Here is a 49,405-nt window from a genome sequence, read left to right on the forward strand (position 1 = left end):
AATATATCCATTTTTACAACCATCACAGACCACAAAGAAAGCTAAGCAAGCTGACGCCAGTAGAGTACCGACGTCAGCTTGCAGCCTAGGGCTTTCTTCGATGTCCATTAAAATGGGGCTTGACCAGCCGAAAACACGCCGTGTACAAGGCTTTTCTGTCTGGTTACGTTTGATTTTACTGCGGCTTATGGTGGTGGCGCTGCTGCGCCCGATCGCGGCCGCCGCCTTGGTTCGCGTGCGCGTGGCGTCCGCCGCCCGCGCCTTCCGGCCGGCCGGCGAGCTGCTCTCTCGGCGCGCCGCCTTCCGGGCGACCGCCGCGTCCGCCGGGGCCGCCCTTCGCATGCGTGCCCCCGTGCCCGCCGCCGGGACCGCCCGGGCCGGGGCCGCCGGGACCGCCGCCGGGGCGAGGCCCCTTCGGAAACTTCCGCCCCCCGCCGTGCTGCGGCCGCTGGCCGGGACCGCCGCGGCCGTCCTCCGCCCGCTCCTGATACCGCGGCTTATCGAAGGACCGTCCGCCGCCGGACGGCCGCCCGTCGCCGCGGCGCGAATCGCCGCCGCCCTGCCGGTTGTCGCGGCGCGGACCGCCCGCGCCTTGCTCGGCGCGACCGCCGGCTTCGCCCTTGTCCGTGGCGGCCGCGGCGGCCGCGCGCTCGGCGTTCCGCGCCGCGCGCGACGTCGATTGATGCTCCCGCCACGAATACGGCTTCCGGTCGCTGAACGCCATGCCCCCGGCGACGCCGACGATGCGCTGCATTCCCTCCGGCCGTTCCTCGCCGTCTTCGCCCGGCGCAGCCAAGACGGCCTCCGCCTCGGCGACCGGCTCCTCGGGGCTCGTCCCTTCCGGCGCTCCGGCTTTCGCCGGCAGCCGTTCAAGAATGAAATACGCGCACCCGAAATTGCAATATTCCTGCAAATAATCTTGCACCGAGGCGAATGCGGCTTCCTTCGGCCCCTTGTTGCTGCCTTCCTTAAAGAAACCTTTCAACCGCAATTGGTTGTATCCCCAATCGCCGACGATATAATCGTACCGGTCCAGCACCTCGCTGTATCGTTCCTTGAACGCTTCCGGCTTCCATGCATCCTTATATTCCTGCACCAATTCGTATGCCTTGCCGCCGATCCATATCACGTTACGTCCCCCTCGCCGACTCCACCTGTTCGTGCGCATGGTACGAGCTGCGGACGAGCGGTCCCGACTCGACGTGCGCAAATCCTCGCTTCTTGCCTTCTTCCTTCAACATCGCGAACTCGTCCGGCGTGTAGTACTTTTCTACATACAAATGCTGTTTCGTAGGCTGCAAATATTGCCCGATCGTCATAATATCGCAGCCGACGCTCCGCAGATCGTCCATCGTCGCCAGCACCTCGTCGACCGTCTCTCCGACGCCGAGCATGATCGAAGACTTCGTCCGGATGTTCGGCGCGTACGCTTTGGATCGCTCCAGCAGCTCGATCGATCGGCGGTATTTCGCCTTGGAGCGGACCCGGTCGCTGAGCCGTTCCACGGTTTCCACGTTGTGATTCAAGATGTCCGGCTTCGCGTCCAGCACCGCGTGGAGCGATTCGGCGCGGCCCATGAAGTCCGGGATCAACACCTCGACGCCGCACATCGGCAGCCGCTTCCGCAACGCCCGAATCGTGTCCGCGAAGATCGACGCCCCGCCGTCCGCGAGGTCGTCGCGCGCCACGCTCGTCACGACGCAGTGACGCAGTCCCATCTGTTCCGCCGCTTCGGCCACCCGCTCCGGCTCCGCCCGATCGAGCTCCGTCGGCAGCCCCGTCTTCACCGCGCAAAACCGGCACGCCCTCGTGCAAATATCGCCCAAGATCATGAACGTCGCCGTTCGATTCGCCCAGCACTCGTGTATGTTCGGACATTTCGCTTCCTCGCACACCGTGTGCAATGTCTTGGAGCGCATCATGCTCTTGATTTCTTTGAAATTCTCGAATTTATCCCCCGACACGAGGTCGATTTTCAGCCATTCGGGTTTTCTCTGGATCGTCTTCGCCATTGGGTCCCACCCTTTCTCTTTTCGCCGGCGGCGCCGCCGGGGTGGCGGGCGCGAATCCTTTTCAATAGGAAATTTGTTTACATTATAACATGAACTGTGGTTCATTCCACTTCCTCGTTCGGTTTGTGATATGATGGGTTACAGTTGAACGCACGCTCATGGAGGGGAACTCATGGACAACAGCTTAACCTTGGAGCAGAAGGATGCGCGATTGGGCGAAATCTTGCGGGACATGGGGCGGATCTTGGTAGCGTTCTCAGGCGGCGTGGACAGCACGTTCGTGTTGAAGCGCGCCTTCCAAGAGCTCGGAGACGATTGTACCGCCGTTACGGCCGCCTCGGAGACGTTCCCGACGCGGGAATTCGACGCCGCCGTGCGCATCGCGGAAGAGATGGGCGTCCGCTTGCTCAAGACCGAAGTGTCGGAGCTCGACAACGCCGATTTCGTCGCCAACAACCCCGATCGGTGCTATCACTGCAAGACGGGGCTTTATTCGCATCTACGCCGCATTACCGCCGAACAGGGGTATGGTTTTATCGTGGACGGCTCGAATATGGACGACTTAGGGGATTATAGACCCGGGCTCCAAGCGAAAAAGGAACAAGGCGTCCGCAGCCCGCTGCAGGAAGCCGGCATGACGAAGGACGACATTCGCGAGCTGTCGAAGCGGCTCGGCTTGCCGACGTGGAATAAGCCTTCTTTCGCATGTCTGTCATCCCGCATTCCGTACGGGACGCGGATCGAGAAGGGGAAGATCGATCAATTGGACGAAGCGGAAAATTTCCTCCTGCGCCTCGGCCTTTGGCAGGTGCGCGTACGCCACCACGACGAGATCGCCCGAATCGAAGTCATGCCGCAGGAGATGGCGAAGGTCGTGGAGCATAGCGAAGCGATTCACGCGAAATTCGCGGAGATCGGCTTCAAATACGTGACGCTCGATCTGCGCGGATATCGCACCGGCAGCATGAACGAGGTGCTCTCGGCCGACACGCGGAAGAAGGCAACCGCGCAATGAACGAAGAGTTGCAAGGGATCCTAGGGCGCGTAGCGGACGGCTCGCTCGCGCCCGCCGACGCGGAGCGGTTGATCGCGGGGAACGTCGCCCGCGCCTCCGTCGCCGAGCTCGGCTACGCTTCGCTCGACCTGCACCGCGAGAAGCGAACCGGCTTCCCGGAGGTCGTCTACGGCGAAGGCAAGACGGCGGAGCAGATCGCGGGCATTATGAGGAAACTTTCGGAAAATGCCGACCGCGTCCTCGCCACCCGCGTCTCCGCCGAGAAAGCGGCGGTCGTCGCCGCCGAGCTGCCCGGCGTCACGTATCACGAGACGGCGCGGGCGCTTACTTTATTTAAGAAGCCGATCCTGCGCGTGCGGGACGGCTACGTCGCCGTCGTCTGCGCCGGCACGTCGGACCTGCCCGTCGCGGAGGAGGCCGCCGTCACGTTGGAGTGCATGGGCTCGCACGTCGAGCGCGTGTACGACGTCGGCGTCGCCGGCATTCATCGGCTGTTCGCGCGGCTCGATACGATTCGAGACGCGTCGGTCATCGTCGTCGTCGCCGGCATGGAGGGCGCGCTCGCGAGCGTCGTCGGCGGCCTCGTCGACAAGCCCATTCTCGCCGTGCCGACCAGCGTCGGGTACGGCGCCAACTTCGGCGGCGTCTCGGCGCTGCTGACGATGCTGAACTCCTGCGCTCCGGGCGTCTCCGTCGTCAACATCGACAACGGCTTCGGCGCCGGGTACAACGCAGGCATCATTCACTCCCATATCGCGAAGAGGTAGGAATCGACGACATGCGAATTTTATATTTCGACTGCTTCTCCGGGCTGTCCGGGGATATGACGCTAGCCTCCTTGGTCGACCTGGGCGCGGATCGAGCGTATATCGAACGGGAGCTCGCCAAGCTGAACGTCGGCGGGTATACGCTGTCCTGGCACCGCGTGAATAAGAAGGGCATCTCCGCGCTGAAAGCGGACGTGCTGCTCGAGGACGACTCGCCGCCGGTGCGGGTGCCTTTCAAGGTGCTGCATACGCACGATCATAGCCACTCGCATACGCACGGGCATGATCACGGGCATGGGCATACGCACAGCCACGAGCATAGCCACGACCACGCGCATAGCCATGAGCATAGCCACGATCATGGACATAATCACAGTCACGGGCACGATCATGGTCACGGCCACGGCCACGATCACGATCATGAACATGGGCATCACCATCATCATCGCGGGTACGCGGATATCGTGAAGCTGATCGAAGACGCGGGCCTCAGCGAACGCGCTGCGCAGCTGAGCCTCGCGATCTTCGCCAAGATCGGCGCCGCCGAATCGAAAATTCACGGCATCCCGCTCGAGACGGTGCACTTCCACGAGGTCGGCGCCGTCGACTCCATCGTCGACATCGTCGGCGTGGCGCTTGCGATCGACAGCTTGAATCCCGATCGCATTCTGTCGGCGCCCGTCCCGCTCGGCGCCGGTACGATTCATATCGATCACGGGCTCTACCCGGTGCCGGCGCCCGCCACGCTCGAGATGATGCGCGGACTGCCGATCGCCCCGTCGACGCATCGCCTCGAGCTGACGACCCCGACCGGCGCGGCTATCGTCGCCGCGCTCGTGGACGAGTTCAGCTCCAGCCTGCCGCCGATGATCGTCGAAGCCGTCGGCTACGGCGCAGGCACGCGCGAGCTGCCGAACCAGCCGAACGTACTGCGCACCGTGCTCGGCTTCGCGGAGAAGCGCCTCCACGTCTGGCCGGGGGCGCAGCAGGCGGAAGCGGCGAGCTCGCCGCATCACGATCACGAGCGTCACCATAGCGGTCAATAAGTTGCAAGCCTCCCTCGCTTTCGAGGGAGGCTTTTCTGATGACGGCGGGTGCGCGGGAGAGGCTTCCGGATGCCCCGGGTGTCGTGTCCTGTCCCGAGACATTCGCCGTCGCGGCTCGTGTAGTCGGACAAACTCCGACTCTTCGCCCTCATCCCCCCGCCGCAGCCCCTCCAATCGGAGAAACTCCGACTACGCAAGCAAGTTACTTTCCAAACCTCAATCGTTCCCCCAATATCCCATCGCCCCCTGCACCTTTCCCCCGCGGTTTTCCCCCGCAAACTCAAATTTTTCCGTGCAAACTCGTCTCCAACGGCAACATTCCCGCAACCGCCATCGTCAATGTAATTGGTATCGATTGTCAAAATATACAGACAATTAGGGGGACGATTTCATGAGAAGGAAACGGAATGCCTACGTCGCCGCAACCGCGGCCCTCGCCGTCGCCTGCTTCGCGCTGGCGGGGTGCAGCAGCGACGACCGCAACGACTCCGCCGTCGGCACGAGCGGAGAAACCGCGACGAAGGAGGAGCGAAGCCTTGCCGAGCAGCCGGCGCCGGCGCCGGCGGCCGATCGCGCGGCGACCGAGTCCGAAGCGCAGATGACGTCCGAGCCCGCGCCGCCTTACGGGAAGCCGTCGCGCCCGGCGCCGCCGAACGGCCAAGACGACATGTACTTCGACCATGCCGGCACGAACCCGTTCGTCGCGACCGAAGACGATCCGCTCTCCACGTTCGCCATCGACGTCGATACGGGCTCCTACACCGTCGTCCGCAATTACGTCGCCGGCGGGTCGCTGCCGCCCGAAGACGCCGTTCGCGTCGAGGAATTCGTCAACTACTTCGAGCCGGATTACGCGGCGCCGAAAGACCAGGCGTTCGCGGTGCACGTCGACGGCGGCCCCTCCCCGTTCGGCGAAGGCTACGAGCTGCTGCGCATCGGGCTGAAAGGGCGCGAGGTGGCGGACGAAGACCGCAAGCCCGCCAACCTGACGTTCGTCATCGACGTCTCCGGTTCGATGGGCCGAGATAACAAGCTCGGTCTCGCGAAGCGAAGTCTGCACCTGCTGGTCGACAGCCTGCGGCCGAGCGATCAGATCGCCATCGTCACGTACGGCTCCGACGCGCGGATCGTTCTCGATCCCGTATCCCTTGAAGAGAAGCGCGACATCGAAGACGCCATCGACGCGCTCGCCTCGAGCGGCTCGACGAACGCCGAGGAAGGCCTCAAGCTCGCCTACGACGTGGCGGAACGCCAATACAGCCGCGACGCCGTCAACCGCGTGATCTTGCTGTCGGACGGCGTCGCGAACGTCGGCGAGACGAGCGCGGAAGGCATTCTCGAGACGATCGACGAATACGCGAACACGAAGCGCATCACGCTCACGACGGTCGGCTTCGGCATGGGCAACTACAACGACACGTTGATGGAGCAGCTGGCCGATCAGGGAGACGGCGTATACGCCTACGTCGATTCGTTCACGGAAGCGCGCCGCCTGTTCGTCGAGAACGTGGCCGGGACGCTGGAGACGATCGCGCGGGACGCGAAAATCCAAGTGGAGTTCGACCCCGAAGCGGTCGACCGCTACCGCCTGCTCGGCTACGAAAACCGCGATATTCGCGACGAGGATTTCCGCGACGACGAGACCGACGCGGGCGAGGTCGGCGCCGGACATACGGTCACCGCGCTGTACGAGGTGAAGCTGACGTCCCCCGAAGCCCGCCGAAACATCGGCACGGCGCGCGTCAGGTACGTCGACGAGAAGACGAACCGCACGGAGGAATGGACCGTCCCGCTCCGCACGGAAGGCGAGTTGTCCGACGATCTGAAGTTCCTGGCGGCGGTCGCCGAATACGCGGAGATTCTGCGAGGCAGCTACTGGGCGAAGGAAAGCTCGATCGAAGCGGTCCTCGACCTCGCCGAACGCGCGGCGAAGGACGAACGGGAGCAGCAATTCGTCACGATGGTCAAGGACACCGCGGCGCTGCGAAGATAACTAAAGGAAAGCCGACCGGTCACCCCCGGTCGGCTTTCTCCTTAGCCGCGCTATACGCGCGCCTCACTTCGTCGTACACCGCCTTCAGCGGCACCCCTTCCCGCTCCGCGATCGCCGCGCACTCCCGGTATTCAGGCGCGTACTGCACCGCCTCGCCGCCGGCATACCCGACCTTCACGGTCACCGGCCCCCAAGGCGTGTCCACCGCGACCATCCGCCGGCCGAGCCGATGCACGCTCGCTTCGATGCGCCGAATGCCGAGCGTCGTCGTCTCCCGGAAGACGATGCCCTCCATCCGCGGCGCCGCTTCCCGCGACGCGAGAACGTTCAGCATGACGCCCGGCCGCCCCCGCTTCATGACGATCGGAATCCAATAGACGTCGTTCGCTCCCGCCGCGAACAGCAGCTCGGCCACGTAGGTCGTCCACTCCGGGTTCATATCGTCCAGGTTCGCTTGCAGGATCACCATCCCGTCGTCCACATGTTCCTCGCCGTGCGCCCCTTCGAACAACTGACCTCGCTCCTTTTTCCCTGTTTCCGTTATTTTTTCGAAAACTTGCACACATTAAAAATGATACCGCATCAGCGGAAAATGGCAACGTACAGTGGAGGAAAACTATGGCTCTCGCTAAAAATTTCGTCACCGGGGCGCTGGCGGCCGCCGTCGCCGTCGCCGCCGCGAGCGCGGCCCCGACGGTCTCGCGCGCCGCGCCCGCGGATCAATCGGCGATGTATCGTTCCGAAGCCGAGTCGGCAAGACAAGCCCGCCAGTCGATGCTGGACACCTTCACGGAACGGAAGGCGCTCTACGACAGCGTCAGCGCGGTCACCGGCATTCCTTGGTTCAATCTCGCGGCCGTCGATCAATACGAGCGCACGCTCAGCCTCGCGCACCCGAAGACGAGACCGCTGCGGGACGGACTCGTCGCCATCCATCTGACCGAATACCGGTGGGTCGGCTTCCTTAACCCGAACCACCAGGACACGAATCTGCGCACGATCCGCTTCTTCGACGGCTTCGGCCGCGACGGCGACGGCGACGGGAGGGCCGATCGCAACAACGACGCCGACGTTCTGTACAGCATGGCCGACTTCCTGCTCCGATACGGCACCTCGCCGGCCGACTTCGACATCGGCATATGGGAGTATTATCAGAACGACCGCAGCGTGAAGCGAATCAAGCAGTTCGCGAAAATTTACAGCTTGTTCGGCACGCTCGACCTGCACCGCCACGCGTTCATCCTGCCGCTCGGAGGCGACTATTCGTACCGCAGCACGTGGGGCGCGGCCCGCAGCTACGGCGGGTATCGCATCCACGAGGGTACGGACCTGTTCGCTCATTACGGCATGCCGGTCCGCAGCGCCGCGTACGGCGTCGTCGAGGTCATGGGTTGGAATCGGTACGGCGGCTGGCGGGTCGGCATTCGCGACCTGAACAACGTGTACCACTACTACGCGCATCTCTCGGGATTCAACAAGAAGTTCAAGGAGGGGGACATCGTGCAGCCCGGCGACGTCGTCGGATGGGTCGGCAGCTCCGGCTACGGCAAGCCCGGAACGCAAGGGAAGTTTCCTCCGCACTTGCATTACGGGCTGTACCGAGACAACGGGCTGACGGAATGGTCGTTCGATCCGTACCCGCACCTGAGGAAGTGGGAACGGGAGGAGCGGAACCGCAAGCGATCCGGAAAATAATTACGACGCAGGCGTCTCCGACACGGACGACGCCTCTTCTTCTGCCGGGGCCGCGGCGCCCGCGGGATTCGCGTGCGGCAGCGCGAGCGGCGGCGCCACCCCGGCAGCCCCGTCGTTCCCCATGGGGTTGCCGTTCGCGTCGAAGTAATACATCGGCACGTCGCCCTTCACGAGAATGTACGAAATCGGAATTTCCGTCGTTACCAGCTCCGGCTCCGTGGCGAACGGAATATAAATCATGACCTCCGCCGTGATGCGAACGAAGACGGTGATGAGCAGCATATTGATGCCGGCGTCCTCCCGTCGGGTACCGATGTCTACCTGCGGCGCTCCGGCCGATTCGAAGGTAAGCGGGATTTTGGGACCGAAGGACGAAAGGATCGCGCTGTCGAACGCCTGCCCGATCGGAATGCGTTCCACGAGGTGCACGTTCGCGTCCAGCGCCCCGGTGACGATATCGACGATCTGGGACGAAATCTTCATATGCTCCCCGTACTTCAACGAGAGGCCCGTAATGTCCCCGCTTTCGTTCGTCCACCGGTCGACGAGCTCTTCCATCTCCGCGCTGTTCGCCACTTGATTCGCGATCGCCTGGTTGATCGCGTCCGTCGCGATCTGCTTGACCCGGATGCGAGCTACGTCCATGAGCGGCTCGCGAATGTTGTGCTCGATGAACAAGAACGTCTGGATCGTCAACACGAAGCTGACGATCAAGGTAATGAGGAAGATCGACCGCTTGCTGAACGGCTTCTTCGACTGCGCTCGGAATCGGTTGGACAAGGGCGGCCCCCCTTTCGTCTGGGTTCCAGCGGTTCCGTCCTTGTCATATATATGAGCCATGCCCGGGAAAAAGAAGCCTCCCCCTCCTCCCCTGCCGCTCCCGGAACGCCATCAGCGCCCGTTCGCGGTCATGAAGACCGCCGGCAAGGCGTTCATGCCTCCCCTTCGCTCGTCGCCCGCAAACCGGCTAGGAACGTGTCGAGCAGCAGGCCGAAGCTGACGTTCGTGTCGAGCTTCAGCCCGAAGCCGCCCGCTTGCTCGATCGAAGCGAAGCCGTGCAGAATGCTCCGCAGCCCGCGGATCATGTGAAGCGTCCGCTCCTCGCCGAGTCCGTATGCCTCCAGGACCCGCATGACGACCTGCACGACGGCGTACGACGCCCGGTCCAGTTCCTCGTCGTTCGGGTCCGTCGCGCGGAACGTCGCTTCGTACACGCCCGGGTGCATTCTGGCGAAGCCGACGTACGCTTCGCTCATCGCCCGCACGGCGGCATCGCCCGACTTGCCGACGGCGGCCGACGCCATGACGTCCCGCAGCCGCTCCAGTCCGTATAAGGCCAGCTTTCGCTTCAGCGCCGGCAGCCCCTCCACATGGTTATAGAGCGAAGGCGTGCGAACGTTCAGCCGCGCGGCCAGCTCGCCGAGCGACAATCGATCGAGTCCCTGCTCGTCGGCCAGCTCGGAAGCCGCGCGCAGCACCGTCGGTAAATCCAATCCAACTCTCGGCGACATGATATCCTCTTCCTCCCTTATCCGAGTCTCGCTTCGGCTTCCGCGATCGCCCTGCGCATCGCCGCGCCGGGCGCTTGCAGCATCGCCCCGTGACCGACGGCGAGCAGGCGCGGGTTCAGCTCCGCAAGCTTCTTGGCGCTGTCGAGCGACGTCCGGGCATCCCACGTGCCGAACGCCGGGAACGGAAACCACGGCACGACCGTTCCCGCCACCGCCGTCCTGCCGCGCGTCTGGAACGCGTCCCCGGCGATCAGCGTCCCGTCCCGTTCGTCCAAGAACGCGAGCGAGCCCGGAGTATGTCCCGGCGCGGCGATCGTCGTCAGCGAACCGATCCGTTCGCCTTCGCGCAGCAGCCGATCGGGCCGGGCCGCAAGCTGCTTCGGCACGCCGCCGCGGATCGGCGACGCCGGCTCGCCCGGCAGCAGCGTCAGATCGCGGTCGAAAAACCGGGCGTCCCGCTCCGATACGGCGATCGGCACGTGCGGGAGCGCTCGCTTCAATTCGTCCAAGGCGCCGACATGGTCTTCGTGCGGATGGGTCAGAACGATGGTCTCGATCGACTTGCCGATGCGCTTGGCGGCGTCCAGAATGCCGCGAGCGGAATACGGCAGCGCCGCGTCTACGAGCGTCAGCGAATCCTTTTCCTCCACGAGATAACAGTTGACGGGGAACACCCCGGGCAAAAACGTAAGTTGATGGACGGCGCCCATGTTCGTTCGTTTCATTTCCAAAACCTCCCGATAAACTATTTATAATAGTATAATAACTAATTTTATTAGTTTTTGCAAACCTTTTTTTCTAGCGACCCGCCGCCGCCGCTTCCCGCTTATGGGACCGCGGCGGCGCCGCCGTATTCGAACCGCTACTTACTCCATAACGAACTGGATATCCGGGCCCGTCGCGTCGATCGTTACATTCTTGTCCTGCAAAAACCACATGTCCCCTTCTTCGATGAAGAACGTCATTCCGCCCGCTACGGCGCTCTCCTGCCGTTCGCCGCTCCGCGGCCGTTCCTTCTGGATGCCGAGCACGTAAGGCTCGGCGCCCCCTCCCGCATACCTCGCGTACACCCGGATGAACTCGCCGGGCTCGAAGCCCCACTCTCCCTGCAAGCAGGCCACGGCCCGCTCGGTCACTTCCAATCTCATATCGACACCCCCTCCGCTTTCGTCCTTCGCATATTTTCGCCCTCTTCGGAAAATATAACCAAAGCAATGCGAAAACACAAAAGGAGACGGTACGTGTGGCGCAACTGAAATTCGCGATCGTGTATTACAGCTCGACGGGGACGAACTACAATCTTTCGAAAATGGCGGAAGCCGCCGCGAAAGCGAACGGCGCCGAAGTTAAGCTCATGAAGGTGCAGGAGCTTGCGCCGGAGGCCGCGATCAACGGCAATCCGCTCTGGAAAGCTCATGTCGAAGCGACGAAGGACGTGCCCGTCGTCACACTGGACGATCTGCAATGGGCGGACGCCATCTTGTTCAGCATGCCGACGCGCTTCGGGAACGTCCCGGCGCAGATGAAGCAGTTCCTGGACACGACCGGCGGACTGTGGTTCCAAGGGAAGCTCGTCAACAAGGTCGTCAGCGCCATGACGTCCGCCCAGAACGATCACGGCGGCCAAGAGGCGACGATCCTGTCTCTGTATACGACGATGTATCATTGGGGCGCCATTATCGCCGCTCCGGGCTACACGGATCCGGTTATCTTCTCGACCGGCGGCAACCCGTACGGGACGAGCGTGAAGGTCGACCAGGAAGGCAAGATGACGCAGGACGTCCAGCCGGCCGTAGCCCACCAGGTCAAGCGCATGCTGGACATCGCGGCCAAGCTGAACGCGTAAGGCGACAAGAAAGCGGCGAACCGCTCCCGTCATTCGGACGGGAACGGTTCGCCGTTTGCTTTAGGCGTACGGGGGGTCGAGGTTAGCGCGCTCCAATCGAAGGACATCGATCGCCCTGACGCCATGGACCGATCGGCCCGAAATCCGACCAAGTGCCCGACGATCGAATGGTCCAGCGAGGCGGAGAAGCTCGCCTTCTCATCCCCCCGCACCACGCGGACGAAATCTTCTACGAGACGATGATCGCCGCCGCCGTGCATATCGTTGCTTACGCTGATCTCCACGCGCTCCTCGCGGAACGTGCCGCCGCCGTCCGTCAGCGACGGGCGGCGAACGACGAAGGCTCCGTCTTCGAGCACGCCTTGGATTTCTCCCTTCGTTCCCGTAATATGAACGGTTCGGCACGCCTTCGCCGTCGCTCCGACAAGATTGTGCACGGCCGTGCTGCCGTCCTCGAATTCGATCATGACGGCCTGATGATCGACGATGTCGTTATCGCAGCGCCAGACGCAGCGTCCGAACGGGTTGTCGGTCCCGAGGCTCTCCAGCTTCTCCCGGTCGCTCAGCCGCACCCCGTCCAAATACCGCGGCCATACGTACGCTCCCCACAGCGGACGGTCGACGTATAACTTCTTCGCCGAGTAAACGCAATCCGCCTCGATCCTGCAATCGGTCAAACATCGGGTCCCCGATCCGGCCGGCGCGCGGGACTCGCGGAATTGCAGGAGGCTGCCGTAGCTCGATACCCGAACGGGACGCGTCCCGGATTGAAACCACGCGATCAGGTCGAGATCGTGGCAGCACTTCTGCATCAGGAAGGAGGACCCGCTTCTGGCTTGGTTCGCGAACTTCCCGCGAACGAACGCCGTCGCCATGTGATGGAAGTCGACGTTCTCCTCCGTCTGGATATGGACGATCTCCCCGATCGCTCCCGACTCGATCGCGCGCTTGAGTTCAGTATAGAAGGGGGCGTATCGCAGGACATGGCAAATCATGACTTTGTTGCCGTGCTCCCGCGCCGTGCGGTACAGCTCCGTCACTTCGTCCTCCGAGACGCCGATCGGCTTCTCCAACAGCAAGTCGTATCCAATGCGGAGCAAGGGCAGGCTCGTCGATACATGGAGATCGTCCATCGTCCCGTTCATCACCGCATCCGCGAGCTTCGGCCGAAGCGCCAGCTCCTCCACGGACGAGAACGTCATCTCCTCCGGAATGTCGTACGTCTTCGCCGTATGCTCCCGCCGCTGCGGATTCGGCTCTACGACCCCGGCGATCCGCATCCGCTCCGGATGCTTCCGCGAGTAGCTTGCGTAATTCATGCTGCGGCTGCCTGCGCCGACGATGATGACGGAGACCGGTCGTTCCCGGACGCCGCCCGCTGCCTCGTTACGATTCATTGCGTTTTCCATCCCCCTGCACGATAAGTTCGCGTTGACTCGCAGGCTAAGCATATCCGGGGCCGCATCGAAAAAAAAGTGCAATATCCGCACTTTTCTCGTTAAGGACCATGATCAATTCGTATTTTTATGAACCTCGGGAACCGGCGGCGGATCCGTGAGCGATTTCTTGATCCGGTAATCTTTCGGCGTCGTGCCGAAGCGCTTCTTGAACAGCTTGAAGAAGTAACTCGGCGAGCTGAAGCCCACCTTTTCGGAAACTTCGTTCACTTGGAGGTTGTGATTTTCCAACAGCATGACCGATTTCAACAAGCGGATTTCGTTAATATAGTCGGCCACGGAGATCGTCTCTTGGCGCTTGAAGATGCGGCCGACGTACGCGGAGGACATCTTCAGCCGATCGGAAATTTCTTGCAGACTCAAATTCGGATTCGAGTAATTCGCTTGTATGACTTCCTTGATCGTATCGACGATGACATGATCTTTATTTTCGACGCCCCGCTTCCGATCGACGAAGAGCTCGTTCAGCATGCTGCCGAATTCCGCGAAGATGTCGTCGAGCGTCTCCTTCTCGAACACGAGGCGGTCGACGGAGCGCAGGTCGATCGACAGCGGCGCCAGCTTGTTCTGATTGATTTCCCGCACGGTTTGCTTCAGGATGATGCCGAGGTGAATGACCGACTGAATGACGGCGTCGGAGCTCATGCCGGCGATGACGCGGCGAATGTGCTCCAGTTCTTGAAAGACGTTCTCCTGCCGATTCGATTTCACCGCTTCGATGAACTTCCGCTCGAGCTCCGGCGGAATTTGCGTCTCCGGATTGTCCAGATTCGGCTGAACCATCGCCGGCGTAATGACCGCGCCCAAGCCGAAATTCATCTTGTACGTTAAGAAGTCGAGCGCCCGCTCGTATTTTCCGGTCAGCTCGCGAGAATCGGTCGTCGGCTCGGCGAGCGCGACCGTGAACGTCACTTGGTAATAATCGCGCACGATGGACTGGGCGCGGCGCAGCAGCTGCGCGAAACGCGAGATGCGGTCTTCGTCCGTCCGCTCGGCTTCGAGAATCAACACCAGATACTCGCTCCGCATATCGACGACGTCGCAGTCCGTCTCCTCCGAGAGCACTTCCTGAACGATGTTGCCGACCGCGAAGCGAAGCAAATTCACGTCGACGCCCAGCGTCTTCGCCTTCAGCTTCGCGTATTCGTCCAGCTTGATCGCCCCGAGAACGATGTCCTTCGTAAGGCTCGTTCGCAGGTACCCCTTATCGATGCATTCCTGTCGGTCTTCTTCCGAAAACTCGGAGCTGTCGGTAACGAGCTTCCTAATGTAATACGAGCGGAGGATCGCTTCGTCCCCCTCCTGCTTGACTTGCTCCTGCATGAGCGTCTCGATCAGGCGGTTGTAGATTTGCGAAATGTAGCTGATCTCGTCCTTCTCCTCGAATCGGTCGAGATCGTTCCCCGTGAACCGCTTCGTCTGCTTCAGCAGGCCGTTGATCGGAGAGTACAGCTTGCTCGTAACGAACAAGGAGGCGATGACCGCCAGCACGAGACAGACGGCGGCGACGGTCAGGAAGACGAGCTTGAGCTTGTCGACCGCGGCCAGGACGACGGCGTAAGGCTCTATGTCCGCAATGATCCAATCGACGGAGGGATTTACCATGTAATTGACGATATGCTTGTCGTCGCCGACCGCGTACGTGAACTGCGCCACTTGATTTCCGCCGTCGGCATAATGGCGGTACACTTCGTCCTTGAGCGCTTCCAAATCCAGATCCGTCCGCGCGGACGCACTGTATATTTCTTGATTCTGGTCCAAAATGAACATTCGATTGGAGCGGTTCCCGGATTGTCCGTTCGCCAGCTCCAGCTTCTCCAGCAGCCATTCCGGCTTCACGTTAATGATCAGCGCGCTCTCCGTCCTCGTATATTCGTCCAATGAATCGTACAGGAAGAGCGAAAATACGTATTGCTTGCGCTCGGGCCGTCTGACGTCGGGCGTAAATTCGATCGGCATCAGCTGCATCTTGTAGATCGGGTCGCTGCCGTTCAAGTAGCCTTCGATCCGGTTGATCAAGGTGCTGTTCGGCGCGGTGATCGCGTTGTCGCCTCCAGTGAAAAAGACGCCGCGCTTGCTGTTGTAAAAGACGACCGAATGGACGAAGGAGTTGTATGCGATCGTCTTATTCAGCTTAATGACGCGGGTCGTTTCCTCGAAGCGGTCGATCTCGCCGCTGTACAGCAGATGCGCCATATCGTTGTCGTAGAACAGCGAGATGGCGAAGTTTTTCACGGTTTCGTTCATGTACGTGATGTTATAGTTGATCTGGGAAAGCACCTTCTCGTTGGCTTCCTGCTGCGAGTCCAAGCTGATTTTCTTGGAATACCAAAAGGCCGACAGCAACGATGCCAGCATAAAAGAGACGATCAGTAAATTGATCGATAATACGATACGCATGAAATATCTACGTTCCCTGTACTTGCGCAGATAGTTATTCATAGGTACCCTCTCATCCTGCCCGTCTTGGGGGTTACGCCGTCGTGAGCCTATTTTAACACGGCCGTCCCTCAGGGGACAGGCCGAATGTCGCCGAGAGCGAACACGCCTCCGCTCTGTTCGTAGAAGTCGGGCCCGAGGCGGAAGATGCCGCGTTCCTCCGGGATCCAGCCGCCGTCCGGCGCCGGATGCCTGCGCTTCATCGCTTCCCACTCGCGATAATTTTGCCTGCCGTTCGTCTCGATGAGACCCATGGTCAAGCCGGGCGGCGGCGGCAGCAAGGCGGCCAAATTTTTGTTCCAGTCGACCATGACCGGGCTTCCGGTCAAATCCGCGCAGAAGCACGGGATGCCCCGTTCGACGGCCAGCTTCGCGATCTTCAGGCTCAGGCTCATCGTCTTCGCGACGGGCTTTAGCGCGAACGCCCCGTACCCCAGCCGGATGCGCTCCAGCGCGTCTTCCTCCCCGTGCACGCTCTCGTCGGCGACGACGCGCACCGGAATGTCGGCGACGCTCTCCCGCACCTCCTCGGGGAACGGTTCCTCGAGGAGCAGGATGCGCTCGAGCGCTCCCATGCGGTCCGCCGCTTCGACCAACCGCCACAGCTGCTCCTTCGTGCCGTATCGGCCGTTAATATCGAGGTAATAGGCGATGGACCCGTTCGCCGTGTAGGGGCATTCCCGCTCGCCGGCGAGGCGGTGGACCGCGCGAAGCCGCTCGATGTCCCACGCCAGCATCTTCTCCGGATCGCCGTCCGCGTCCGGATCGGAGCCCAGCTTGATCTTCAGCACGAAGGATCCGTCGTCCAGCAGCGTCTCGATGTCGGCATCGGTCATCCCGTACGAGACGACCGGCGCCGAAGCGATCCGTTCGTGGCGCCAGGTCAAACCGACGCGGTACGACTCCGGAATCAGCTCGGCGAACCGCGCGCCCGGACGCCGCCGGCTAAGCAGCGCCCAGGCGGCATGATCCGCAGCGACCAGCGCGTTAAGCGCGAAGGTTCCCCGAAGCGGCTTCTCGGTCCACTGCCGGGCGGCGTACGCGCGAGCGGAGCCCGTTAGCGCGTCCAACAAGTCGAGAGGGGTTTCATAGCGAACGCCTGCGAGCGCCGACAGCGCATGCAGCGCGATGTCCCTCATGAAAGCATTGCCTCGCTCGTGCCCCCACTCGGCGTACACCTGCGGATCGGACCATAGGACGCTCTGGACGGACAGTCCTTCTCCGATGCGCCCCTCCTCGTCCTCCATGGCGACGATCGTCTGCCACAGTTCGTCCACGAAGCCGCCCTTGAACCCGAACGGCGCGAGCAGCGGCTCCCGCTTCACCGCAAGCTTCGCGTTTTTGATCGTAATCATGGCTGCCGTCCTCCTTCGTTATTCCGAGACCATCCGACCCGGCCGAAGCCGCTCGGCTTCCGCCCGCCGGAAGTAATCGTCCATCCGCTCCAAGCCGAACTCCGCGATCACGTCGTCGACGGTGCATTCCTCGGTCTCGCTCGTCATCAACACGCAGCCGAGGTATCCGGGATCGTGGATTTTGATTTTCGGTCCGTATTTTTGTTTGATGTCGCGGAAGTGCGCCCCGTTCTCGTCGATATGCAGCACCGCGTAATCCAAATTGATCCGCGCGGTGACGAACGGATAGTAGTTCGTGCTATGCGCCGCGGTCTCGCCGAGCGGCGTCACCACCGTGCAGGGCAGCCCCGCGATCGCTCCCGCGAAATACGCCCTGCACGAATACGCCCAGTAGCCCTGCATCGCGCCGCCATGATACATGGAAGGGAAGACGATGAGGTCGAGCTTCTCCTTCGCGTAGCGCAGCCGCAGCTCGTCGAAGTTCAGATCGAAGCAGATCGCCGCGCCGACTCTGCCGAAGTCGCACTCGAACACGGCGGCGTCCGCCCCGTACAAAATATTCGTCTTCGAGAATTCATCGGGCACCAAATAATTCTTGATGTACGCCCCCATGACGAGCCCCTCCCGATCGATCAGCTGCATGGAGTTTCGCCAGCTGCCGTCTTCGGCCTCCGTATGCGACGGGTAGGCGATGTAGCAGCGATGCCGCTTGGCGACGTCCGCGAGCATATCCCGGAATCGATCGCCCCGCGCGCGGTAATACGCGAGGCGCCGTTCCAACGGGTACGCCGTCGCGTCGGGGCGGTCGCACGCCTCCGGCAAGACGATCAAGTCCGGCCGGTCGGGCAGCGCGCTGTCCAAATGATGCTTCCAATGTATGATCATGCGCTCCAGCGCCGCTTCGGGCGGCACGTCCGCTTCGATGCGGAACGGCCTCGGCCCGACGCAAGCGATCGTCACGTAATTGGCCATTTCGGAACCTCCTAACAGTGGGAAAAGGATACGTACACCCCTCGGTCCGCCGAAGGGTGTACGCGCGGTGCGTCTTAGTAGTTCCGCGTCACCGTCAAGTCGGTAATGACGGCTTTCGCTTCGGGCTTCCCGGAGCCGGTGCGCATCGCGACGCCGACAAGCAGATTGGCGCCGGTAAAGCTGACGGTCGTCTCGTCGAACAAGATGTACTTGGAATCGTCTAAATAATAGGCCTTCACGTTGGTCCCCGTCTTGACGAGCATAATCGGCAGCGCGCGCTTCCCGGTAACGCCCGGAATTTGCTCGACGCCCGTCTTGAAATTGTTGCCCGTGGTGGTCGTAGCGCCCGCCGTCTGGCCTCTGTAATCGAACCGCGGATAGTCGCCGATGCCGTCCATGCGGAACTGAACATGCTTGGAGGAGGCGGAGTCCTGCTCCCGCAGCATCAATCCGATCGTCCCGGGGTCCATATAACTGAACTCGATGTTCGCCTTCAGCATCAGCGTCGACGTAGGCGCATTCGAATTGGGTACGGATTTGTTTAGAAATACGAAGTCGTCCGACGAGCCGGTAATCGCGACGCCCTTGCCGATGAGCGTGTACGCTCCGTTACTTAACGTCGCGAATCCGCTCGCGTTCGAGCCGTACGCCTTCGCCATGTATTCCGTCGTCGCCGGCGTTCCGACCGGATAGACGGTGACGACGTGGTAGACGCCCTTCTTGACGCCGCCGATCGTCGCGACCGCCGCGATCGTCGTTTGGCCCGGTCCCATCGCCGTATACGATACCGTTGCGCCGTTCGCGCTATTGATCTGTACGACGCTCGGGTCGGCGGACGTAAATACTACCGAGCCGCTCGGGAAGCTCGCGCCCGCCCCGTTCTGCAGCGTGCCGGACAACGTTAGCGTACCGGTCTGGCCCGCGGTCTTCGCGGTCGTCTGCGCCGGGAATTTCACTTCCTTGAGCTTCGTTTCGTCGTTTAAGCCGGACGCGAACGGCGTCGCTTCGATCAAGCCCACGTTGTCCACGTAAGAGAAATGGTTCGCGTAAGACTTGTTTTTGAATAGTTGCACACGAGTCGGGATCGTCGATCCGTCCGGCGCCGCGAGCGACCCGGTCGTGAACGAAAGTTCCTCGCGCGTATACGTCTCGGCGGTCGACGGAATCGACAGTTTCGGCGGCACCGACGCATAGTAGTAATTTTCGATGCCGAGATGCACCGTCTCCGTCGACGGTTCGTTATGCACCCAGGCCGTGAGTTTGTAGCTCGTGTTCGGTTTCAGTCCGGCGACCGCCTGTTCGACGCCGTCTCCCTTCGCCGAGCCGGAGGACGTACTGTTTGGATCCCCGAGCCGCAATTTCGAACTGAGTCCCCGTTCCAACCATGGCCCGGTCGACTTCGTGTAAGTATTGGAGGTCTCCCACCTGACCGTCGTCGCGGTCGATTCCCACGGCAGCCAGTGGTTCGAGGCGCCGATGCCTCGTTCGAAGCCGCCGTTCCGGATGAGATTCATATAAGGCGTGTCGACCGCGGCGTATACCGGATTCGGCGGGTTCATAAAGTTAACGGAAGGGATCCAGTTCCCGCTGTTGCCGCCGCCGCCCGACTCGTAAGCGCCTGCGTCCGGAGCGTTGCCTCCAAGCGAGTACTTATCGGTAATGCCGGGGAGCTTCGCCCCCGCATCGATCGCGGTAGATCCCGCCTGCGGAACGTAATTCGCGCCGAACGTCAATCCGGCCCCCGAGACGACGTTGTACCCATGAGTCACAGTATTTAGGAACAACTTGCGGTCCGCCTCCAAGGAGAACGCCTTATCCGTCATAATATTATTGAAGATGCGCGTCCCGTAATTTTCGTCCGGATACGCACCCGTCCAATGATATCCGATGCTTTTATCGTTATCGACGATCGTGTTATTGTAGATCAGCCGGAAATTTCCCGGGCCTCCCAACTGAATGCCTGTATCGTTGTTGAAGATGACATTGTGATGCACAATCGCGTTATCCGCGAAATTATCCAAGTAGACGCCTACGCTCGTGCCGTTGCCCTTGCTGTCGTGAATCCAGTTGTGATGAATTTCGGTATTGTTCATATCGCTGCCCCAGCTATAAATCAAGCCGCCGTCCCGGGACAGCCTCATTCCCCAATAGATATCGTTATAGGCGATCTCGCCGCTGCCTTGGGTGATGAGGATGTTGGTGCGCCCGGAATCGCGAATTTCGTTATGGCTGATCAGGTTGCGGCTGCCGCTCGACAAGCGGATCAACGCGTCGGACGAAGCCATATACGTCCCGTCGTGGATCCGGTTGTTGACCACCCGGTTGTCGTTCCCCGCGATATGAATCAGCGTGCCGGACGAATACGCGATCGTGCTGTTCTTGATTTCGTTATGATTGCCGGCGATGTTGATGCCGCGCTCGCGCTGATGCTCCATCGAAGTGCCTTGGTTGAAGTCGGAGAAGTACACGTAATTCGCCGTCATGTCGTTCACTACGTTGTACTCGGACGGAACGCCGGCCTTCGTATTCATGAGCACGTTCGCCGCGAACACGTCGATGCCGGAAATATGAATATGCGACTTCCCCTGCAGGTCGAAGGCGGTTTGGCGCGCCTTAGCCTCGATCTGGACTGGCGTCGTTTCGCTAGGACTCCATAAGTATAAGTGCGTCCCGTCCGCGTACCATTCGCTCTTCGCGTCCAACGCGCCGAGCACGCCGCTCAGGAAATACGGATTTCCTTGCCTTAGCCAGTAATAATCGTGGTCGCCCGTAAAGGTCGGCATCGTCAGCGTGCGCGTCGCCGCATCGAACGCTGTGACCGTGCTCGTTTGGCCGGTGTAGGCGTCGCCGCCGCGAGCCCAGATCGTCGCGCCGGTCCAATTGACGTTCGTCGGCAACTCGTAATCTACGATCTTATGATTGACGACGGTGTCGCCGGACATCGTCTGCGTGGTGCCGGACTTCATGTACGCCATCCCTTGCTCGAGACCGGGCAAGTTATAGATGGCTTCATCCGGCAAGTTCGGCCACCTCGCCTCCCATAGCAAGGTAGGCGTGCCCGTCATATGAATGCCGCTCGAGTCTTTAGGAACGATAAAGAATTGCCGCTGCGTCGCGTCGATTTGCGGGCTCCCGGAATACGTCGTCCGGTAGATGCCCGGATAGCCCGGGATGTTCGCCGACGACCAAGCGGTCGTGATCGGTTCGGCGCCGCTGACGACGACGGTTTCGTTCGGCGCGGCCTTGAACGAAATCGGATTGCCGGCCGTCCCGCTGTTCGCCGGCGCGATCGTCTCCCGGTAGATGCCGCCGGAGACGATGCACGTATCCCCGGGCAGCGCGACGTTCGCGCACTTCTGAATCGTGCGGAACGGCGCCTGCGCCGAGCCGTTGTTCGCGTCGTTGGCGTTGCTCGCCTTGGACACGTAATACGTCGTGCCCGCGGCCTGCGCGGGCGGAGCCTGGAACGACAACGTTCCGAGCGAAAGCGCGAAAACCATACCTAAGATAAGTCCGTGTCGAAGCTTCGTCTTTGCGTACATAAACCGGCCTCCTTCGAAATGGGGGTCGTGCCTTTATGTCTCGCTTTCCGATGCTACCCACCATGCCTTGGCGGAATGGGGGCCCATGACGATGTCACCTCCTTCCAGCATGGGAACACGCTCCCGAGTCCAGAACTCTTCATGAGCTCCCTTCAGCCCGGCGTAAGGCGCCGGCAGCCTCGTGCTCCGATAGTCGTCGCTCAGATTGAACAAGACGAGGAGCTTGCGTCCCTTCCCTTGCGCCTCGACGATCGGCACATCGTCCCCGTCCCAGGCGAACAGGTTCAGCGGAACGCCCCGTTCGACCGGCTCCTGAAGCATGGCGTCCAGCAGCGTGAGCCCGCGATCATTGAGCAGAGGCAGCGCGTCGCTGAACACCAGATCGCCGCCGCCCGCGTAACAAGCTAGAAGCAGCGTCTTCGCTTCCTCCTCGTTCATTTCCCGACCCGTGTAGAAATTCCCGCCTCTCCTCCACGGCGACTTCGCCAGGCGCCGGCTAAGTTTGCGGTCCTCCGTCGTGCTCTCGCATCGAACGATCGCGAAGTCGGGGTCGGCGTTGCCGACCGATCCTTGCATCCACCAACGCGCCAGCATCGAGCGGATGTTTTGACGAATGTGGCTCCAATAGTGATGCGTATCGCCGGTCGTCCGATGGGCGTTCGCGATGCCGACGACCGATTCGAACGGCGCGCCGCATGCGAGCAAATACGCGTCTTCCCCGATCGTCTCGCGAATGAGCAGGAACAGCTCGCGAATCATCCCCGCGGGCGTGACGTCGTCGCGGACGAATCGGGAGGCGCCCATCAGATACTGGGCGAAATCGCACTTGAAGTACGTAAAGCCGGCCGCCCGCAGTTCCGCGAATACCGAGCGCAGATGCGCGCGGACGTCCGGATGCGTAATGTCGAGCAGGACCATGGAGCCATACCCCATGCTGACCACGTACGGATTTCCTTCCGCGTCGCCGACGAACCAATCCGGGTGGTCCCGGTATAAGGGCGTATAGACGTTGACGAGCAGCGGCGCCGTCCAGATGCCGGGCTCGGACCCGGTTTCGCGAATCCGATCGCAAAACTCCTTCAATCCGCTAGGGAACTTCCACCCCGCTTCCCAGACGCCCCATTGGCGCTCGTAGCCTTCGTCGATCACGATATAATCGAGCGCCCCGGCTCCCCACCGGTCGCGCGCCGCTCTCGCGTTGACGACGAGATCGTCCTCCGCGACGGCCCCGGCGTAGTAGTCCCAGGAGTTCCATCCGGTCATGCGCCGCTCGGGGAAGAGCGAAGAAGGCAGCCGGTCCCTTAGCAGCGACGCGTACCGGTCGAGCAGCGCGACGCCGTCCGTCCCGTGCAGCGCGACCAAGTGCGCCAGCGCGAGCGACTCGCCCGCCGCGAGACGGCGAGGAACGCTTAGACGCGCCGCGATCCCGAAACCGCCGTCCCGATGCGGGTACTCATGCAGAATCGGAAAGCCGACGAAGCAATCGCCGTACGGGGGAAGCGCGCCGAGCAGCACCGCTTCTCCGGGATTCCGTCGTGACAGCACGGTGACCATCCCCGATTCTTCCGTGGGGTCCGCCCAATCGTTCGGGCGGTGGAGCGGGCGTACGCCCGCCAGCCCCTCGAACGTCGCGGGGTGATGCAGCTGCACGTATTCCCTCGCATCCAGATTCGGCCCTCCCCGGACCGGGCGCCACTCCAGACTGATCGACGTCAGCCGAATGTCCTTCCCGCCGTCGTTGTGTACCGTTACGGTCCGGGTTCCGCCTTGGCCGACCGTAAGGGACAACGTCAATCCGGACCATCGCCAGGAGCGGCTCCCGTCGGGCCGCTCCTCGGCGGCGTCGGCGGTTTCCCCTGCGTACGTCCCGCCGTCGAACGCGACCTGCACCGAGGCCCGTTCGAATCGAATCTCATCAAGATGCTGCATGACTGACAGCCCTCCGTTCCTCATGAACCTACGTAATTTTCGCGTTACGCGAGCAGATGCATCTGCTCCGCACGCACTTCGCCGGACAAAGGCCGGCCCTCAGTATACGCTTTCAAGTCGTCCACGACCGCTTGCGCGATTCGCCCCATCCCGTTGTTGACGGCGCCAGCGATATGCGGCGTCAACGTCACGTTCGGCAGCCTTCGGAACGGATGATCCTCCGCCGGCGGCTCCGGTTCGGTAACGTCCAAGCAAGCGTACAGTCTGCCCTTGCTCAGTTCGGCGATCAACGCGTCCTCGTCGATGACGGAACCCCTTGCCGTATTAATCAGGACGCAGTCGTCCTTCATCATCGCGAGCCGCGCCGCGTCGAACATATGGTACGTCTCCGGCAGCGACGGCAGATGGATCGAGACGACGTCGCTCTCCCGCAGCAGCGTCTCCAGCTCGGCCTTCTCGGCCCCCATCGCTTCGGCCCGCTCCGCGCTGACGAACGGGTCGTACAGGACGATCCGCACGTCGAAATTTCGCATCAACTTAATATAATGAGAACCCGCCCGCCCGGCGCCGACGACGCCGACCGTGAGTCCGTATACTTCCCGCACGCGAGTGCCGGGGTCCCAGCCGCCCTCGCGCGTCTCGCGGCCGAGGCGCCACATATCCTTCAAGGATACGATCGTAAAGCCGAGCGCCGTCTCGGCGACGCCCTTGCCGAGCGCTTCCGTCGCGTTGGATACCCTGACGCCTCGGCTCCACAACGCGTCCGTGACGATCGGCTTCACCGTGCCCGCCGCATGGAGCACCAGCTTCAAGTTCGGCGCGGCGTCCAGCACCCGCTCCGTGAGCGGCCCGCATCCCCACGACGTGATCGCGACGTCCGCGCCGGCGATGAGCGAGCGCGCTTCCTCCTCGGTCGGATTCGCGCTTCCTTCGTTCAGCGCGACGTCCCCCCATTCGCGCAATAACGCGAGATGATGCGCGCCGAATACCTTTTCTCGAACGTCCTTCCTCTGCAAAACCGCGATTTTCACGCTCTTTCGTCCTCCCCGAAAGAGAAGGGGAATCGATCGGATGTCCGATCGATTCCCGCCCTCTGGATTCATTTTCGCTGCCCGTCGCTTATCCCGGCGACAAATTACTTCTTGCCGTTCGCCGCCAACCACTCGTTCAGCTGCTTCTGCGTTTCGGCCCTGATGACTTCGGCGCCGGCCTTCTCCAGCTTCTCTTCGTAAATCGGCAAATACTGTTCCGGATCGAGCGTGCCGGTCGCGAGCGCGGCGTAATATTCGTCGTTGACGGCCTTCACATTCGCGGTTTCCGTCTTTACGGGGTCGGTGTTGAACACGAAGCCGTTGTACGGCGATACTTCCGCCTCCGCATTGATCGCAGCCGTCTGCTCCAATTTGTCCGCGGGCGCGCCCTCCGGCAGGTATTCGTTGCGAATGTTGCCGAATACCCAGTCCGTGTTCGTGAAGTACCCCGACTCCGGATTGGTCTTAATGAAGTTGCCCGTCGTCTTCTCGTAGTGCTTGCCTTCGATGCCGTATACGAGCAAGTTATACAGCTCTTTATCCGTGTTGACGAGCTCGAGGAACATCATCGCGCGCTCCGGATTTTTGGACGTACGGCTGATCGCGTTCATCGTGCTGCCCGCGCCGGTGAATACCGCCTTCGCGAGCGGATGGAGAACGACCTCCTCGCCGCCGATCGCCGCGCTGAACTCCACCTCGGAGCCCGGCTTGCCCGTGAAGTCGAACCAAACCGCCGTATTTCCTTTGTTGTAGGCGTCTGCGGCGGACTTCAGCGTCGCCGCGTCCTCGTTGATCAGGCCTTGGGAATACCAGGAGTGTGCCAGCTTGAAGTTTTCCCGCTTTTCCTTCGTCACTTCCGGCAGCACGGTGTGCGTCGGATCGTTCTTGTACACCGCCACCTTCGGGTCGATGCCGTAGATGAAAGCGGTGTAGAAGCCTCTCGTCGTGCCGAACGGGACGATGCCCGGCTCGTTTTCTTTGATTTGCTTCAGGAACGGCTCGATGTCTTCCATTTTCTTGATCGTGCTCAGATCGAGGTTGTATTTGTCCACGAACCGCTTTTGCAGCACCAAACCCGCGCGGCTGGCGGAAATTTGGTAGTTCGGCACCGCGTAAATCTGACCGTCGATCTTCGCGTCGTTCCAGAACTTCTCCTCCATCGAATCGTACAAATTCGGACCGTATTTTTCCAGAAGTTCGTCCAGAGGCTGGAATACGCCTTTCCTCTGATTGTTAGGGAAGGAGAACAACCAGCCCGACGTCCAAATGATGTCGATCGCTTCGTTGGACGCGACGATCGTGTTCAATTTCTGCTCATACGTCCCGAAGTCGATCGGCATGAGCTTAATCGTCGCGTTGATTTTTTCTTTCGTAATTTTATTGACGGCTTCGTTCACCAGCGCTTGATCGACATGCGCTTGGTTCTGAGGATAATACCAGGTGAGCTCGACCGGCTCCAGCTCCGGCGCGGCAGGCAGCTCGTCATCGGCGGGGGCGGCCGCGTCGGCCGGCTTGTCGGCCGGCGTGTCCGTCGTACCCGTCGTCGAACCCGAGCACCCGGCGAGTCCCGCCGCGAGCGCCGTGCAAAGCGCGAGCATCATCGACCAGGTTGCTTTCTTTTTCTTCTCGATCGCCTGTTTCATCGAAAAAACCCTCCTTAGAATTCATTGTGAATGAGTTTTATAGAAAGTAAAGTATGACACGCTGTGTTTCCGTTCACCGTCCTTCCCGCGTTTCATACGTTATCGATTGCCCTAGTTTCGTTATCCCTTGATCGCGCCGATCGTCAAGCCCTTCACGAAGAAGCGTTGGAAGAACGGAAAGACGAGCAGCATCGGCCCGGCCGACAACACGACGACCGCGAACTTGGCCGACGTCTTCGGGAACTGCGACATATCGAACGACACCATCGCGGTGGCGAACTCGGGACGCGACGTAATGAAGTCGAGCGTATTCATCGTTCGCACGAGCAGCAGCTGCAGCGGCACGAGGTCTTGCGTGTTGATGAAGAGCATCGCGTTGAACCACTCGTTCCAATAGTTAAACATGATGAACAACCCGAGAGTCGCGAGCGCCGGCTTCGAGAGCGGCAGGATCAGCTGGAGGTAAATCCGCCACTCCCGGGCCCCCTCCACCTTCGCCGACTCGATAATTTCGGTCGGTATCTTGGACATGAATCCCTTCATAATGAGTACGTAGAACGGACTGAGCAGGCCCGGCACGATCAACGCCCAGATCGTATCCTTCAGCTGCAGATACTGGGTCATCAGGATGTAAAACGGGACGAGTCCCCCGTTGAACAGCATCGTGAAGAATACGTAGAACGACGTGATTCGATTCAGCCCGTAGTCTTTCCTCGACAAGGTGTACCCCAAGATCGAAGTGAGCACCAAGGAGATGACGGTGCCGACGACGCTGACCGTGATCGTAACGCCATAAGCCCTTAGAATCGTGTCCGGCGTCTTCAGAAAATACTCGTACGCCGAGGTCGTGACGATTTCCGGGATCAGCTGGAACCCATTGTGCAGAATCGATTGCTCGTCGGATAACGAAATCATAATGACCAAGGCGAAGGGGACGAGCATCGAAATCGTAATCGCGACGAATACGGCATGGATCGCGAGCGAAAACCAACGGTTGGTACGCACTTGCTTCTCTCCTTCCTAGAACAACGAGTTGTCTTCGTTTATTTTCCGAACGATGAAGTTCGCCGTCACGACCAGAACGAAGCCGACGAACGATTGGTAGAGGCCGACCGCCGAAGCCATGCTGACGTCGCCGATTTCGCTGAGCGCGCGGTAGATGTACGTGTCGATAATGTCCGTCGTCGCGTACGTCATGCCGTTATTGTTCGGAACGAAGTAGTGCAGACCGAAGTCCCCGCGGAACATGCTCCCGATGCCGAGGATCAACAAGATGATGATCAACGGCGTCAGCTGCGGAAGCGTAATGTTCGTGATCAGCTGCCAGCGCTTCGCCCCGTCGATCTTCGCGGCTTCGTACAGCTCGCCGTCGATGCCGAGAATGCCGGCATAATACACCAGCGCCGAAAATCCGATCGCCTTCCACAGATGAACCAAATTCAGAATGTAAGGCCAGTATTTCGCCTCGAAATACCACTTGATCTTCTCGAGCCCGGCCGCCTCCAGCCAGTTATTGATGAATCCGTTCTGATGATCGAGGAACGCCATGACGATGTAGCTCATCACGACCCACGATAAGAAGTAAGGCAGGATCATCGACGTTTGGTACAACTTCAGCCATTTCTTGGAAATTTCGTTAAGCAGAATCGCTACCGCCAAGGCGGCGACCGTCGTAAGCAACATGTACCCGAGGTTGTAGAGCACCGTGTTGCGGGTAATGCGGAACGCGGTCTCGCTCGCGAACAGAAACTCGAAGTTTTTGAAACCGATCCATTCGCTCCCGAGAATGCCCTTGTCGTACACGTAATTTTTGAACGCGATGATGACGCCGAACATCGGAAGATACGCCATTACGAAAATGTAAAGGATGGAAGGAAACGAGAGGGTAAACAACTCGATGTTCCTGCCGAAAAAACGCACTGTCTTCGAACGCTGCATGCTGCGTATTCCTCCCAGCTCCGGCCGTGGTGTGCCTGTTTGACTCCACGATAGCTAGAAATCATCCTCGCGGGTAGTGAAAAAACTGTACTTTTGTCTCCGTTTCAAGTGGAGGATCTGTATTTTTCTAACTCCGGCTTAGGATTGGGGAGACGTAACGGAGGTTACGCTTCGATCGTGCCTCGCGTGCCTCGGCGGTCGTGTTCCGGTACCGCAACCGATGACGCTTCCGTTGCGTTAGGAATGTATCTCGAAAGAAGGGGGCATTAAACGAGGATGAGAATCGTCAAAGTCGTTTTGGTATTCATGCTGTTTTCCGTCGCGATCGCCTGTACGGCTGTTCCGAACCGCTCCCCCGTCGCTTCGAACGACCTACACGCAAGGGTGAACATGAATTACGATCAGGCGAACGTGGAGGAAGCGATGCAAGGCAAAGGAATCGCCTTCGTTTCCTTGCCTCCTCGGAAAGATTGGGTCCTCGCGGGCGTGGAACCGCTGCTGTACGCCGTCGGCAGCGCCAGGGAGCGGACCGCCCCGGAAGAGGAAGCATCGATTTATATTTTCGATTCCGCCGGACACCGCGAAGAAGGAGTCGAGGACTTCCGTCGACAAGCGGAAGCGTATAACATGATCGTTCCGCGCATGTATGAAAAACGGAATGTCCTGATACTATACTGGGCGATCGGGGACCGGATGAAGCCGGCGCAGTTGGATGAGAGGTTTACGAACGCAATCCGCAGTCTTCACGCCATTACGGAATTCAGCGGCATGACGACGGGCGCCAAAAAAATCCCCTATTCGATCTTCATCGGCGGGAAACGTTACGGGGGGCTTGCTTTCGAAAAAGGGGCGTCGATCCATTCGGTCGAAACGCACAGGAACGGAAGGGTCCATACCATCCAAATCCGTGGCTGGCGTCTTCCTTCGGACGTTACCGTCGAGCATCAAGGCGACAAAGTGCTGGTGGACTATTCGGAGAGCTCTTCCTTGTCGAAGGAACATGTGGTCGTCCGGTTCCGCGAAGACGATGTGGAACCGACCGACATCCGCATCTCCTTGAACGGGCGCAAACAGCGGATCGTCGGGATCGAATCCGGGATCGAATAAAAACATGACGCGACCCATATCGCGTCATGTTTCATGTTGTCCGATCTACGGGGCGCTCTTCTTCCTCGAACCCATCGTCAAATACAACCGGCCTTCTTCTTCCACGACCTCGAAGCTCCGCAAGCGGATGCTCTCGTCCGCCAAATGGCGTCCGTTCTTTAGATCGAATTCCCAGCCGTGCCAAGGGCACCGAAGCACCTGTCCCTCCAAGCCGACTTGATACTCGTACACCTGCGACGGCAGCCTCGTATCGGTCACGTGACCGACGCAGACCGGAGCGCCCGCATGCGGACACATATTGCGATACGCGTAAAATCGGCCGTCTACGTAGAAAATCCCGATCTCCATCCCGTTCACCGCGACGATCGTTCGGCCCTCGCCGCGAACGGCCTCCGCATCGGCCGCGTACACCTTCTCCTTCTCAGTCATAGGCCTCCCCTCCCGTCTCCGCCGGGCGGGATAAGCCGTACAGTTCCATCGCGGTTTCTCCCATAATGCGGCGCTTCAGCTCCTTCGGCATCGGCGGCAGCGCCATCAGCGGGTTGTCATAATCCCAGTGCGGGTAGTCGGTGGAAAACATGACGCACCGCTCCGCGCCGATCATGTCGAAGATTTGCAGCAGATGCTTATGATCCTTCGGCTCCTCGATCGGCTGCGTCGTCAAGAAGACGTGTTCCGCGATGTACTCCGACGGATGCTTCTTCAGCCACGGCACCGAGGAACGGAGCGCCTTGTAGTTTTTGTCCATCCGCCACATCATCGCCGGCAGCCAAGAGATGCCGCCCTCGATCGCGACGAACTTCAACTTCGGGAACTTCTCGAAGACGCCCTCGCAAATGATGCTGTTCAGATGCCCGATGTAGCTGACGGGCAGCACGTTATGCCATTCGAAGTACCGCGTCGGGTAGCCGGCATTGGTCGGCGACGGCGCGATGCCCCGGCCTTCGCCGCCGGGGTGAATGGCGACCGGCAGGCCGTTCCGCTCCGCGGCTTCGTAAATGGGGTGATAAAATCGCTGCCCGTACAGCATGCGCGAAGCGCTGCTCATGATCACCTGCACCATGCCGGGATGAGAGCCCATGCGATCGATCTCTCGCGCGGACGCCTGCGGATCGGTATTGTTGATCGCGATCGAGCCTCGGAACGCCGGACTCCGATTCAGCCAATGCTCGACCGTCCAGTCGTTCCATGCGCTGGCTAAGGCGTTGGCATAGTCCGGATCGGGGTATAACGAAATTTCGATGCCGGACGTCAAGATCGCGTAATCGATGCCGTTCGGTTCGATCAAGTGGCGGATCATGAAGTCCGGGTCGCTGCCCGGGCCGCCTCCCGAGTCCGGGTTCGCGTCCTTCCGCGCGCCGCCGACGACCGAATAATACTGTCTGGGAATGCCCATCCCCATCTCGAGCCATTCCTCATGCCATGCCTTGGGGAGATAAGGCAAGATGTCGTATTTGGAGTTCATTGCATTGTGCACGTCCGAATCGACGACGACCATTCCGTTCAGCAATGGCTACAACCTCCTTGACGTTGATGTGTACGCGTCTCGCTTCGATGCTGTTATAAGCATATCGTAAGCGCTGCCAAATCTGCATTCTCCATTCTCTACTTTTCGTTGTCCGATCTTTACTTTTTTTCGCGCGCGAAAGTCATCCCCCATGCTGTCCCGGGACCGGCACTCTATAACCGGTTCCTCATCTGTTTTCGGCTGCTCGCCTTCCTCTACTCTCGGCATCACCTTTTTTCAGCGAACGTTCAACCTTCATTCAAGTTGAATTCAGGGACGAGGATTACACTGGTTTCATGAAGAGGAGGTGAAGGTATTTGAAACGAACGGGATCGATTCGCTGGATCATCGCCGGCGCCGTCCTGCTCCTGTTGTCGCTCATCGCTTGGAAGCTGCTGCATGTCGCATGGAACGCCGCATCCTTCGGCGCGGGCTCCGCGCACGGACACGGAATTCGCGGCGGCGGCGGCTTCGGCCATGCCGGACCCGGCGGCTTCCGCGGAGGAGCGGGACCGCTTGCGCATGGCGCTGCGCCGCCTTGGGCAGGGTGGGAGTTGTGCGCTACGTTCTTGAAGCTTGGCGTCACGGCGGCCGCGATCGCGTTATGGGCGAAGGCGACTGGATTTTTGAAATGGGCGGGCGCTTGTCTAGCCGTCCTCGGAGCGATCAGTCTACTCTCGCCTTGGTGGGCCGCGGCTTTGCTTCTCGCCGCGTTCTGGTTCGCGACGCGGAAGCCGGACAAGCCGGCGCCGCCATACGTATACCCCGGACCTTTCGTCGTTCCGGACGTCGCGGTCGACCGCGGAACGTTGCTTGACGAATGGGAACGAAAACAACATAAGGAGGAACATTGACAATGGGGATGTTCAAGAGGATCAAACAAATCGCGGCGGCTGACCTTCACGGCGTGCTGGACCGATTCGAGGACCCGGTCGCCATGGTGAAGCAATACATCCGGGAAATCGAGGAAGAGATGGAGAACGCTCGCGAAGCGATGGCTCGGCAGCTTGCAGCGGAGCAAAACTACGGTCTCTTGATCGTTCAGACGAGAGATACCATCGCGAAGCGTTCGCGGCAGGCGGAACTCGCCGTGGACAAAGAGGACGACGCGATCGCGGAGCTGGCGCTGGAGGACAAGCTGCAGCAAAGCAGGCTGCTTGCCGGATACGAGGAGCAGCAAGCCGCGGTTCGGGACCGGCTCGAGGCATTGAAGACCGAGCTGACCCGATTGGCTCAGCTGCATCGAGAGCTGACGACGAAGCTGGAGGCGCTTCTGATCCGCGCCCACGCGGCGCAAGCCGTTGGAGCGGCCGCTTCGGCCGCGCCTTCGTTCCGTACCGACGAGATCGTGCGGAACGTCTCTCGGATGGAAGCGAAGGTGTGGCGGATGGAGGCCGGAGCGAACGCGTCCCGACAGCTGTCCGCGGCGCTCGATCCGTTGAAGCAATGGGAGCGTCGGGACGAGGTTCGGGCGGAGCTGGAGAGGCTGAAGGCCGCGAAAAACAAGTAATCATGCGGAAGAGACCGCCGGAGGAGAAGTGCCACCGGCGGTCTTCCTGCTGCGGATTTCATATTATGGACGACCGCCGATCTCTACTTTTATTTTGAGGAGAAGCACCGTCTGATCCTCGCGAATCATTCGGGCGACGGCATCCGGATCCTGATAGTCATAGGTGCGAAGCGAATGCTCTACCTTCCTGTAGACGCCTAGGATTTTGGTTTCCCCGGATGCCAAGCCCGCTTCTTCGTCCCCGATGGCATATCCCCAAGTGCTTCCCCCCGGCTTGTTCCAATCAAACAGGGCGTCTACCGGATGCGGCTGTATCGATGCCCCGGCCGAAAATAAGAAGAAAGAAGGAACGTCCCGCTGATTGTTGATGATGCCGAAGCCTAGGGAGCCTTCCACGTCAGACTCCGGGCTCCACCCGTACGAAAGTTCGATCAATCGGGAAGGTTCCGTCGGTTTTCCGTCGCGGTACCCTTCGACCCACAACGTCACCCATGTTCGATCCGCTTGCGTTTGCCTGAAGTTGAAATCGTACAAGAGGCCAAGATGCAGATCTTTGAAAGTCTTTTCGTACTCCGAGCCTGGATTCGCAGAAACATAAGCGATGCTCCCATCCTCTTCGGGGGCCTGCCCGCAACCGACCGACAAGAAGAGTAGTAAAAATAACGCCGATACCGAGACGATCCGAAGATGGGGGTTCATTCCGTAAACACTTCCTTCCGTTCCCCGTTCGCGACGATTTCCACGCCGAAGGACATCGTGTTTCCGCTTGCGCCGATCGTCCGCACTCGCTCTTCGGGTTTCCGCTTCCTATAATACCACATTTTGGGTTTTTCTTTCTGGGAAACACCGCTTCATTCGCCGTTACCAGGCCTCGCCCCCGTATAACTGCTCAAAATTTGACACCCTTATCGCGAACTGCTCAACTTTTGACACCATTTCGGCGGCGCCCAGGCTTCTCGCGAAGCCACAACGAAGAGGCCGCCGATGCGCTCGGCGGCCTCCCCTTGAACTCGACTTATCCCGCAACCAATTCCGGGTGCTCGAATTGGCTGTTATACAGATTCGCGTAGAACCCACTCTTCTTCATCAATTCCTCGTGCGTTCCTTGCTCGACGATATCCCCTTCATTCATGCACAGAATGAGATCCGCGTTCCGGATCGTCGACAGTCGATGCGCGATGATGAAGCTGGTGCGCCCCTGCATCAAGCGATCCATCGCCTTCTGGATCAACACTTCCGTCCGCGTATCGACGGAGCTCGTCGCCTCGTCCAGTATGAGCACCCGCGGATCGGCCAGAATCGCCCGCGCGATCGTAAGCAGCTGCTTCTGCCCCTGCGAGACGTTGCTCGTCTCCTCATTCAACTCCATCCGATAGCCGTCAGGCAGGTTGCGCACGAAGGGATCGACCTGCGCCTCCTTGGCCGCTTCGACGACCTCCTCGTCGGACGCGTCCAGTCGGCCGTACCGAATATTTTCCATGATCGTGCCGTTGAACAGCCAGGTATCCTGCAGCACCATGCCGAACTTGCTTCGAATGTCCTGCCGCGCGAAGTCCGTCAGGTCGTGGCCGTCGATCATAATCGCGCCGCCGTCGAGCTCGTGGAATCGCATCAACAGCTTCACGATCGTCGTCTTCCCAGCGCCGGTCGGCCCGACGATCGCGACGCGCTGCCCCGGCTTCACGTCCAACGTGAAGTCCTTAATGATCGGCTTCTCCGGCTCGTAACCGAACTTCGCATGCTCGAACCGGATATGTCCTCGAAGCGCCGCTTCGTTCGCGACCGCGACGACCTTGCCTTCCGCTTCCTCGGTCTCGTTCAGAAATTCGAACACTCGCTCCGAAGCGGCGACCATCCGCTGGAGCTGGCTCGACAAGTTCGCGATCTGCGTGATCGGATGCGTGAAGTTCCGCACGTATTGGATGAACGCTTGGATATCGCCAATGCTCACTCTGCCGTTCGCCGCCATGGACGCGCCCACGATACAAATCACGACGTACCCGAGGTTACCTACGAACATCATGACCGGCATCATGAGCCCGGAGAAAAACTCGGCCTTCTTCGCGCTCTCCGCCAGCTTCTCGTTCTCCGCGTCGAATAAAGCCAGCGCCTTCTTCTCGCCGTTGAACGCCTTCATGACGATGTGACCGCCGTAGATCTCTTCCACCTGTCCGTTCACCTTGCCGAGATATTGCTGCTGATTGCGGAAGTGCTTCTGCGACACCCCCACCAACGCAATAACGAAAAACAGCGACACCGGCACCATCACGACGGCGATGAGCGTCAGCTGCCAGCTGATCGTCAACATCATCGCCAAGACGCCGACGACCATCGCCAGCGACGAGAGCAGCTGCGTAATGCTCTGGCTGAGCGTCTGCTCCATCGTATCGACGTCGTTCGTAATGCGGGACAGTACGTCGCCTTGGCTATTCCGATGGAAGTAGCCGAGCGGCATGCGATTGAGCTTGCTCATAATGGCGTTCCGAAGATTATACGAAATCTTCGTCGCGACGTCGGCCATGACATGCCCTTGGACGTACCCGAACGCGGTGCCGAGCAGGTACAAACCGACTAACGTCATCGCGATCGTCCCGATCAAGCCGAAGTCGATGCCGCTCGCCTCGCCCCGCATCATACTGGCGATGCCGTCCGCGAGCTCGTCGGTCGCCATGGCGAGAATCTTCGGCCCAACGATCGTAAATATCGTAGCGCCGATGGCGAGGAACGCCACGGCGATGAGCTTCCAGCGGAAGGGCGCCAGGTACGCGAGCAGCTTCTTCATGCCGCCCTTGAAGTCCTTCGCCTTCTCGGGCCGCCCCATGCCGGGCGGACCTCCTGCCGGACCTCCCGGCCCCGACGGCCGGCCTCGTTTCGGTTTCCGTTCGCTCATGCCAGTTCCTCCTTCGTCAGCTGCGACTCGGCGATGTCCCGGTACGTCGGGCAACTCTCGAGCAGCTCTTCGTGCGTGCCCTTGCCGACGATGCGCCCGTGGTCGAGCACGATGATTTGCTCCGCGTTCTTGATCGTGCTCACCCGCTGCGCCACGACGAGGACGGTCGCGTTGGACGTGAATCGCTTCAGCGCTCTGCGCAGCGCCGCGTCCGTCTTCAAATCCAAGGCCGAGAAGCTGTCGTCGAAAATGTACACCGGCGCCTTCCGAATGAGCGCCCGCGCGATGGAGAGCCGCTGCCGTTGGCCGCCGCTGACGTTCGTGCCGCCTTGCGAGATGGGCGAGGCGACGCCCTGCTCCATGTTCTCGATAAATCCGCTCGCCTGCGCGACCTCCAGCGCCTCCCGCACCTCCGCTTCGTCCGCCGTCTCGTACCCGTACCGAACGTTCGAAGCGATATCGCCCGTGAACAGAATCCCCTTCTGCGGCACGTACCCGATCGTCTCCCGCAGCTCCCTCTGGGACAGCTCTCGGATGTCGATGCCGTTCATCGTAATCCGCCCCGCCGTCACGTCGTAGAAGCGGGGAACGAGATGGACGAGCGTCGACTTCCCGGCCCCCGTCGTGCCGATGAACGCCGTCGTCTGCCCCGGCTTCGCCGTAAAGCTGATGTCTTCGAGGACGGCCTCTTCGGCGTTCCCGTACCGGAACGATACGCGGTCGAACACGACCGTCACCCCATCGCCGCGCTCGAACGTCTTCGCATCTGCCGGCTCCCGAATCGTCAACTCCGTGTTCAGCACCTCTTGAATCCGCTCGGCCGAAGCGATCGCCCGCGGCACCATCAGAAACATCATCGACATGAACAAGAACGACATGATGATTTGCATCGCGTATTGCATGAACGCCATCATATTGCCGATCTGCAGCTCCGACGCCGCGATTTGATGCGCCCCGACCCAGATCACGAGCAACGTGATCAGGTTCATGACGAGCGTCATCGCCGGGAACAGGAACGCCATCGTCCGCTGGACGAACCGGTTCGTTCTCCGCAGGTTATCGTTCGCCTGCTCGAACCGCCCTTCCTCGTACCGTTCGTTCCCGAACGCGCGGATGACCATCATGCCGGACAGGTTTTCCCGACTGACCAGGTTCAGCTTGTCGATAAGCTTCTGCAGCGTCTTAAATTTCGGTACCGCCAAAGCGAACATGATAAGAAGGATGCCGACGATCGCGATGACCGCGACCGCGATGATCCAGCTCATCGACGCGCTGCTGCGGATCGCGAGGATGATGCCCCCGACGCCCATGATCGGCGCGAACAGCAGCAGGCGGATGCCCATTAAGATCAGCGTCTGGATTTGCTGCACGTCGTTCGTGGTACGGGTAATCAGCGACGCGGTCGAGAATTTGTCGTACTCCGCGTTCGAGAACCGGCCGACCTTCTCGAACACGTCGCGGCGCATCCGCATCGCGACCGACGTGCCGATCTTCGAGGCGTACCAGCCGACGACGATCGCGGCGACGCCGCCGAGCAGCGCCACGCCGAGCATCTTCAGCCCGATGCCGACGATGTAGTCGCGCTGGAATTGCTTCAGATCGACGCCCAGCTCGCCGTAAAACAGGCGGGTGAACGTAACTGCGATCTGCGAGCCGGCCATCGACTCGTCGCCCGCCGCGGCGGCGATATACGCGTCGAGTCCGCCGGAAGCTTTCAGCTCCGCGAACATCGGCGCCATTGCGTACAGCTGCGACGGCTCGAGACTTGCCGTACCGCCTTGCCCGGCGGCGGCATCCGGCTGCGAACCCTGTTGCATGCCTTGCATCGTAAGCGCTAGCGCATAGGCCGCCCGGGTGTAGACATCGTCTACGGCTTCGGCCCGTTCGCCGTCCCGCTCCTCCAGCCGGTAGACGTCTTGGGTACCTGCGGCCGGAAACCGTTCCGCGATCGCTTCGTCCTCTCCCGCCGGCGCCGGCGCATAGCCGTTCGCCAGCGTTTCCGCCTCCCGCTCGCTCAGGAACATCTTCAACAAATCGACCCCTTCGGCGCTGATCGCCTCCGGCGCTCCCTGCTCGATGCCGCCGGCCTGAATGCCGGTGTCGACCATATCGCTCATCAGTCTCGGCAGCCCTAAGTCGCACAACACTTGTACGAACAGGAAGACGATGCTAACCGTCAGCGCGGCCGCGAACGGCTTCAAGTAGCGAAATACGAGTTTCATAAGACACTCCCTCTGTCTTTGACGAATATTTGTTCAGGCCCTTACAGTTAGGAACCTAACTATATGAACGCGAAAACCTCATTCCAGGTTTTTCTTCAGCTTCTCTGCGATCGCGAAGAACGACGCGATCTCCTCTTCGCTTAGCCCGTTGCGCAGCTTCGTTTCGAAATCGATAAATCGTTGCACGTTCTTCTCATGAATTTCGCGCGCTTTCGGCGTCAGCGTAATCTTCTTCAATCTTGCATCGTACGCTACCGGCTCGCGAACGATGAGACCGTTGCGCTCCATCCCCTGCAGCATGCCGGTAACCGTCGCGCGGCGGATGTTGAATTGCTTCTCGAGATCTCGTTGAAACACCGCGCGGTCCGCGCATGCGACCACGTATCCGATGATCCAGCCTTGCATGCCTGTCAATCCGTCTTCCCCGGCATCTTCCGAGAAGCATTCGTCTAAATTTCTTTTGATTAAGTTCGCCAGCGTCTTTAACTCGAAGCCGATCGCTTTAGGCGGCTTCATCGGCACCACCTCTCCCTCTTTGTTAGGGTACTAACATTATCTCCGGAGAACCTCGACCCTGTCAAGAACGATTCTCTCCCTACCGCTCGCTCAACCGGGCAAACTTCAACATCACCCATCGATGGATCGTGCCAAGGAGAAGGAAACCTATAAATGAGTACGTGTGAGTCCAGTGAATCAATTGAAACATCTCCCACCGAACGAACAGCGTCTCGACGAGGTAGGCGTAGAATGCAGCTAGAGCGATATTTGCCAAGAAATACGTTTTCCATGTTTTCGTGTACTGATAGATGACCATGAAGCTCACCGGAATGACGGTTAAGTCTGCCGGGAAGAGCGGCGGAAACATGGGGAGAACTTTATCCGGATACGCCCAAAGCATGAGGTCGACCCCGATTCCGTCCAACGCGACCGCGAAGGAACCGACGAGTAACCCGGAGGTCAGAATCTCGAAAACGCGTTTTCGATCGATAAAAAACTTCAGCCAGACCGCCCATGGCAGAATCGCCGCCGCCACAAGAAACCACCATTTCCAGGTAAACAGATCGTCGGAAAGCCAGTGGGAGGTGCCGAGATACCTCAATGTTTCTCTTGCTTCTTGCACTTGTTCGAAAGTGACGGACGGATCCATATCCACGCGAGATCAACTCCAAAGAATGGGGGTTCTATCCCCATCATTGTCGGTCAGAAGCGCTTCGGATATACCCGTGATATCGCGTGAAGAATAGGGTAACAATACTAGGAAAACAATGTTATGGGGTTGCGCATGAGAAGAATATACGCTGCGGTTTTCGCGATCATAATGCCGGGTTTGGGCCAAATTTACAACGGACAAATCCTGAAGGGCTTCGCCTACTTAATCATCGAACATGTGGTCAATACGCTTGCGCGCATTAACCAAAGCATCTATCTGGACTTTAACGGCTTGCATGCCGAAGCGCTGCAAAACGTGAACTATCAATTCGCCTTGTTTTACCCGGGGATCTATATCATTGGAATCTTGGATGCATACCGCAACGCCGTTAAGGATGTTCCTCCTGCTCCCGCCGTCGATCCATATTTTATTGCGGCAGGGTTCCTCGGGACGGTAAGCGTCATCTATCCGCGGTTTTTGCCTTTCCCGCTCCTGTTAGGGGGGGGTGCCATCATCGTGCCGATCCTGATCGGAGTTTGGATCCATCGAAAAACGTAAGGGGAAACGTCTTGGCCGATGGCCAAGACGCCCGCTTGAGTGCAGTCTATAAATTCCCCTTCACCCCCGCAGCCGTGTAACCGCCGCGGTCTGCTCCTCATAACGTACCACCCGATAGTTCGAATCGTTCTCCATCGCCTCCTCCAGGAACGGAATCGGCGGCGAGAAAATGAACGTTCCGCCGACCTTAAGCGACTGTAAAATTTCGATAAACTTCAGCATATAGGCTCTATAATCTCCGTCCTTGCGAAGAAGATGGTGACCGAAATGATTCGAGAACGCCATATGGGAAAAGACGGTTCCCCAATCGTTCGGCCGTAAGCTGAATTCGAACCAATTCGCCTTCGTCGTATACTCGGTCGTTTCGACCGACCGATCCATGCCGTAAGCCTGAAAACCGTTCATTCTTAACAAACGAACCAGATTCGCGTCTTTCCCGCATCCGATATCCAGGATCGGCTCCTTCAATGGGAGTCCCGCAATCCCCATCGTCTCTACTTGAAACTCAGGAGATTATTGCGCGCACGCGACATCGAACAGATGCGCATTCTCTTTGTATTTCGCGAAAATAGCTTGACCGTTCGTCCGGATCAGGAACTCCCTTATTTTCCGATAATGTTCGCGGAACGCGTTTTCCGCATCCTTCGTCAGAGAGAGCAGATCATTTGCGAATCGAAGGTATATCCCTTTTAATTCTTGAGTATCCCGATTCGAAAAGTTTAAAAATTGATTCGCATGGAGAAGCGAATCTATAACTCTCTGTGCCGTGTATGCGGCCATCGGTTCAATTTCAGGATTCTCCATGGACTTCCACTCCCTAAGAAAATTCCTAATGAACCGACGAGACGGTTCGACGACGTAACGACCGTCCTCGGTTGCATAAAATATGCTTTTGTTCTCGTTAGATTGGAGTTGGCGATCGATCATCCGAATCAGTCGGTCCGTCATATTCCCCTCCGAAAGTATGAGCCGCTGTCGAGCGAACGCAGCGGCGAGAATAACGCATAACTCCCAGTTTATTCCCTGAAGTTCCATTCGTCTCTTAGTAATGAGAAACAACGTTGGTCTGCGAAGTTTCCATGCGAAAGGGCATACCCTCGCAACCTGCCGTCTTCCCTAAACCCTAAGCGATGAAGCAGCTTCATCGATGGGAACGCGTCTACATTCGTGAACGCTTCTATGCGATAAAATCCCATGGATTCGAAGCCGAAAGGGATAACGCTCTGTAACGCTTCCGTCATGAGTCCGCGCCGCCAATACGGCTTCCCGAGATCATAAGCGATTTCTCCGCGCGCGCCTCGATTCATTTCCCAACCGTTAAAGCCGCAAGTTCCGATGATAACATGATCGTCTTTCTTTTCGATCCCCCATCGAAATGCTTTCCGTTCCAGAAACAAGTCGTTCATGAATTCGATCAACGCAACGGCTTGGCGAACATTGGAAAATGGCGCGATTCCCATATCCTTCGTAACTTCCGCGTCGGAGAACAACGCGAACACGGCTTCTGCATCGGCGACCGTCATCTTACGTAATCGTAACCGCTCTGTCTCAAGTTCCGGAAATACGGATAAATCCATTGGCAAACTCCCCTCGCAAGTTTCGTCTACATGAGGATAACAAATTCTCGATCGCCCCCCCGCGCAAATTTTCCGTTGTTCCCCGCAAATCTTAAGGGTAGGTACCCCATTCTTGCTTAAGGAAGTTATATAACCTTCGACTCGCTTGTTGGAAAGGGTAAGCGGATTCCTTGCACAAGATCCCCATCGTCATGGAAATCAGGCTCCCGCCGATGTTCTTCGCCGCGGTCTCCTTCGCATCCGGATCTACGAAGACTTTCGGTACGAGCGCGATCCCCAATCCGCTTTCCACATAAAATTTTAATGCCGTCATACTCCCGATCTCCATCGTGTCGAGCGCGATGGTGGGAAGGCAAGGAGGATGTCATGAAAACATTAGCCCCGAACTTACTCATTCAGCGAATTTCCGAGCCGGACGATATCGCTCGGATGGTTTGCGCCTCCCTTGAACAGGAAGCCATGACAGGGCAAGCGATTACCGTCGACAGCGGACAAACCTTGTGAGCTTCCGTAGGCGCGGCAAGGCGCTTCCCTCAATGAAAAAACTTTTTTCAACCGTCGAAGGATCGCGACAGGCTTGCGATCCTTCGGCATGTCTTCGCAATCGATGGGTCCGGCGGAAGACGGTCGAGCATTCCTATTTCAGCACGTTCACTTCCGCATAAGGCGAGAACGGCGACTCCAGCATCGGCTGCTGCATTCCTTTCAAATGCAAGTCGAAAAAAGCGGCGATATAATCGCGTTGCGCCGCAAGCGCCTGTTCCGGGTCAACGGTTCCGACGCTTCCTTGGACGACTCGCGGAGACAGACTCAGCTTGCTGCTCAGTTGCGGCAGCAGGTATTGTTGATCGGTAAAGGTGTAATGCGCCCCGCTCGGTAAGACAACATCGAGTTTCCACCCGCTCGAATGGTTCCAGAACGATGCCCGATCCTCTGCCGTAAGATGGGAATCCACTTCCCCTTCGTCATTGGAGCCGGCATTCATCAATAGAAACGGACGGTCAAGCCCTTGCCGTGCAACAGGTAGCAGATGGTCGGGCAAATACCCCATCGTCCCGTCCATATCAATGCCGGCATCGATCCGGTCGTCTTCATACATGGCTTGGGCTGCCGTTGCGCCGCCTGCGGAATGGCCGAAAATGCCGATTCCGGAAAGGTCGAGCGCCTGTTTTAACCCTTCGGGCAGTTCTAGCGATGCATTTTTCGGCCCTTCCTTTAGCCCTGTAAGCCGGTCGAGTACGTATCGGACATCGTCTACCCTGACCTTCACCATTTGGAGTACCGTCTCCGCGCCGAATGCGGGCAGTTGCTCCGTCTCGATGCGCCCGTCGGGGAACTCAACGACCGTCGCCTCGTACGTATGGTCGATCGTCACGACGACATAACCTCTGCTGGCCAGTTCCTGGACGTTGATCGTGCCCAGGCTTCTCGGAACGGATCCCCCGGGCGAATACAATATCACCGGCCAACCGCGCTCCCCGCTCGCTGCGGGTGCGTTGAGCCAAGCATGGGTACCGATGCCGGACAACTCGATGCGGCCGGGATCTACGCCGATTGTCGGCATTACGGTATCGTCATAATAGGCCGCTGCGCGGGGGGGCATATACGGGGCTTTCCGACCGCCTTCCCGGGCGGCCGGGTACCATATGCTGATCATCAGCTCCCGCGTTCGACCTTTCAACCAAGGATCGGACCTGTCTGGATCCGACAAGTGCAGCTCCGTCACGCCTACGGGCATATCGCCCGTAGGTTCGGGCAACGTGAGATGAATCCGTTCGCCAAGATGCGGTTCGTCATAACGTGCAGGCGGCTCCGTCCAGACGTAAAAGATCACGGCCGCGACCATTGCAGCGGCTGCGGCGAACATCGGCAGCCTGACGGTTCGGGCGGATTCCCCGTCGATCATTTTATGGATGGAACTAACCGTGATTAAGTAATATGCTAAATAAATTGCCATAAACGCCGCGACGCAAACCAATACCGGAAGCATCAGATCGATGCCGCCCATGCCGCCGAAGAGCTTTCGCAGCCAGTTAAATACAATGAAATAATGGCCGAGCCCGATCAGCAACGGCAGCGCGAAGATCCATGCGTTCTGCTTCAAAATCGCGGCCGCGATCTCTTTTTTGCTCGCGCCGATTTTCCTTAATATCTCATAGCGATGCCGATCGTTCGCCGCTTCCGTCAGCTGTTTAAAATATAGGATGCTGCCCGTTGCCATGAGGAACATGACGCCGAGAAAGCCTAATATGAAGACGTTAAATGCCGCATTCTCGATGCCGAGGCGGTACACGGCATAATACGTCGACAGCTTCGACGCCGGCGTCTGCAGTGCCGCAAGCGAGTCAGCCGTCGCCTTCGTCGTCTTCTGGTCCTTAACGACGTACCCCACATAATGTACGGCCGGCACTCGCGCCTCCATCGCGTGAAACGTATCGTCGGCGACGACAATCATGACATCCGGATAATGCCAATTGAGAACGCGTTCGATCGTCATGCCGACAAAATGCAAAGCGACGCGCTCATCCGGCAATTGAAGCGTGATCGTCTCCCCCTCGAAATCCTCCCTTTCGTAATCCGTATACATGGGACGAATCGCGATGGTCTGATCGGGCTGCAGCAACGTCAACCGGTCAAGACGCAGCGTCTCCGCGACGCGATTGTACGCACTGACCGAGATCGCTTTCACCGGACGCTCGTCCGCTTCGCGTTCGCGATCGGATAAAATATCGGCACTTGACGCTTCGCCGTTCAAGTTTACGACGGGAATCGTCAGCTTCGCTTCGACCGGATGCGCTTCGTCGCCGCGAATGATCTCCTCGACCTTCCGGTCGAACCTTTCGTCCTGCGCGATATGCATAAAACTGAATGGCGCCGTTAACCGCGCTGTCTGCTCATAGCCGTAGTAAGTGCCGAACCCGAAGCTGAAAGCGCATAAAGCGACGGCGGACAAAATCGAGATGACGCTCAGCGTGTGGGCATTCCCTCTCATGCGGTATACCAGATTCGAAACGATGATCAAATTCATACCCTTGTAATAACGGCGCTTATGACGTTTGGCCAATTTCAGCAGGAATATCATGAACGATGAGAAAAGCAACGATGTGCCCGCGATGATGCCGACGGTCATCACGCCCAGGTTCGTTACAATCTGCCCATTGTTCTCGAAGTCGCGGAGTCCGAAGCTGTAGCCGACAACAAGAAGCGCTACCGCGGCAATACCGGAAACGGCCGAAGCCCTCGGCTCCTGTTCTCCCTCCTGTTCCGCTCGGAACAATTCGATCAGCTTGAATCGATAGACCAGCCGATACGCTTGTATGGAATTTATCGTTATCAATGCAAGAAAGACGACGACGGTACTGAGAAGCGCGGGAAGGGAGAACGTGAAACCGATATCCGCCGCAACACCCAACAATCGCATTAAAATCATGGCGAACAGCTTCGACAAAACCGTGCCGGCCGCAATGCCGAGAGCCAAGACCCCGGCGCCGATGATCATATTTTCATAAAACAGCAACTGGCCGATCGTTTGTTTCGGCACACCCAATAACGCATACAGCCCGGCTTCTTTCTTCCGTTTGCGGGCAAAAAATTGGCTGGAGTACATCATGAATACGGAAACGAATAGCAGTAGGACGATCGATCCGACCATGAACACGGACTGCATGCTTTTCGAAGACTCGACGGCCTTGATCACCTGCGTGCTGTACTGCAGCGAAGCAAAAACATAGAAAATAGCGACACTAGCGAACATGGAGAGAAAATAAATAAAATAATTCCGAAAGTTTCCTTTGATATTTTTCTTTGCCAGCTCAAACAACGTCATCTGCATGCCCCCCGAGCACCGTCAGTACGTCCAATATTTTCTTGAAAAATGCTTGCCTCGGTACCGCTCCTCTCACGAGCTCCGCATAAATGACGCCGTCCTTAAGAAAGAGCACGCGGCTGCAGTAGCTTGCGGCCAACGCATCGTGGGTCACCATCAGAATGGTCGCTTGCTCCCGTTCGTTCAGCTCCTTCAACGACTCCAGCAGGTCGGCCGCGGCTTTAGAATCCAGTGCGCCCGTCGGTTCGTCAGCCAGAATCAACCGAGGGCGCGTCACGAGGGCGCGACAGGCTGCGGTTCGCTGCTTCTGTCCTCCGGATATTTGATAAGGATATTTGTCCAAAATATGCTGGATGTTCAATTGTCCCGTAACGGCCGATACCCTGTGTTCCAGTTCGCTTGCCGGCATGCCGGCCAATGCGAGGGGAAGCAAAATATTTTCCTTGACTGTCAGCGTATCCAGCAGGTTATAGTCTTGAAAAATGAAGCCGAGCTTCGATCGCCGAAAGGCCGATAACTGCGCCTCGTTCATCCGAAACACGTCTTCCCCGTCGATGACGATGTCGCCGGAGGTCGGCTCATCGATGGTGGCAGCCATATGAAGCAGCGTCGTCTTCCCGGAGCCCGAAGGCCCCATTATGCCGACGAATTCCCCTTCGCAGACGCGCATATCGATGCCGTGAAGGACCGGCATTACGTTCCCTTTGTTTCCGTAGCTCTTCCTTAACGCCTTTATTTCGATGACGGTTTTCACCGATTTCTTCCTCCCTGCTCTTCGTTTGTAGTAAAGCCATCGTAACATGTTCGGTATCCGGATACCTTTCGCCCGACTTACGTTCCGCGATGCCCGGCTTACATTTTTGTCACGATGCTGCGCTTTGCCGCATGGCCAACCGATTATAGGTATAATAAAAATAACGAAGTGCGAAGGGTGGATCGAATGAAAATTATGATCGTGGAAGACGAGCCGACCATTCGGAAACTGCTCGGCGAGACGGTCGAGAAGTGGGGATTTGAGGCTGTATTGTGCGAGGATTTCAACCGGGTTCAAGACATCTTCCTGCGAAGCGAACCGCACCTCGTGCTGATGGATATTAACCTGCCCGTATTCGATGGGTATTATTGGTGCGGCCGAATCCGGGAAATGTCCAACGTACCGATCGTCTTTCTCTCTTCCCGCGATTCGCCGATGGATATGGTCATGGCGATGAACATGGGCGGGGACGATTATATCCAGAAGCCGTTTTACGACGATGTCCTCATCGCGAAGATCAAGGCGCTGCTGCGGCGAACCTACTCATACGCCGAAACGCCGGTCAACGCGGTCGAGTATGAAGGCGTCCTGCTGAATCTTAACGATCGCATGCTCGTTTCCGGCGGCCGATCGATCGAACTGACCAGGAACGAATTTCTCATCTTGCATCTATTGATGCAGCAGATCGGACGAATTGTGAGCCGCGAGAAAATCATGCGCTGCCTTTGGGAGGATGAAAGTTTCGTCGACGACAATACGCTGACCGTGAACATGACCCGGCTCCGCAAAAAATTGGCCGACATCGGGCGCAATCATTTCATTACAACCATCAAGGGAGAAGGTTATTTCATCAAATGAGTTTCCTGCAATATTTGGACGATAAACGTTATTTTCTGATCTTCCTCGCCGGAATGCTTTCTTTCGTCGCGTTGATGATGTTCGTAAGCGCCGAGGGCACGTATCGCCCAGGGGACATTGCTTATACCCTGTGTGGTTGTGCGTCGCTCGCCGCGGTCTACGTGTTCGGAGGGTATATCCGCCGGAGAAGCCGCAGCGAAGTGTGGGTAAAGCTGATGGACAGCGAATGGGACGAACTTCCCGAGGCCCTCCCCAAACCGCAAACCTGTGAACAGCGTCTATATACGGAGATGATAAAGAAGCTTTACCGAAGCAAGCTTGAGGCCATCGGGAAACTTCAAGACGAGAAGAAAGATTTTCACGATTTCATTGTTTCCTGGATCCATGAGGTCAAGCTGCCGATCACGGCAAGCACTCTGCTGTTTAGAAATTCAACGGGCAAGTCGGTTGAGGAGCTGGTCCATATCTTCGAAGACGAATTGAACAAGATCGACCACTATGTCGAACAAGCCCTGTATTACGCTCGTATCGATTCCTTCTCCAAGGATTACCTGATAGCGGAAGTTTCATTGAACCGAATCGTGCGAAACAGCGTGAGAAAGCACGCCAAAATGTTCGTTGCCAGACGGGTTCGGTTTACGATGTGGGAAGAAGAGCAATGGGTCCATAGCGATGCGAAGTGGCTCGGGTATATCGTCGACCAGATCATGTCGAACGCATTGAAGTACCTCGGCGACGGCGGAAGCATCGCTTGCTCGATCGAGGTCGACCCCAAAGAGAAGCGGCTGCTGATCAAAGATACGGGGATCGGAATTACGCCCGAAGATATCGACCGCATTTTTGAAAAGGGGTTCACAGGCGCCAACGGCAGGCAATTCGCAAAATCGACGGGGTTGGGGTTGTATCTCGCGAATCGAATGGCCGGCAAGCTCGGGCACCGATTGTCCGTTCAATCGGAGGAAGGGACCTATACCATCCTAACGGTTCACTTCCCTAAGTCCAACCATTTATATGAGATGTGAATCAAACAGGAAAGGCGCTCGGGATCACAGCGGATTATCCCCTGTAACCGAGCACCTTCTTTATCGTTATGTACGGACTGAGGCCGAATTTGTCGATCCGCAACCAATTTGCCCCCTCGCCCAGCCTCATTCTTTTGGATGGGTTATTCCCCATGTGAGTTGTAACACCTTCTGACATCAAAAGCCATATTTTAATTAACAATTGTAAATGCATTTTGGCACATATTGAATTTGACATTGTCATAAAGCGTTGCTGGATGTAATTATTATTGTCACTGTGTCCTCACACATATCCAACCAACTATTAAAGATTTTTGAACAGTTAAGAGAAAAATCTTGACAAGCTATTAGCTGGTTTTAGTGCAGTCATTAAGAACACTTACCATCCCATTCGATCCCGTAAAGAATTTATTTGGGCAATATGATGGTGAGCATGCCACACAAATCTTTGAACGGCGACATCTAAAGACATGGTGCCGTGAGTTGGACTCGTAACTGACCTTGCAAAGTCCGTTGGTTTCAATTTGTCTAATAATTTCACGAACCTGCTATGAAGTGCTGTTAAAAGCAAGATAGATGTCTCAACTGGTGTATCCTTATAGTCATTTAACTCTGCCCATAAGTCCTCTCGAAATGTCTCTGCAAGTGGTTGCTGTTCAGTTAAGCCTCGTTTGAAACGGATAAACGCGTTTATTTCTGCATCGGCTAAATGATGAACGACTTGTTGCAAGGTCCATCCCCCAGGTCGGTAAGGAGTGTTTAATTGTTCAACACCCAAACCGTCAACAGCTTTCCGAAGCATCTCGGGAATTTCAGCTATTGATTTAATAAATTGCTCGCGATGTTCTTCGGCAGGGTACTCCACCGCTGTGAATTGTCCAATCGGATAACGCAATGAATCCATGTTCACCCTCCTTTCCTTATCAAAGCGCGTATACCCAATGGTTGAAAAGTTCCGCAAGACTTCCCCATAATGAAATGGAGGCCGCCGATCTAATCGTGGCGGCTTTTGCTGGATTGACGGAGCTAACGTCCCCGTTAACATTCCTGTAGGAGTTAATAAACTCTATTTGCAGAAAAATAGACGCCTCGCTAGGATGAGTATGTACTGGGTTGCAGCCCTCAGAACTCACCGTAGGAGGCGTTTATCCTGAAGTCTAGACTAATTACGGCTCAAAATCAACGTGTAGAACGAATCTCCACTTCCACTCTAGTCATTGGCATCGATATAGCCAAGGAGAAGCACGCTGCACAAGCTATTAACTTTCGAGGCATCGTCTTAACCAACCGCCCTATCATGTTTTCGAATGATCTCGGCGGGTTTGAACATTTCGAACGTATGGAGAGTACCGGTCACTATTGGTTCAATATTGCCAACTGGTTGGTGAGACAAGGTATTGATGTCGTCCTGGTCAATCCAATGACAACCAAACGCAATAAGGAAAACAGAGATAACTCTCCTTCAAAAAATGACCCAAAGGACGCACTGGTCATTGCCGATGCTGTGAGCCGCGGATTCTACACTTCATTCTCTCCAAAGGAGGATGCGTTTCGCCGTATTCGGGTAATCGTGACAAACCGGGAGCACTGGGTTGTTGAATCCGGACGGATCGAGAACCGAATCCACCGTTGGCTCGACATCCGTTTTCCAGAATACAGACAAGCATTTGACGATATTTTTAGTACTCGTTCTCTAGCCACTTTACGTCGTTTTCCATCCCCTTCAGACTTGTTGAAACTAGCTCCTGAGCAAATGGTACAAATTTGGGGAGAGTACATGGCTAGACCTGGCGGCGTACGGGGCAAGAACAAGGCGATCGAGCTTCAAGAACTCGCTAGACATAGTGTCGGCGACTCTGTTGCCCTTGAGGAAGACAAATGGGAACTGAGGCACCTACTAGACGAATACGAACGAGTTCGACGAATCATTGAGGAAGCAGACGACATGATTGAAAAGATCCTGCCCGAGGTTCCTTGTTCCGACCTCGTACGTTCTGTCGGGACTTCCCTACCTGCAACGGCCGCCATATTAGCATTTGCCGGAGACTTACGTAAGTTGCATCATGGAAATCAGTTATTACGAAAGGCAGGATTGAACCTGGCAGAGCGAAGTTCCGGTAAATACAAAGGAAAAATTAAGCTCACGAAGCGAGGGAACTCATTGTTACGCAAACACTTGTATTTCACTGTGTTTCAGTTGTTGTCTCACAACCGCACATTCCAAGCTATGCAT

At 58.3% G+C, this 49,405-nt stretch carries 46 protein-coding genes and 1 pseudogene; 15 read left to right on the top strand and 32 right to left on the bottom strand.

Annotation, left to right across the window (positions count from 1 at the left end):
- Positions 1–5: 5 nt before the first annotated feature.
- Positions 6–89, top strand: a complete 84-nt coding sequence (locus RIN49_RS26350) for an IS3 family transposase (RefSeq protein WP_309122735.1) — start codon at positions 6–8, stop codon at positions 87–89.
- Between the two features lie 86 nt (positions 90–175).
- Here the strand turns inward: RIN49_RS26350 and RIN49_RS26355 are convergent, their stop codons facing one another.
- Positions 176–1,129, bottom strand: a complete 954-nt coding sequence (locus RIN49_RS26355) for a YutD family protein (protein WP_309123100.1) — start codon at positions 1,127–1,129, stop codon at positions 176–178.
- A gap of 1 nt (position 1,130) precedes the next feature.
- The gene (lipA, locus tag RIN49_RS26360; protein ID WP_309123101.1) at positions 1,131–2,012 is read right to left on the bottom strand and encodes a lipoyl synthase; all 882 of its coding nucleotides are present in this window, start codon (positions 2,010–2,012) and stop codon (positions 1,131–1,133) included.
- 172 nt (positions 2,013–2,184) lie between these two features.
- Here lipA and larE point away from each other — a divergent pair, with 172 nt between their 5' ends.
- From larE to RIN49_RS26380, 4 genes are all read left to right on the top strand, one after another.
- The gene (gene larE, locus RIN49_RS26365; RefSeq protein ID WP_309123102.1) at positions 2,185–3,027 is read left to right on the top strand and encodes an ATP-dependent sacrificial sulfur transferase LarE; all 843 of its coding nucleotides are present in this window, start codon (positions 2,185–2,187) and stop codon (positions 3,025–3,027) included.
- Positions 3,024–3,794 carry a nickel pincer cofactor biosynthesis protein LarB gene (larB, locus tag RIN49_RS26370; protein ID WP_309123103.1) on the top strand — a complete coding sequence of 257 codons (771 nt, stop codon included), beginning with the start codon at positions 3,024–3,026 and terminating at the stop codon, positions 3,792–3,794. The genes larE and larB overlap by 4 nt, the downstream gene beginning before the upstream one ends.
- Positions 3,795–3,805: 11 nt before the next feature.
- Positions 3,806–4,840: a nickel pincer cofactor biosynthesis protein LarC gene (larC, locus tag RIN49_RS26375; protein ID WP_309123104.1), complete on the top strand. Its 1,035-nt coding sequence runs from the start codon at positions 3,806–3,808 to the stop codon at positions 4,838–4,840.
- Positions 4,841–5,231: 391 nt separating this feature from the next.
- Complete coding sequence (locus tag RIN49_RS26380) at positions 5,232–6,833, top strand: vWA domain-containing protein (RefSeq protein WP_309123105.1); 1,602 nt, start codon at positions 5,232–5,234, stop codon at positions 6,831–6,833.
- Positions 6,834–6,852: 19 nt separating this feature from the next.
- On the opposite strand, the gene larC2 is transcribed toward RIN49_RS26380, so the two are convergent.
- Entirely contained in the window at positions 6,853–7,344 is a 492-nt protein-coding gene (gene larC2 / locus RIN49_RS26385) for a nickel pincer cofactor biosynthesis protein LarC2 (protein WP_309123106.1), read from the bottom strand.
- A gap of 107 nt (positions 7,345–7,451) precedes the next feature.
- On the opposite strand from larC2, the gene RIN49_RS26390 reads away from it, so the two are divergent.
- On the top strand, positions 7,452–8,528 hold the full coding sequence (locus RIN49_RS26390; RefSeq protein WP_309123107.1) for a M23 family metallopeptidase: 1,077 nt from the start codon (positions 7,452–7,454) through the stop codon (positions 8,526–8,528).
- On the opposite strand, the gene yunB is transcribed toward RIN49_RS26390, so the two are convergent.
- From yunB to RIN49_RS26410, 4 genes are all read right to left on the bottom strand, one after another.
- Positions 8,529–9,308 carry a sporulation protein YunB gene (gene yunB, locus RIN49_RS26395; RefSeq protein ID WP_309123108.1) on the bottom strand — a complete coding sequence of 260 codons (780 nt, stop codon included), beginning with the start codon at positions 9,306–9,308 and terminating at the stop codon, positions 8,529–8,531. It abuts the gene before it with no gap.
- A 152-nt stretch (positions 9,309–9,460) separates the two neighbouring features.
- Complete coding sequence (locus RIN49_RS26400; protein WP_309123109.1) at positions 9,461–10,039, bottom strand: TetR/AcrR family transcriptional regulator; 579 nt, start codon at positions 10,037–10,039, stop codon at positions 9,461–9,463.
- Between the two features lie 17 nt (positions 10,040–10,056).
- Complete coding sequence (locus RIN49_RS26405; protein WP_309123110.1) at positions 10,057–10,764, bottom strand: MBL fold metallo-hydrolase; 708 nt, start codon at positions 10,762–10,764, stop codon at positions 10,057–10,059.
- Positions 10,765–10,905: 141 nt separating this feature from the next.
- Positions 10,906–11,187, bottom strand: coding sequence for a Fe-S cluster assembly protein HesB (locus RIN49_RS26410; protein WP_309123111.1), 282 nt, complete (start codon positions 11,185–11,187; stop codon positions 10,906–10,908).
- Between the two features lie 95 nt (positions 11,188–11,282).
- Between RIN49_RS26410 and wrbA the strand changes: the two genes are divergently transcribed.
- On the top strand, positions 11,283–11,885 hold the full coding sequence (wrbA, locus tag RIN49_RS26415) for an NAD(P)H:quinone oxidoreductase (protein WP_309123112.1): 603 nt from the start codon (positions 11,283–11,285) through the stop codon (positions 11,883–11,885).
- Positions 11,886–11,914: 29 nt separating this feature from the next.
- On the opposite strand, the gene RIN49_RS26420 is transcribed toward wrbA, so the two are convergent.
- The 10 genes from RIN49_RS26420 to RIN49_RS26465 all read right to left on the bottom strand — a co-directional run bounded on the left by RIN49_RS26420 (position 11,915) and on the right by RIN49_RS26465 (position 28,191).
- Complete coding sequence (locus RIN49_RS26420; protein ID WP_309123113.1) at positions 11,915–13,282, bottom strand: Gfo/Idh/MocA family protein; 1,368 nt, start codon at positions 13,280–13,282, stop codon at positions 11,915–11,917.
- A 114-nt stretch (positions 13,283–13,396) separates the two neighbouring features.
- The gene (locus tag RIN49_RS26425; protein WP_309123114.1) at positions 13,397–15,742 is read right to left on the bottom strand and encodes a helix-turn-helix domain-containing protein; all 2,346 of its coding nucleotides are present in this window, start codon (positions 15,740–15,742) and stop codon (positions 13,397–13,399) included.
- Positions 15,743–15,852: 110 nt separating this feature from the next.
- Positions 15,853–17,136, bottom strand: coding sequence for an enolase C-terminal domain-like protein (locus tag RIN49_RS26430; RefSeq protein WP_309123115.1), 1,284 nt, complete (start codon positions 17,134–17,136; stop codon positions 15,853–15,855).
- 18 nt (positions 17,137–17,154) lie between these two features.
- Positions 17,155–18,108 carry a carbon-nitrogen hydrolase family protein gene (locus RIN49_RS26435; protein WP_309123116.1) on the bottom strand — a complete coding sequence of 318 codons (954 nt, stop codon included), beginning with the start codon at positions 18,106–18,108 and terminating at the stop codon, positions 17,155–17,157.
- A 74-nt stretch (positions 18,109–18,182) separates the two neighbouring features.
- Entirely contained in the window at positions 18,183–21,650 is a 3,468-nt protein-coding gene (locus RIN49_RS26440; RefSeq protein WP_309123117.1) for a right-handed parallel beta-helix repeat-containing protein, read from the bottom strand.
- Between the two features lie 33 nt (positions 21,651–21,683).
- Entirely contained in the window at positions 21,684–23,579 is a 1,896-nt protein-coding gene (locus tag RIN49_RS26445) for an alpha-galactosidase (protein WP_309123118.1), read from the bottom strand.
- Positions 23,580–23,623: 44 nt separating this feature from the next.
- The gene (locus RIN49_RS26450; protein ID WP_309123119.1) at positions 23,624–24,610 is read right to left on the bottom strand and encodes a hydroxyacid dehydrogenase; all 987 of its coding nucleotides are present in this window, start codon (positions 24,608–24,610) and stop codon (positions 23,624–23,626) included.
- Between the two features lie 104 nt (positions 24,611–24,714).
- The gene (locus tag RIN49_RS26455; protein WP_309123120.1) at positions 24,715–26,253 is read right to left on the bottom strand and encodes an ABC transporter substrate-binding protein; all 1,539 of its coding nucleotides are present in this window, start codon (positions 26,251–26,253) and stop codon (positions 24,715–24,717) included.
- Positions 26,254–26,373: 120 nt separating this feature from the next.
- The gene (locus RIN49_RS26460; RefSeq protein ID WP_309123121.1) at positions 26,374–27,258 is read right to left on the bottom strand and encodes a carbohydrate ABC transporter permease; all 885 of its coding nucleotides are present in this window, start codon (positions 27,256–27,258) and stop codon (positions 26,374–26,376) included.
- Positions 27,259–27,273: 15 nt separating this feature from the next.
- Positions 27,274–28,191, bottom strand: a complete 918-nt coding sequence (locus tag RIN49_RS26465; protein ID WP_309123122.1) for an ABC transporter permease — start codon at positions 28,189–28,191, stop codon at positions 27,274–27,276.
- Between the two features lie 276 nt (positions 28,192–28,467).
- Here RIN49_RS26465 and RIN49_RS26470 point away from each other — a divergent pair, with 276 nt between their 5' ends.
- On the top strand, positions 28,468–29,298 hold the full coding sequence (locus RIN49_RS26470) for a hypothetical protein (protein ID WP_309123123.1): 831 nt from the start codon (positions 28,468–28,470) through the stop codon (positions 29,296–29,298).
- A gap of 45 nt (positions 29,299–29,343) precedes the next feature.
- On the opposite strand, the gene RIN49_RS26475 is transcribed toward RIN49_RS26470, so the two are convergent.
- Together RIN49_RS26475 and RIN49_RS26480 are read right to left on the bottom strand one after the other, a co-directional pair.
- Positions 29,344–29,727 (bottom strand): Rieske (2Fe-2S) protein, encoded by a 384-nt coding sequence (locus RIN49_RS26475; protein ID WP_309123124.1) that lies wholly within the window; start codon positions 29,725–29,727, stop codon positions 29,344–29,346.
- Positions 29,720–30,808, bottom strand: a complete 1,089-nt coding sequence (locus RIN49_RS26480; RefSeq protein WP_309123125.1) for an amidohydrolase family protein — start codon at positions 30,806–30,808, stop codon at positions 29,720–29,722. The genes RIN49_RS26475 and RIN49_RS26480 overlap by 8 nt, the downstream gene beginning before the upstream one ends.
- Positions 30,809–31,122: 314 nt before the next feature.
- Here RIN49_RS26480 and RIN49_RS26485 point away from each other — a divergent pair, with 314 nt between their 5' ends.
- Positions 31,123–31,659 (top strand): hypothetical protein, encoded by a 537-nt coding sequence (locus RIN49_RS26485; protein WP_309123126.1) that lies wholly within the window; start codon positions 31,123–31,125, stop codon positions 31,657–31,659.
- Between the two features lie 2 nt (positions 31,660–31,661).
- Positions 31,662–32,315, top strand: coding sequence for a PspA/IM30 family protein (locus RIN49_RS26490; protein WP_309123127.1), 654 nt, complete (start codon positions 31,662–31,664; stop codon positions 32,313–32,315).
- Positions 32,316–32,378: 63 nt separating this feature from the next.
- Here RIN49_RS26490 and RIN49_RS26495 read toward each other — a convergent pair whose 3' ends face one another.
- From RIN49_RS26495 to RIN49_RS26520, 6 genes are all read right to left on the bottom strand, one after another.
- Complete coding sequence (locus RIN49_RS26495) at positions 32,379–33,014, bottom strand: hypothetical protein (RefSeq protein WP_309123128.1); 636 nt, start codon at positions 33,012–33,014, stop codon at positions 32,379–32,381.
- A complete protein-coding gene (locus tag RIN49_RS26500) occupies positions 33,011–33,136 on the bottom strand; it encodes a hypothetical protein (protein WP_309123129.1) in 126 nt (41 codons plus the stop codon). The genes RIN49_RS26495 and RIN49_RS26500 overlap by 4 nt, the downstream gene beginning before the upstream one ends.
- 194 nt (positions 33,137–33,330) lie before the next feature.
- On the bottom strand, positions 33,331–35,205 hold the full coding sequence (locus RIN49_RS26505; RefSeq protein WP_309123130.1) for an ABC transporter ATP-binding protein: 1,875 nt from the start codon (positions 35,203–35,205) through the stop codon (positions 33,331–33,333).
- Complete coding sequence (locus RIN49_RS26510) at positions 35,202–37,427, bottom strand: ABC transporter ATP-binding protein (protein ID WP_309123131.1); 2,226 nt, start codon at positions 37,425–37,427, stop codon at positions 35,202–35,204. The genes RIN49_RS26505 and RIN49_RS26510 overlap by 4 nt, the downstream gene beginning before the upstream one ends.
- Before the next feature lie 78 nt (positions 37,428–37,505).
- Positions 37,506–37,943, bottom strand: a complete 438-nt coding sequence (locus tag RIN49_RS26515; protein ID WP_309123132.1) for a MarR family winged helix-turn-helix transcriptional regulator — start codon at positions 37,941–37,943, stop codon at positions 37,506–37,508.
- Between the two features lie 79 nt (positions 37,944–38,022).
- On the bottom strand, positions 38,023–38,574 hold the full coding sequence (locus RIN49_RS26520) for a CBO0543 family protein (protein ID WP_309123143.1): 552 nt from the start codon (positions 38,572–38,574) through the stop codon (positions 38,023–38,025).
- Positions 38,575–38,709: 135 nt separating this feature from the next.
- Between RIN49_RS26520 and RIN49_RS26525 the strand changes: the two genes are divergently transcribed.
- Entirely contained in the window at positions 38,710–39,135 is a 426-nt protein-coding gene (locus tag RIN49_RS26525) for a DUF5683 domain-containing protein (protein WP_309123133.1), read from the top strand.
- 60 nt (positions 39,136–39,195) lie between these two features.
- Here the strand turns inward: RIN49_RS26525 and RIN49_RS26530 are convergent, their stop codons facing one another.
- From RIN49_RS26530 to RIN49_RS26545, 4 genes are all read right to left on the bottom strand, one after another.
- Positions 39,196–39,603, bottom strand: coding sequence for a class I SAM-dependent methyltransferase (locus RIN49_RS26530; protein ID WP_309123134.1), 408 nt, complete (start codon positions 39,601–39,603; stop codon positions 39,196–39,198).
- 45 nt (positions 39,604–39,648) lie between these two features.
- Positions 39,649–39,939 (bottom strand): hypothetical protein, encoded by a 291-nt coding sequence (locus tag RIN49_RS26535; protein WP_309123135.1) that lies wholly within the window; start codon positions 39,937–39,939, stop codon positions 39,649–39,651.
- A 212-nt stretch (positions 39,940–40,151) separates the two neighbouring features.
- Positions 40,152–40,712 carry a GNAT family N-acetyltransferase gene (locus RIN49_RS26540; RefSeq protein ID WP_309123136.1) on the bottom strand — a complete coding sequence of 187 codons (561 nt, stop codon included), beginning with the start codon at positions 40,710–40,712 and terminating at the stop codon, positions 40,152–40,154.
- A gap of 91 nt (positions 40,713–40,803) precedes the next feature.
- Complete coding sequence (locus tag RIN49_RS26545; RefSeq protein WP_309123137.1) at positions 40,804–41,025, bottom strand: hypothetical protein; 222 nt, start codon at positions 41,023–41,025, stop codon at positions 40,804–40,806.
- A gap of 26 nt (positions 41,026–41,051) precedes the next feature.
- Here RIN49_RS26545 and RIN49_RS26550 point away from each other — a divergent pair.
- A pseudogene (locus RIN49_RS26550) lies at positions 41,052–41,216 on the top strand (3-ketoacyl-ACP reductase); the annotation flags it as partial.
- A gap of 133 nt (positions 41,217–41,349) precedes the next feature.
- Here RIN49_RS26550 and RIN49_RS26555 read toward each other — a convergent pair.
- Positions 41,350–44,538, bottom strand: a complete 3,189-nt coding sequence (locus RIN49_RS26555; protein ID WP_309123138.1) for an FtsX-like permease family protein — start codon at positions 44,536–44,538, stop codon at positions 41,350–41,352.
- Complete coding sequence (locus RIN49_RS26560) at positions 44,525–45,292, bottom strand: ABC transporter ATP-binding protein (RefSeq protein ID WP_309123139.1); 768 nt, start codon at positions 45,290–45,292, stop codon at positions 44,525–44,527. Before RIN49_RS26560 ends, RIN49_RS26555 begins: the two co-directional genes overlap by 14 nt.
- A gap of 186 nt (positions 45,293–45,478) precedes the next feature.
- On the opposite strand from RIN49_RS26560, the gene RIN49_RS26565 reads away from it, so the two are divergent.
- Both RIN49_RS26565 and RIN49_RS26570 read left to right on the top strand, forming a co-directional pair.
- Positions 45,479–46,150, top strand: a complete 672-nt coding sequence (locus RIN49_RS26565) for a response regulator transcription factor (protein WP_309123140.1) — start codon at positions 45,479–45,481, stop codon at positions 46,148–46,150.
- Positions 46,147–47,172 (top strand): sensor histidine kinase, encoded by a 1,026-nt coding sequence (locus tag RIN49_RS26570; protein WP_309123141.1) that lies wholly within the window; start codon positions 46,147–46,149, stop codon positions 47,170–47,172. Before RIN49_RS26565 ends, RIN49_RS26570 begins: the two co-directional genes overlap by 4 nt.
- A gap of 379 nt (positions 47,173–47,551) precedes the next feature.
- Here RIN49_RS26570 and RIN49_RS26575 read toward each other — a convergent pair whose 3' ends face one another.
- Positions 47,552–48,076 (bottom strand): YfiT family bacillithiol transferase, encoded by a 525-nt coding sequence (locus RIN49_RS26575; protein ID WP_309123142.1) that lies wholly within the window; start codon positions 48,074–48,076, stop codon positions 47,552–47,554.
- Between the two features lie 291 nt (positions 48,077–48,367).
- On the opposite strand from RIN49_RS26575, the gene RIN49_RS26580 reads away from it, so the two are divergent.
- A partial coding sequence (locus RIN49_RS26580) for an IS110 family RNA-guided transposase (protein WP_309123144.1) occupies positions 48,368–49,405 on the top strand: 1,038 nt, incomplete at its 3' end.

The organism is Paenibacillus sp. (assembly GCF_031177825.1).
In the GTDB taxonomy this organism is placed as follows: Bacteria; Bacillota; Bacilli; order Paenibacillales; family YIM-B00363; genus Paenibacillus_AE.

What these genes read in the sequence shown, in the direction of transcription:
- lipA (WP_309123101.1), bottom strand. Translation starts at nt 2,012, where the DNA reads ATGGCGAAGACGATCCAGAGAAAACCCGAATGGCTGAAAATCGACCTC.
- larE (WP_309123102.1), top strand. Translation starts at nt 2,185, where the DNA reads ATGGACAACAGCTTAACCTTGGAGCAGAAGGATGCGCGATTGGGCGAA.
- larB (WP_309123103.1), top strand. Translation starts at nt 3,024, where the DNA reads ATGAACGAAGAGTTGCAAGGGATCCTAGGGCGCGTAGCGGACGGCTCG.
- larC (WP_309123104.1), top strand. Translation starts at nt 3,806, where the DNA reads ATGCGAATTTTATATTTCGACTGCTTCTCCGGGCTGTCCGGGGATATG.
- RIN49_RS26380 (WP_309123105.1), top strand. Translation starts at nt 5,232, where the DNA reads ATGAGAAGGAAACGGAATGCCTACGTCGCCGCAACCGCGGCCCTCGCC.
- RIN49_RS26390 (WP_309123107.1), top strand. Translation starts at nt 7,452, where the DNA reads ATGGCTCTCGCTAAAAATTTCGTCACCGGGGCGCTGGCGGCCGCCGTC.
- RIN49_RS26400 (WP_309123109.1), bottom strand. Translation starts at nt 10,039, where the DNA reads ATGTCGCCGAGAGTTGGATTGGATTTACCGACGGTGCTGCGCGCGGCT.
- RIN49_RS26405 (WP_309123110.1), bottom strand. Translation starts at nt 10,764, where the DNA reads ATGAAACGAACGAACATGGGCGCCGTCCATCAACTTACGTTTTTGCCC.
- RIN49_RS26410 (WP_309123111.1), bottom strand. Translation starts at nt 11,187, where the DNA reads ATGAGATTGGAAGTGACCGAGCGGGCCGTGGCCTGCTTGCAGGGAGAG.
- RIN49_RS26420 (WP_309123113.1), bottom strand. Translation starts at nt 13,282, where the DNA reads ATGAATCGTAACGAGGCAGCGGGCGGCGTCCGGGAACGACCGGTCTCC.
- RIN49_RS26425 (WP_309123114.1), bottom strand. Translation starts at nt 15,742, where the DNA reads ATGCGTATCGTATTATCGATCAATTTACTGATCGTCTCTTTTATGCTG.
- RIN49_RS26430 (WP_309123115.1), bottom strand. Translation starts at nt 17,136, where the DNA reads ATGATTACGATCAAAAACGCGAAGCTTGCGGTGAAGCGGGAGCCGCTG.
- RIN49_RS26435 (WP_309123116.1), bottom strand. Translation starts at nt 18,108, where the DNA reads ATGGCCAATTACGTGACGATCGCTTGCGTCGGGCCGAGGCCGTTCCGC.
- RIN49_RS26440 (WP_309123117.1), bottom strand. Translation starts at nt 21,650, where the DNA reads ATGTACGCAAAGACGAAGCTTCGACACGGACTTATCTTAGGTATGGTT.
- RIN49_RS26445 (WP_309123118.1), bottom strand. Translation starts at nt 23,579, where the DNA reads ATGCAGCATCTTGATGAGATTCGATTCGAACGGGCCTCGGTGCAGGTC.
- RIN49_RS26455 (WP_309123120.1), bottom strand. Translation starts at nt 26,253, where the DNA reads ATGAAACAGGCGATCGAGAAGAAAAAGAAAGCAACCTGGTCGATGATG.
- RIN49_RS26465 (WP_309123122.1), bottom strand. Translation starts at nt 28,191, where the DNA reads ATGCAGCGTTCGAAGACAGTGCGTTTTTTCGGCAGGAACATCGAGTTG.
- RIN49_RS26470 (WP_309123123.1), top strand. Translation starts at nt 28,468, where the DNA reads ATGAGAATCGTCAAAGTCGTTTTGGTATTCATGCTGTTTTCCGTCGCG.
- RIN49_RS26475 (WP_309123124.1), bottom strand. Translation starts at nt 29,727, where the DNA reads ATGACTGAGAAGGAGAAGGTGTACGCGGCCGATGCGGAGGCCGTTCGC.
- RIN49_RS26490 (WP_309123127.1), top strand. Translation starts at nt 31,662, where the DNA reads ATGGGGATGTTCAAGAGGATCAAACAAATCGCGGCGGCTGACCTTCAC.
- RIN49_RS26495 (WP_309123128.1), bottom strand. Translation starts at nt 33,014, where the DNA reads ATGAACCCCCATCTTCGGATCGTCTCGGTATCGGCGTTATTTTTACTA.
- RIN49_RS26500 (WP_309123129.1), bottom strand. Translation starts at nt 33,136, where the DNA reads ATGTGGTATTATAGGAAGCGGAAACCCGAAGAGCGAGTGCGGACGATC.
- RIN49_RS26505 (WP_309123130.1), bottom strand. Translation starts at nt 35,205, where the DNA reads ATGAGCGAACGGAAACCGAAACGAGGCCGGCCGTCGGGGCCGGGAGGT.
- RIN49_RS26510 (WP_309123131.1), bottom strand. Translation starts at nt 37,427, where the DNA reads ATGAAACTCGTATTTCGCTACTTGAAGCCGTTCGCGGCCGCGCTGACG.
- RIN49_RS26515 (WP_309123132.1), bottom strand. Translation starts at nt 37,943, where the DNA reads ATGAAGCCGCCTAAAGCGATCGGCTTCGAGTTAAAGACGCTGGCGAAC.
- RIN49_RS26520 (WP_309123143.1), bottom strand. Translation starts at nt 38,574, where the DNA reads ATGGATCCGTCCGTCACTTTCGAACAAGTGCAAGAAGCAAGAGAAACA.
- RIN49_RS26525 (WP_309123133.1), top strand. Translation starts at nt 38,710, where the DNA reads ATGAGAAGAATATACGCTGCGGTTTTCGCGATCATAATGCCGGGTTTG.
- RIN49_RS26535 (WP_309123135.1), bottom strand. Translation starts at nt 39,939, where the DNA reads ATGGAGAATCCTGAAATTGAACCGATGGCCGCATACACGGCACAGAGA.
- RIN49_RS26540 (WP_309123136.1), bottom strand. Translation starts at nt 40,712, where the DNA reads ATGGATTTATCCGTATTTCCGGAACTTGAGACAGAGCGGTTACGATTA.
- RIN49_RS26545 (WP_309123137.1), bottom strand. Translation starts at nt 41,025, where the DNA reads ATGACGGCATTAAAATTTTATGTGGAAAGCGGATTGGGGATCGCGCTC.
- RIN49_RS26555 (WP_309123138.1), bottom strand. Translation starts at nt 44,538, where the DNA reads ATGACGTTGTTTGAGCTGGCAAAGAAAAATATCAAAGGAAACTTTCGG.
- RIN49_RS26565 (WP_309123140.1), top strand. Translation starts at nt 45,479, where the DNA reads ATGAAAATTATGATCGTGGAAGACGAGCCGACCATTCGGAAACTGCTC.
- RIN49_RS26570 (WP_309123141.1), top strand. Translation starts at nt 46,147, where the DNA reads ATGAGTTTCCTGCAATATTTGGACGATAAACGTTATTTTCTGATCTTC.
- RIN49_RS26575 (WP_309123142.1), bottom strand. Translation starts at nt 48,076, where the DNA reads ATGGATTCATTGCGTTATCCGATTGGACAATTCACAGCGGTGGAGTAC.